This window comes from Catellatospora paridis (assembly GCF_009720365.1).
Taxonomy (GTDB): Bacteria; Actinomycetota; Actinomycetes; order Mycobacteriales; family Micromonosporaceae; genus Catellatospora; species Catellatospora paridis.
Genome location: NZ_WBZD01000045.1, coordinates 1 through 54,917 on the forward strand (window position 1 = coordinate 1; position 54,917 = coordinate 54,917).

60 protein-coding genes, 1 pseudogene and 1 riboswitch (1 of these 62 running past the window's edge) are annotated in these 54,917 nt (G+C 71.9%); of the genes and pseudogenes, 26 read left to right on the top strand and 35 right to left on the bottom strand.

Translation table 11 applies throughout. From position 1 onward, the window contains the following. From F9C41_RS40965 to F9C41_RS39320, 4 genes and pseudogenes are all read left to right on the top strand, one after another. Positions 1-358 (top strand): annotated as a pseudogene (locus tag F9C41_RS40965) (hypothetical protein); the annotation flags it as partial. A 218-nt stretch (positions 359-576) separates the two neighbouring features. After that, positions 577-2,286, top strand: coding sequence for an FHA domain-containing protein (locus F9C41_RS39310; protein ID WP_196280158.1), 1,710 nt, complete (start codon positions 577-579; stop codon positions 2,284-2,286). Next, positions 2,283-3,902 (top strand): serine/threonine-protein kinase, encoded by a 1,620-nt coding sequence (locus F9C41_RS39315; RefSeq protein ID WP_230690360.1) that lies wholly within the window; start codon positions 2,283-2,285, stop codon positions 3,900-3,902. Before F9C41_RS39310 ends, F9C41_RS39315 begins: the two co-directional genes overlap by 4 nt. A 15-nt stretch (positions 3,903-3,917) precedes the next feature. Next, the gene (locus F9C41_RS39320; protein WP_155391942.1) at positions 3,918-5,519 is read left to right on the top strand and encodes a serine/threonine-protein kinase; all 1,602 of its coding nucleotides are present in this window, start codon (positions 3,918-3,920) and stop codon (positions 5,517-5,519) included. Positions 5,520-5,574: 55 nt separating this feature from the next. Here F9C41_RS39320 and F9C41_RS39325 read toward each other — a convergent pair whose 3' ends face one another. Then, positions 5,575-5,766 (bottom strand): hypothetical protein, encoded by a 192-nt coding sequence (locus tag F9C41_RS39325; protein WP_155391943.1) that lies wholly within the window; start codon positions 5,764-5,766, stop codon positions 5,575-5,577. After that, complete coding sequence (locus F9C41_RS39330) at positions 5,763-5,990, bottom strand: hypothetical protein (protein WP_155391944.1); 228 nt, start codon at positions 5,988-5,990, stop codon at positions 5,763-5,765. The genes F9C41_RS39325 and F9C41_RS39330 overlap by 4 nt, the downstream gene beginning before the upstream one ends. 224 nt (positions 5,991-6,214) lie before the next feature. Between F9C41_RS39330 and F9C41_RS39335 the strand changes: the two genes are divergently transcribed. The 3 genes from F9C41_RS39335 to F9C41_RS39345 are packed head-to-tail and all read left to right on the top strand — an operon-like array spanning position 6,215 to position 7,805. Then, positions 6,215-7,045 (top strand): helix-turn-helix domain-containing protein, encoded by an 831-nt coding sequence (locus F9C41_RS39335; protein WP_155391945.1) that lies wholly within the window; start codon positions 6,215-6,217, stop codon positions 7,043-7,045. A 22-nt stretch (positions 7,046-7,067) separates the two neighbouring features. After that, positions 7,068-7,274 carry a DUF397 domain-containing protein gene (locus tag F9C41_RS39340; RefSeq protein WP_155391946.1) on the top strand — a complete coding sequence of 69 codons (207 nt, stop codon included), beginning with the start codon at positions 7,068-7,070 and terminating at the stop codon, positions 7,272-7,274. Between the two features lie 15 nt (positions 7,275-7,289). Then, complete coding sequence (locus tag F9C41_RS39345; protein ID WP_155391947.1) at positions 7,290-7,805, top strand: O-acetyl-ADP-ribose deacetylase; 516 nt, start codon at positions 7,290-7,292, stop codon at positions 7,803-7,805. A gap of 118 nt (positions 7,806-7,923) precedes the next feature. Here F9C41_RS39345 and F9C41_RS39350 read toward each other — a convergent pair whose 3' ends face one another. The 7 genes from F9C41_RS39350 to mshA form a co-directional block, all read right to left on the bottom strand. Further along, complete coding sequence (locus F9C41_RS39350; protein WP_230690361.1) at positions 7,924-8,610, bottom strand: GNAT family N-acetyltransferase; 687 nt, start codon at positions 8,608-8,610, stop codon at positions 7,924-7,926. A 95-nt stretch (positions 8,611-8,705) separates the two neighbouring features. Beyond that, positions 8,706-9,062, bottom strand: coding sequence for a hypothetical protein (locus F9C41_RS39355; RefSeq protein WP_155391948.1), 357 nt, complete (start codon positions 9,060-9,062; stop codon positions 8,706-8,708). Then, positions 9,059-9,526 carry a hypothetical protein gene (locus F9C41_RS39360; RefSeq protein ID WP_155391949.1) on the bottom strand — a complete coding sequence of 156 codons (468 nt, stop codon included), beginning with the start codon at positions 9,524-9,526 and terminating at the stop codon, positions 9,059-9,061. Before F9C41_RS39360 ends, F9C41_RS39355 begins: the two co-directional genes overlap by 4 nt. A 74-nt stretch (positions 9,527-9,600) precedes the next feature. After that, positions 9,601-10,638 carry an Rv2231c family pyridoxal phosphate-dependent protein CobC gene (gene cobC / locus F9C41_RS39365; RefSeq protein WP_155391950.1) on the bottom strand — a complete coding sequence of 346 codons (1,038 nt, stop codon included), beginning with the start codon at positions 10,636-10,638 and terminating at the stop codon, positions 9,601-9,603. Then, on the bottom strand, positions 10,635-11,663 hold the full coding sequence (locus F9C41_RS39370) for a cobalamin biosynthesis protein (RefSeq protein ID WP_269059028.1): 1,029 nt from the start codon (positions 11,661-11,663) through the stop codon (positions 10,635-10,637). The genes cobC and F9C41_RS39370 overlap by 4 nt, the downstream gene beginning before the upstream one ends. Then, entirely contained in the window at positions 11,660-12,211 is a 552-nt protein-coding gene (locus F9C41_RS39375) for a type III secretion system chaperone family protein (RefSeq protein WP_155391951.1), read from the bottom strand. The genes F9C41_RS39370 and F9C41_RS39375 overlap by 4 nt, the downstream gene beginning before the upstream one ends. 15 nt (positions 12,212-12,226) lie before the next feature. Continuing rightward, positions 12,227-13,516, bottom strand: a complete 1,290-nt coding sequence (gene mshA, locus F9C41_RS39380) for a D-inositol-3-phosphate glycosyltransferase (protein ID WP_230690362.1) — start codon at positions 13,514-13,516, stop codon at positions 12,227-12,229. Between the two features lie 101 nt (positions 13,517-13,617). Here mshA and F9C41_RS39385 point away from each other — a divergent pair, with 101 nt between their 5' ends. From F9C41_RS39385 to F9C41_RS39395, 3 genes are all read left to right on the top strand, one after another. Beyond that, positions 13,618-14,364, top strand: coding sequence for an SDR family NAD(P)-dependent oxidoreductase (locus F9C41_RS39385; RefSeq protein WP_155391953.1), 747 nt, complete (start codon positions 13,618-13,620; stop codon positions 14,362-14,364). A gap of 90 nt (positions 14,365-14,454) precedes the next feature. Then, on the top strand, positions 14,455-15,228 hold the full coding sequence (locus F9C41_RS39390; RefSeq protein WP_155391954.1) for a class I SAM-dependent methyltransferase: 774 nt from the start codon (positions 14,455-14,457) through the stop codon (positions 15,226-15,228). 127 nt (positions 15,229-15,355) lie between these two features. Next, the gene (locus F9C41_RS39395; protein WP_155391955.1) at positions 15,356-15,514 is read left to right on the top strand and encodes a hypothetical protein; all 159 of its coding nucleotides are present in this window, start codon (positions 15,356-15,358) and stop codon (positions 15,512-15,514) included. A 187-nt stretch (positions 15,515-15,701) separates the two neighbouring features. On the opposite strand, the gene F9C41_RS39400 is transcribed toward F9C41_RS39395, so the two are convergent. After that, positions 15,702-16,757: a UDP-N-acetylmuramate dehydrogenase gene (locus tag F9C41_RS39400; RefSeq protein ID WP_155391956.1), complete on the bottom strand. Its 1,056-nt coding sequence runs from the start codon at positions 16,755-16,757 to the stop codon at positions 15,702-15,704. Positions 16,758-16,824: 67 nt separating this feature from the next. Here F9C41_RS39400 and F9C41_RS39405 point away from each other — a divergent pair, with 67 nt between their 5' ends. Together F9C41_RS39405 and F9C41_RS39410 are read left to right on the top strand one after the other, a co-directional pair. After that, positions 16,825-17,583: a maleylpyruvate isomerase family mycothiol-dependent enzyme gene (locus tag F9C41_RS39405; protein ID WP_155391957.1), complete on the top strand. Its 759-nt coding sequence runs from the start codon at positions 16,825-16,827 to the stop codon at positions 17,581-17,583. A 12-nt stretch (positions 17,584-17,595) separates the two neighbouring features. Then, positions 17,596-18,594 (top strand): LacI family DNA-binding transcriptional regulator, encoded by a 999-nt coding sequence (locus F9C41_RS39410; RefSeq protein ID WP_155391958.1) that lies wholly within the window; start codon positions 17,596-17,598, stop codon positions 18,592-18,594. A gap of 44 nt (positions 18,595-18,638) precedes the next feature. Here the strand turns inward: F9C41_RS39410 and F9C41_RS39415 are convergent, their stop codons facing one another. From F9C41_RS39415 to F9C41_RS39460, 10 genes are all read right to left on the bottom strand, one after another. Then, positions 18,639-20,501: an endonuclease/exonuclease/phosphatase family protein gene (locus F9C41_RS39415; protein WP_155391959.1), complete on the bottom strand. Its 1,863-nt coding sequence runs from the start codon at positions 20,499-20,501 to the stop codon at positions 18,639-18,641. Between the two features lie 11 nt (positions 20,502-20,512). Then, positions 20,513-21,277, bottom strand: a complete 765-nt coding sequence (locus F9C41_RS39420; protein ID WP_155391960.1) for an EI24 domain-containing protein — start codon at positions 21,275-21,277, stop codon at positions 20,513-20,515. Positions 21,278-21,358: 81 nt separating this feature from the next. Then, positions 21,359-22,249: an alpha/beta fold hydrolase gene (locus tag F9C41_RS39425; RefSeq protein ID WP_155392049.1), complete on the bottom strand. Its 891-nt coding sequence runs from the start codon at positions 22,247-22,249 to the stop codon at positions 21,359-21,361. 7 nt (positions 22,250-22,256) lie between these two features. After that, positions 22,257-22,541: a DUF2516 family protein gene (locus tag F9C41_RS39430; RefSeq protein WP_155391961.1), complete on the bottom strand. Its 285-nt coding sequence runs from the start codon at positions 22,539-22,541 to the stop codon at positions 22,257-22,259. Between the two features lie 111 nt (positions 22,542-22,652). Further along, positions 22,653-23,174 (bottom strand): hypothetical protein, encoded by a 522-nt coding sequence (locus tag F9C41_RS39435; RefSeq protein ID WP_230690363.1) that lies wholly within the window; start codon positions 23,172-23,174, stop codon positions 22,653-22,655. A gap of 2 nt (positions 23,175-23,176) precedes the next feature. Continuing rightward, on the bottom strand, positions 23,177-23,647 hold the full coding sequence (locus F9C41_RS39440) for a helix-turn-helix domain-containing protein (protein ID WP_155391963.1): 471 nt from the start codon (positions 23,645-23,647) through the stop codon (positions 23,177-23,179). A 199-nt stretch (positions 23,648-23,846) separates the two neighbouring features. Further along, complete coding sequence (locus tag F9C41_RS39445; protein WP_155391964.1) at positions 23,847-24,794, bottom strand: asparaginase; 948 nt, start codon at positions 24,792-24,794, stop codon at positions 23,847-23,849. A 29-nt stretch (positions 24,795-24,823) separates the two neighbouring features. After that, on the bottom strand, positions 24,824-25,660 hold the full coding sequence (locus F9C41_RS39450; RefSeq protein WP_155391965.1) for a beta-keto acid cleavage family enzyme: 837 nt from the start codon (positions 25,658-25,660) through the stop codon (positions 24,824-24,826). 20 nt (positions 25,661-25,680) lie between these two features. After that, entirely contained in the window at positions 25,681-26,748 is a 1,068-nt protein-coding gene (gene ygfZ / locus F9C41_RS39455) for a CAF17-like 4Fe-4S cluster assembly/insertion protein YgfZ (protein WP_230690365.1), read from the bottom strand. Next, positions 26,748-27,170: a Fur family transcriptional regulator gene (locus F9C41_RS39460; RefSeq protein ID WP_144127817.1), complete on the bottom strand. Its 423-nt coding sequence runs from the start codon at positions 27,168-27,170 to the stop codon at positions 26,748-26,750. The genes ygfZ and F9C41_RS39460 overlap by 1 nt, the downstream gene beginning before the upstream one ends. A gap of 196 nt (positions 27,171-27,366) precedes the next feature. Here F9C41_RS39460 and F9C41_RS39465 point away from each other — a divergent pair, with 196 nt between their 5' ends. The 3 genes from F9C41_RS39465 to F9C41_RS39475 are packed head-to-tail and all read left to right on the top strand — an operon-like array spanning position 27,367 to position 30,026. Then, a complete protein-coding gene (locus tag F9C41_RS39465) occupies positions 27,367-28,248 on the top strand; it encodes an aminotransferase class IV (RefSeq protein ID WP_230690366.1) in 882 nt (293 codons plus the stop codon). A 31-nt stretch (positions 28,249-28,279) separates the two neighbouring features. After that, positions 28,280-29,455: a thiolase family protein gene (locus F9C41_RS39470; protein WP_155391968.1), complete on the top strand. Its 1,176-nt coding sequence runs from the start codon at positions 28,280-28,282 to the stop codon at positions 29,453-29,455. Continuing rightward, positions 29,445-30,026 carry an NUDIX hydrolase gene (locus F9C41_RS39475; protein WP_155391969.1) on the top strand — a complete coding sequence of 194 codons (582 nt, stop codon included), beginning with the start codon at positions 29,445-29,447 and terminating at the stop codon, positions 30,024-30,026. The genes F9C41_RS39470 and F9C41_RS39475 overlap by 11 nt, the downstream gene beginning before the upstream one ends. Before the next feature lie 74 nt (positions 30,027-30,100). Here F9C41_RS39475 and pstB read toward each other — a convergent pair whose 3' ends face one another. From pstB to F9C41_RS39510, 7 genes are all read right to left on the bottom strand, one after another. Then, complete coding sequence (gene pstB / locus F9C41_RS39480; RefSeq protein ID WP_230690372.1) at positions 30,101-30,892, bottom strand: phosphate ABC transporter ATP-binding protein PstB; 792 nt, start codon at positions 30,890-30,892, stop codon at positions 30,101-30,103. 62 nt (positions 30,893-30,954) lie between these two features. Continuing rightward, the gene (gene pstA, locus F9C41_RS39485) at positions 30,955-31,869 is read right to left on the bottom strand and encodes a phosphate ABC transporter permease PstA (protein WP_155391971.1); all 915 of its coding nucleotides are present in this window, start codon (positions 31,867-31,869) and stop codon (positions 30,955-30,957) included. Further along, positions 31,866-32,852: a phosphate ABC transporter permease subunit PstC gene (gene pstC / locus F9C41_RS39490; RefSeq protein ID WP_155391972.1), complete on the bottom strand. Its 987-nt coding sequence runs from the start codon at positions 32,850-32,852 to the stop codon at positions 31,866-31,868. Before pstC ends, pstA begins: the two co-directional genes overlap by 4 nt. Positions 32,853-32,941: 89 nt before the next feature. Continuing rightward, positions 32,942-34,006: a phosphate ABC transporter substrate-binding protein PstS gene (gene pstS, locus F9C41_RS39495; protein WP_230690367.1), complete on the bottom strand. Its 1,065-nt coding sequence runs from the start codon at positions 34,004-34,006 to the stop codon at positions 32,942-32,944. Positions 34,007-34,185: 179 nt separating this feature from the next. After that, positions 34,186-35,748 carry a hypothetical protein gene (locus tag F9C41_RS39500; protein WP_155391974.1) on the bottom strand — a complete coding sequence of 521 codons (1,563 nt, stop codon included), beginning with the start codon at positions 35,746-35,748 and terminating at the stop codon, positions 34,186-34,188. Between the two features lie 78 nt (positions 35,749-35,826). Beyond that, on the bottom strand, positions 35,827-36,768 hold the full coding sequence (gene mshD, locus F9C41_RS39505; RefSeq protein ID WP_155391975.1) for a mycothiol synthase: 942 nt from the start codon (positions 36,766-36,768) through the stop codon (positions 35,827-35,829). 104 nt (positions 36,769-36,872) lie between these two features. Then, entirely contained in the window at positions 36,873-37,664 is a 792-nt protein-coding gene (locus F9C41_RS39510) for a winged helix-turn-helix transcriptional regulator (protein WP_407924783.1), read from the bottom strand. A gap of 352 nt (positions 37,665-38,016) precedes the next feature. On the opposite strand from F9C41_RS39510, the gene F9C41_RS39515 reads away from it, so the two are divergent. The 6 genes from F9C41_RS39515 to F9C41_RS39535 all read left to right on the top strand — a co-directional run bounded on the left by F9C41_RS39515 (position 38,017) and on the right by F9C41_RS39535 (position 41,991). Next, positions 38,017-39,000 carry a hypothetical protein gene (locus F9C41_RS39515; RefSeq protein WP_407924784.1) on the top strand — a complete coding sequence of 328 codons (984 nt, stop codon included), beginning with the start codon at positions 38,017-38,019 and terminating at the stop codon, positions 38,998-39,000. Continuing rightward, entirely contained in the window at positions 38,997-39,704 is a 708-nt protein-coding gene (locus tag F9C41_RS39520; RefSeq protein WP_155391977.1) for an LmeA family phospholipid-binding protein, read from the top strand. The genes F9C41_RS39515 and F9C41_RS39520 overlap by 4 nt, the downstream gene beginning before the upstream one ends. A 105-nt stretch (positions 39,705-39,809) precedes the next feature. After that, positions 39,810-39,887, top strand: coding sequence for an Ms5788A family Cys-rich leader peptide (locus F9C41_RS42100; protein ID WP_330164811.1), 78 nt, complete (start codon positions 39,810-39,812; stop codon positions 39,885-39,887). A 249-nt stretch (positions 39,888-40,136) separates the two neighbouring features. Then, positions 40,137-40,985: a sulfurtransferase gene (locus F9C41_RS39525; RefSeq protein ID WP_155391978.1), complete on the top strand. Its 849-nt coding sequence runs from the start codon at positions 40,137-40,139 to the stop codon at positions 40,983-40,985. 5 nt (positions 40,986-40,990) lie between these two features. Then, positions 40,991-41,323, top strand: coding sequence for a DUF1416 domain-containing protein (locus F9C41_RS39530; protein WP_155391979.1), 333 nt, complete (start codon positions 40,991-40,993; stop codon positions 41,321-41,323). Between the two features lie 149 nt (positions 41,324-41,472). Then, positions 41,473-41,991, top strand: coding sequence for a hypothetical protein (locus F9C41_RS39535; protein ID WP_155391980.1), 519 nt, complete (start codon positions 41,473-41,475; stop codon positions 41,989-41,991). A 33-nt stretch (positions 41,992-42,024) separates the two neighbouring features. Here F9C41_RS39535 and F9C41_RS39540 read toward each other — a convergent pair whose 3' ends face one another. Then, a complete protein-coding gene (locus F9C41_RS39540) occupies positions 42,025-42,396 on the bottom strand; it encodes a DsrE family protein (protein WP_407924785.1) in 372 nt (123 codons plus the stop codon). A 40-nt stretch (positions 42,397-42,436) separates the two neighbouring features. On the opposite strand from F9C41_RS39540, the gene mtfM reads away from it, so the two are divergent. From mtfM to F9C41_RS39550, 3 genes are all read left to right on the top strand, one after another. Next, entirely contained in the window at positions 42,437-42,541 is a 105-nt protein-coding gene (gene mtfM, locus F9C41_RS41955) for a small membrane protein MtfM (protein ID WP_269059029.1), read from the top strand. A gap of 105 nt (positions 42,542-42,646) precedes the next feature. Next, positions 42,647-43,240, top strand: a complete 594-nt coding sequence (locus F9C41_RS39545) for a heme-binding beta-barrel domain-containing protein (RefSeq protein WP_196280159.1) — start codon at positions 42,647-42,649, stop codon at positions 43,238-43,240. A 139-nt stretch (positions 43,241-43,379) separates the two neighbouring features. Beyond that, positions 43,380-44,345, top strand: coding sequence for a Gfo/Idh/MocA family protein (locus F9C41_RS39550; RefSeq protein WP_155391982.1), 966 nt, complete (start codon positions 43,380-43,382; stop codon positions 44,343-44,345). Between the two features lie 105 nt (positions 44,346-44,450). On the opposite strand, the gene F9C41_RS39555 is transcribed toward F9C41_RS39550, so the two are convergent. The 4 genes from F9C41_RS39555 to F9C41_RS39570 form a co-directional block, all read right to left on the bottom strand. Next, the gene (locus tag F9C41_RS39555; protein ID WP_407924786.1) at positions 44,451-45,458 is read right to left on the bottom strand and encodes an inorganic phosphate transporter; all 1,008 of its coding nucleotides are present in this window, start codon (positions 45,456-45,458) and stop codon (positions 44,451-44,453) included. A gap of 85 nt (positions 45,459-45,543) precedes the next feature. Next, positions 45,544-46,170, bottom strand: a complete 627-nt coding sequence (locus F9C41_RS39560) for a DUF47 domain-containing protein (protein WP_155391984.1) — start codon at positions 46,168-46,170, stop codon at positions 45,544-45,546. A gap of 117 nt (positions 46,171-46,287) precedes the next feature. Next, complete coding sequence (locus F9C41_RS39565; protein WP_155391985.1) at positions 46,288-47,181, bottom strand: PPK2 family polyphosphate kinase; 894 nt, start codon at positions 47,179-47,181, stop codon at positions 46,288-46,290. 226 nt (positions 47,182-47,407) lie between these two features. Then, positions 47,408-47,899, bottom strand: a complete 492-nt coding sequence (locus tag F9C41_RS39570; protein WP_155391986.1) for a DUF402 domain-containing protein — start codon at positions 47,897-47,899, stop codon at positions 47,408-47,410. Positions 47,900-48,153: 254 nt separating this feature from the next. On the opposite strand from F9C41_RS39570, the gene F9C41_RS39575 reads away from it, so the two are divergent. Continuing rightward, entirely contained in the window at positions 48,154-50,064 is a 1,911-nt protein-coding gene (locus F9C41_RS39575; protein WP_230690373.1) for an ATP-dependent DNA helicase, read from the top strand. A gap of 51 nt (positions 50,065-50,115) precedes the next feature. Here F9C41_RS39575 and F9C41_RS39580 read toward each other — a convergent pair whose 3' ends face one another. Both F9C41_RS39580 and F9C41_RS39585 read right to left on the bottom strand, forming a co-directional pair. After that, complete coding sequence (locus F9C41_RS39580; protein ID WP_155391988.1) at positions 50,116-51,294, bottom strand: DUF5685 family protein; 1,179 nt, start codon at positions 51,292-51,294, stop codon at positions 50,116-50,118. A gap of 116 nt (positions 51,295-51,410) precedes the next feature. After that, complete coding sequence (locus F9C41_RS39585; RefSeq protein ID WP_155391989.1) at positions 51,411-51,752, bottom strand: GroES family chaperonin; 342 nt, start codon at positions 51,750-51,752, stop codon at positions 51,411-51,413. Between the two features lie 80 nt (positions 51,753-51,832). Between F9C41_RS39585 and F9C41_RS39590 the strand changes: the two genes are divergently transcribed. After that, the gene (locus F9C41_RS39590) at positions 51,833-53,092 is read left to right on the top strand and encodes an AI-2E family transporter (protein ID WP_155391990.1); all 1,260 of its coding nucleotides are present in this window, start codon (positions 51,833-51,835) and stop codon (positions 53,090-53,092) included. A 65-nt stretch (positions 53,093-53,157) separates the two neighbouring features. Here the strand turns inward: F9C41_RS39590 and F9C41_RS39595 are convergent, their stop codons facing one another. Then, complete coding sequence (locus tag F9C41_RS39595; RefSeq protein WP_230690369.1) at positions 53,158-54,807, bottom strand: PrsW family intramembrane metalloprotease; 1,650 nt, start codon at positions 54,805-54,807, stop codon at positions 53,158-53,160. 83 nt (positions 54,808-54,890) lie between these two features. Continuing rightward, positions 54,891-54,917: riboswitch (SAM riboswitch) on the top strand; it runs 90 nt beyond the window's last position.

Below are 54,917 nucleotides of genomic sequence, written 5' to 3' on the forward strand. Positions count from 1 at the left end.
GCCCGCGCCGGCTCCCGCGCCACCCGCGCCGCCCGCGCCGGCTCCCGCGCCGGTCGCGGACCCGGTGGTCGCGCCGGCCGCGGACTCCGGTCCGGTCGTCGTGGTCGTGCAGTCCGGCGATCCGACCGCGCCTGCCCCCGGCGCCGACCCGGCCCAGGGCGGCGCCCCACAGGCGGGTGCCATCCAGGCCGACCCGGCCGCCGCGAGCGAGAGCTCGGACGGCATCGGCGCCGAGGAGCTGATCATCGGCGGAGCGGGCCTGGCCGCGGGTGCGGTCGCGGGCGGCGTCGCCGGTGCGGTGGCAGGCAAGGCCTTCAAGTCCGACGAGGACGGGACCGAAGCCACCGCGACGGCCTGACCGTCCGCACCAGACACCGGGCAGCAGGGGTGTGCACCCCCGTCGCACCTCTGCTGCCCGGCACAGAAGCCGCTCACCCATCGACGAACCGCCTGAACGGATCACCGTCGTAAAGCAGTCAGCCGAGAGCGTGCAGCCGTTCGGCCGCCTATGATTCGGCTCGCCGCACGGCTCCATACCCCTTGAAAGGCCGAACGATGTTGTGCCACGCCTGCCATGTGCACCTGCGGCGGGACTACCCGTACTGCCTGCACTGCGGCACGCTGCGCAAGGGCGCCGTCGTGGACTCGTACGCGGCGCCGGAGCTGCGGTGGGCCGACGCCGCGGGCGAGCGGGTCCACCCGCTCATCAAGCCCACCACCACGATCGGCCGCAGCCCCGACAACGACATCGTGCTCGACGACGCCAGCGTCTCGCGCCACCACGCCCGGGTCGTGCGCAACGCCGAGGGTTTCCACCTGGAGGACCTCAACTCCTTCAACGGCACCACGATCGGCAAGCGCACCTTCCACGGCGACTGGGCCCCGCTGCCTGACGAGTCCAAACTGCACATCGGTGACATCCCGTTGCGATTCGCCCAACCGCGCTCGGCGGCGATCGGCTCCAAGACAATGGTGCGCGGCGTCGAGCACAGCATCCTGCTGCCAGCCCCGGAAACCGAGGAAGCGCCGACGGCCACCGGCCCGCTCACGGCACGGCCGCGGCGGCGCAGCGGCTGGGCCCTCAAGCAGGTGCCGGACATGCGCGGCGACCAGCAGTGGGTGCTGCGCAACACCCGCTCCGGGCAGTATCTGCAGCTGGACGAGCGCGACGTGTTCCTGTGGCACCAGCTCGACGGCGAGAACACCGTGCGCGACCTGCTCTTCGCGTACGCCCAGCGCTACGGCGAGCTGGCACTGCCCCGCATCGAGCGCACCCTGCGCACGTTCGCGGCGCTGGAGCTGGTGCGCGGCCTGCACGGCCAGCGCGAGGCGGAGAAGCCGCCACTGCTCAAGCGGTTCGGGCAGGCCGTGCTGAAGACGCTGCTGCGCATGGAGGTGTCGGTCAAGGGCCTGGACCGGGTGTTCACCCGGATGTACCGGTCGTTCGGCTGGCGATTCTTCACCCGTACCGGCGTGGTCGGGCTCTGGTTCTGCATCGCCGGCGGCATCTACGCGATGACCGTGGCCAGCGCGCACCAGAACCTGTTCGACATCAACGGCGCGGGCGTCTGGGGTGCGATCGTCATCGCCGCCGGCTACCTGTTCGCGCTGATCGTGCACGAGTCGGCGCACGCGCTGGCCGTCAAGTCGTACGGCCGCACCGTCACCCGCGGCGGGTTCATGCTGATGATGGGCATGCCGTTCGCCTTCGTGGACACCTCGGACATGTGGTTCGGCAGCCGCTGGTCGCGCATCGTGGTGACGCTGTCCGGGCCGCTGTCGACCGCGGCCATCGCCGGCATGCTCGCCGCGGTCGCCGCCTGGGCGCCCGCGCCGCAGGTGTCCGGCATCGCCTACCAGCTGGCCTTCGGCCTCTACCTGAACACGCTGTACAACCTGAACCCGCTGATGCCGCTGGACGGATACCAGGCGCTCGCGGACGCGCTGCGGCTGCCGCGCCTGCGCGAGGAGGCGTCGGCCTACTTCACCAAGGGCATCTGGTCCGACATCAAGGCCGGTCGCAAGCCCGGCATCAAGCAGATAGGCATGGCGGCGTACGGCTTCACCGCCGTCGTCGGCACCGGCCTGTTCGTGCTGCTGGGCTTCCTGGCCTGGCGCGACCGGCTCGGCGGGCTCGTCGAGGAGTACCTGCCGCCCGGCATCGACGTGCTGGTCATCGTGCTCGGCATCGGCCTGATCATGTTCCCGATCTGGTACCGGCTGTTCCGCAAGCTGACCGGCTTCATCAAGTCCCGTAAGGCCGCAACGGCGGAGGTGGCGGCATGAGCCAGCCGAACATGTGGACCGTTCCCGGGTACATCGAGATCCGCGAGCTGGGGCGCGGCGCGTCCGGGCTGGTGGTGCTCGCCGAGCACGAGGCGACCCAGGTCAAGGTCGCCATCAAGTACCTGGCCGAGCAGCTGCGCGACGACGAGACCTTCATCCGCGCGTTCCGGGCCGAGGCCCGGGTCATGTCCGAGGTGGAGTCGCCACAGGTCGCGCGGCTGTACGAGTACATCGAAGCGCCCGGCGGCGCGGCCATCGTGATGGAGCTGGTCGACGGCGTCGCGCTGCGCGCGATCCTGCGCGAGCAGGGCCCCACCGAGCCCGAGGCGGCCCTGGTGGTGCTGAAGGGCTCGCTGCTCGGTCTGGCCGCCGCCCACGACCGCGGCGTCGTACACCGCGACTACAAGCCCGAGAACGTGCTGGTCAACGGCGAAGGCCAGAGCAAGCTGGCCGACTTCGGCATCTCGGCGCGCAGCGGCCGTCAGGGCCCGCTCGCCGGCACGCCGTCATACATGGCCCCCGAGCAGTGGGCCGGCGCGCCGGCCAGCCCGTCGACCGACATCTACGCGGCGACCGCCACGTTCTTCGAGTGCCTGGCCGGGCAGCCGCCGTTCCGCGCCCCCGGCGACATCCAGGGCCTGCGCCGCCAGCACGAGCAGGCGCCGGTCCCGGTGGAGCTGGTGCCCGAGGCCGTACGCGGACTGGTCCGCCGGGGCCTGGCCAAGGATGCCAAGCAGCGCCCCAAGGACGCCGCGACGTTCCTGCGCGAACTGGAGGCCGTCGCCGGGGCCGGTTACGGGGCCGAGTGGGAGGAGGAGGGCCGCAGCAAGCTGGCCCGCCGCGCACTGCTGCTGGCGCTGCTGTTCCCGCTGGCCGCGGTGCAGGCCAACGCCACCGCCATCGGCACCACGATCCTCGGCATGTCCCGCAAGGCGTTCACTCTGGCGGCCAGCATCACCGCACTGGTACTGATCCTGGGCGGCGCCGGGGCCGCGGCACTGTGGCCGACGAGCACCAGTCCGACACCGCTGCCCAGCGTGACCGCAACCGCGGACGCATCGTCGTCGCCGAGCGAGTCACCGTCGCCCTCCCCGTCGCCGAGCCCGTCCCCGTCGGAGAGCCCGTCCCCGTCACCCTCCCCGTCGGACGATCCGCAGCCGAGCCCGAGCAAGAAGCCCTCGCCCAAACCTTCGCCGTCGCCCTCCTCGTCGCCGGTGACCCCGGCCGCCCCGGTCGTCGCGTTCCTGCGCCCCAGCACGTGCTGGCTGGTCAAGGGGATCTGCAACGGCACCGCGGCGGCCAACGCGGGCAAGGATTCCCGCACCACGGTCATCGTGAACACCGAGAACGCCGGCCGATACCGCTACACGCTGCGGTTCACCGCGATCGACTACAACCTCCAGCCGATCGGCACCATCCCGCAGAAGACCTCCCTGGTCGAGGGCATCACCGATGGGACGAGCACGACGGTCTCCACCACCGTCGACATGACCGGCCTGCTCTACTGCAACACCCAGATCCGGGTGACCATCGAGACGACGCGGGGCGGCCCTGCTATTCCCACGAAGGTCTACTCTGCACCCATCATTCAGAACGCCAACTGCATCATCGGCTGAGAAGGACGCGCTGCGGTGACCGACACCATCGGTGGCAAGTACACCCTGCTGGATGCGGGGCGGGCCGGACGGCTCGGCACATGGCACACGGTGTCGACGGCGGAGGGCAAGCAGCGCGGCGCGCTGCGCCTGGAGGATCGGGGTCTGACCGACCCGGCTGCGGCGCGTCGGCTCGCCGACGCGGTCAGCGCCCAGGCCCGCCTGCGCGTGCCCGGCCTGCTCAACGTCATCGACCAGGTGACGGAGGGCAGGCACAGCTGGCTGATCACCAATGCGGCACCGTCGCCGACGGTGGCGCAGGCGCTGGCGGCCGGGGTCACCCTGCCGGCCGCCGTGGCCGCACTGATCGCCACCGACACCGCCCAGACACTGCTCCGGCTGCACCAGGCCCAGCTCGCGCACGGCGAGCTGAACACCCACGGTGTGGTGGTCAGCGCCGGCGGCGCGGCCCTGCTGTCCGAGGCCGGTTACGGGCACGCGGTGCTCGGCACGACCCCCGGCCCCGGCCATGACGCGGCCGGCTGGTCCCGACTGCTGGCCGAGCTCGCCGACGCCTGCCATGACGCCGAGACCCGGCAACTGCTGCGCCAGGCCGGACAGCAGGCCGAGGCCGTCGGCGGCAGCGCCGGCCTGACCGCCGCGTTGACCACGCTGAGCGCTGCGGCACAGCGGATCACCGGCTTCGGCGACCGCGCCGCGTTGAAGGCGCTCGCCGCGCAGATGCACCCGATGTCCGCCGCGCCGGTCTCCGCACCGCCTGTTTCAGCTCCTCCTGCCTCTGCGCCACCCGTTTCAGCTCCTCCCGTCTCCGCGCCGCCGGTTTCTTCTCGGCCGGTGTCCGCGCCGCCCGCCGCTCCGGTGGCCGGGATGCCCGGTGGCGTCCCGGCGGCCGAGGAGACGGTGCAGCTGGCCGGCGGCTCCCACTCCGCGCCGCCGGTGCCACAGCAGACGCCGCGGGCCACGCCGCCGACCGCGGTGATGCCGGTGGTGCCGCCGGACGGGGCGACCCGGCTCGGCAACCGCGCCGCCGAGGAGCAGCGCAAATCCGGGGCGTACCAGGTCGGCCGGGCCGCCCCGCCCCCGGCGCAACAGCCGCAGCAGGACGTGAACCTGCGGTTCGGGCAGGGTGTGCCGCCCGCGCCGCCCGCCTGGCAGATGGCCGCCGCGCAGGCCGCCCCGCCGCCCCGGCGCAAGAAGTCGGTCGGCAAGCGCATCGCCGCGTTCTTCAGCGCGCTGACCACGGTCGCGCTGCTGGTCATCGCGGGCTATGTCGCCTGGACCTGGTGGCAGGAGAACAACAACGCGGTCCAGGTCACCAAGGTTGCCGTGACGCCCGTCGTCCCGCCGGTCACCGCCGCGTGCGACGTGAACGTCGACGTGGTGGGCCTCATCGAGACCGACGGCCAGGCCGGGAAGATCACGTACGAGTGGCTGCGCAACGACGGCGAGACCTCCGGCGCGCTGGAGCAGGCGGTCAAGAAGGGCCAGCGCAGCGTTCAGGTGCACCTGTTCTGGCGCTTCCAGGGCAAGGGCACCAGGGAGGCCGAGGCCACCCTGCGCATCCTGAAACCCACCGTGATCCAGGGCTCGTCGAAGTTCACGTACTCCTGCAAGTGACGCACGAACGCTGAGCCCACCCGCCGTCCAGCGGGTGGGCTCAGTCGTGCGGCGATCAGGTGTCGCTGTCCAACAGGTCGGCCAGGATCAACTGCTCCACGGCGTACGCCCATTCGGGACAGCGGTGCCGTCGACAGTGCACGCACATGTCGGTGGCCGGGTCGTCGCCGTGGACGGCGACGGCCTGCCAGTACCGTCGCGCCAGCTCATCCGGGATCGGGGCGTGACCGTGCGGAGGAGCGCTCACGCGGACACCGCCTCGGTGTCCGCCCGGTGCCGGACGAGCCGGGGCGATTGGGTACGCATGACCTGCTCACGCGCCACGCGATGGGTGCACGCGCCGCAGACCGCGCCGACCGCGCCACCACAGGACGCACACCAGCTTGCCGCGTGCCCGCGCAGGAACCATCCGGCGAGCATGGCCAGCAGCACGACCATGCCGAGTCCGGCGATGGCCAGATAGACTGCCATGAACCACCTCCAGTGGAGTTGTGGTGGAGGCGGGGCGCCGGGGCCAACCAGTCAGCCCCGCCTCCGGCTTATGACAAGCACTTATCAGCGACCGGCCCGATGGCCTGAGGCAGTGACAAGCTGTGTCCGTTGTGGATTACACTACTGATCGATTCCTATTTTAGGAACCTAAGTTTGGCCGCCACGCTCTCTTCGGCGGCGACGGATCAGCAAGGAGTCCGCAGGTGGACAACCCCACGATTCAACGTCGACGACTTGGCCAAGCCCTTCGCCGTGGACGCGAAGCCGCCGGACGCACTCAGGAAGAGGCTGGTCGCGTCATCGATGCGGCGGCTACGAAGATCAGCCGAATGGAACTCGGCCAGTCCGGCATCAAGATCCACGACCTCAATGCGTTACTGGAGTTCTACGGTCTCGTCGGCGAGCCAGCCGATGCGCTGCGCGATTTGGCACGCGCGGGACGCCAACGCGGCCGCTGGAGCGGGCGAAACGTCCCGGACTGGTTTCGGCAGTACGTCGATCTGGAGGCCGCCGCGTCGGAAGTCCGCTGGTACCAGTCCGAGATCATGCCCGGCATCCTGCAGACCGAGGAGTACATCCGTGCCATGGGACCGGGTGATTCCGGCAGAGCCGATGACCATGTGGCACTCCGCAAAGAGCGCCAATCCCTGCTGACTCGCGACGATGCGCCAGACTTCGCGGTCATCATCAGCGAATCGGCACTGCGCAGACAGATCGGTGGCGCGGAGGTCATGCGCAGTCAACTGCGACACGTGGCTCGGACCGCGGCGCAGGCGGTCATCTCGTTGCAGGTATTGCCGTTCGACGCTGCGACATACACGACGTCGAGCTTCGCCTTCACACTGCTGCGGTTCAACCAGGATGCCGGTGCGGACGTCGTCTACCTGGAGGACTACACGAATGCGTATTACCTCGATGATCAGGAGACGGCGCGCGACTACTCTAGGCTGTGGAATCGGCTGAGTGCCGCTGCGCTCGGCCCGCAGGAGTCCGTGCGGCTGATCGAGCGGATCGCCGAGGAGCTTCGCCTGTAGCACCGATGGAGATGATCACAGCATGGCGAGTTCGGATTTCGACCAGGCGGAGTGGCGCAAGAGCTCCCGTAGCGACAACAACGGTGGGCAGTGCGTCGAGGTTGCCCTGACCACAACGACCATCGGTGTCCGAGACAGCAAGGACCGTGACGGTTCGGTGCTCGCCTTCGCCGCCGGGGACTGGGCCGCGTTCCTCTTCGGGGTCAAAGCCGGCGAGTTCGACCGCTGACTGTCGGAGTCGACCATGCAGGTGAACCTCGTCCAGGGCGACATCACCCGCCAGGAAGTGGACGTGATCGTCAACGCGGCCAACTCGTCGCTGCTCGGCGGCGGTGGCGTGGACGGCGCGATCCACCGCAAGGGCGGCCCGGAGATCCTCGCCGAATGCCGGGCGCTGCGCGCCTCCCACTACGGCCGGGGCCTGTCCACCGGCCAGGCCGTCGCCACGACCGCAGGCAAGCTGCCCGCGCGCTGGGTGGTACACACCGTCGGACCCGTGTACAGCGCCACCGAGGACCGCGCCGAGCTGCTCCGCGACTGCTACCGCAACGCGCTGCGGGTGGCGGGCGAGCTGGGCGCGCGTACCGTCGCCTTCCCGCTGATCTCCTCGGGCATCTACGGCTGGCCGGTCGACGACGCCGTACGCCAGGCCCTGGACGTGCTGGAGAACGCCGATACCACGGTCGAGGAAGCCATTCTGGTGCTCTTCGACGAGCCCACCTACCGGACCGCATCGGGCGTCCAAGCCGGTCGGAGCTAGGTTCCGCCTCGCGAGTCGTGGTGCAACCTGGCAGGTTGCTCGATCGGCTCATCCGAGAGGATCGCTTGCCGGTCGGGGTCGGAGTGGCCCGTACTTCTGCAGATGTGCGGACGTCCGATCAGGTGAGGGTCGGTTCCGGTTCCGGTTCGGGTACGTGGGCGGCGGCGATGGGAGTCCGCACCGTCCAGCCGAGGGTGCCGTACAGCTTGCGCCCGTCGTCGGTGGCGACCAAGGCGCCGGTATGCACGCCGAGTTGAACGGCATGGTGTCCAAGCAGGCGCATCACTGTCTTGCCGAGCCCACGCCGCCGGTGCGCGGGGGCAGTCTCGACTTGGTCGATTACTCCGATCACCCCGGCCGGTGCGAGCCTGCCGGAGGCCACGGGTGTGCCCGTGGCGTCGAGGACTGTGACGACGACGACGTCGGTGATCGTGGTTCGGATCGTGTACGGCGCGGGTGGCTTGTCGGCGTCGCCGGTGAGCGTGGTGGTCATGAGAAAGCCGGTGTCTGCCATCGCCCATGGAGGTGGGAGGGCCGCGCGCAGATACGCCGGGTCCGCGGCGACCTTGATCCACGTTCCGGGTGCGTTCTGCCGCTCGCCCAGCCGCGACAGCGACTGATCGTCGGGGGTATGAAGGACGTAGCGCAGACGATGGCCAGGAACTCCGACGTCGATGCGCCATCCCTGTGGCACCGCCACCGGCACGGGTGCCGCACGCGAGACAGCCCAGCCGTGGACCCATCCGGCGATGAGGCCCGGCAGGTCGCCACGCTCAGCGCCAACTGTCCCGCCTTCCTGCTGCACCCTGCCACCCTCCAGATCTCCTCCTCCATGATCCACCTTATTGCAACTTACTGGCAATAACAATCGCCACGGTCGGCATGACCGGGGTTATCCAGCTAGCGGTCGGTGGCTTTGGGGTGGCCGGTGCCGGCGTGTTTGATCCAGCAGACGCGGGCCTCGTGATCGACCACGTACCAGATGCGGCCGCCGGCAGTCACCTCGTATTGCCACTGTTCAAGGCGTACGCCGTCGTGGTTCGCCCAGGCGAGGTCGTACTTGAGCCGGTGCTGCCGGTCGGTCTCGGGTCGGGGACAGGGATTGTCGCGTAGCGCCTCATACGCCGCTCGGGTGTGGCCGGCCGCTTGACGGCACAGATCCTCCCACCCTTTCGCCGCGTCGTTGGCCGCGAACCTGATCGCGTACTCCCCTGGCAACGTGGGTGGCGCGGCACGGTCGCCGCGCTTGGGCGTCATGCGGCCTCCGGCACCGGCACCGGGCCGTAGTCCCCGCTGGTCTCACCGGCGAGGATCGTGTGCAGGTCGGGGTCGGAGTAGGCCTCGGCCGTGTGTCGCCACGCGGTGAGCAGCACCGACACCGCGGCCATGTTCCCGAGTGCGCTGGCGGCGCCTGCCGTCGCGACGAACTCCTGAGCGAATTCGTCCACGGCGGGCAAGGGGAGGAAACGCACCCACGGCAGCACGCGGGGCAGCACCTCGGCGATCACCTGCGGGTCGCGGTGGGCGATCTCCGCCAGCAGGCGGGCGGTCATGTCGATGACCTGACCCTCCTGCTCAGCGCGCGCGGCCGTCATGAGCACGAGGTCATCCGCGTCGCGTCGGCGCAGCCGCACCGCTCGCACCCGCGAGAGCCGGTCCGCGGTCGCCGACGGCTCCCGCAGCAACTCGGAGAACGGCACGCTCTCCAGTGGGACAGTCATACTTCAACGCTACTTCAGTAGTCGGTCCGACGACAGCATCCGGCGGTCTTCGGACCTGGGGATCAGTCGACGGCTCAGGACATCGCCGCAGTGAGCGCGGCGACGAAGTCGTCGGTGGTGTGCTCATCCCGGACGGCCACGCGGAGCCAGTCCGGGCCGAGGCCGGGGAAGGTGTCGGCGCGGCGCACGGCGTAGCCCGCGTCGCGCAGGCGGCTGCGTACACCCAGGCCGTCGGCGACCTTGAGCAGCACGAACGAGCTGGCCGGCGTGCCCGCGACGACCACCTCGGGCAGTTGCCGCAGCGCCGTGAGCAGGTGCTCGCGGCGCGCGGTCAGCTCGTGGGCGATCAGCTCCTCGGCCGCGACGGCCGCGGGTGTGGCGCAGGCGGCCGCGGCCGCGAGCGCGGGCGTCGACACGGGCCACAGCGGTTGTACGGCGGCCAGCCGGCGCACCAGGTCCGGCGCGGCCAGCAGGTAGCCGACGCGCAGTCCGGCCAGTGCCCAGGTCTTGGTGAGGCTGCGCACCACCACCAGGCCGGGCAGGTCGCGCCGCGCGGCGAGCGAGTGCGGCTCGCCGGGGATCGTGTCGGCGAACGCCTCGTCCACCACCAGCACCCGGCCCGGCCGGGCCAGGCTCGCGACCGCGTCGGCGGGGTGCGCGACCGAGGTCGGGTTGGTCGGGTTGCCGAGCAGCACCAGGTCGGCGTCGTCCGGCACGGCGGCCGGGTCCAGCGTGTACGGCTCCGGCAGCAGCACCCGGCCCACCCGGTGCCCGGCGGCCAGCAAAGCCGCCTCCGGCTCGGTGAACTGGGGGTGCACCACCACCGGCCGCCGCGCGTCGCGCAGGCCCTGGGCCAGCAGCGTGAATGCCTGCGCCGCACCGGCGGTGAGCAGCACCTCGTCCGGGTCCCGGCCGTGCCGGGCGGCGATCGCGGCGCGGGACGCGGTGCCGTCGGGGTAGGCGTCCAGGCGGCCGAGCGACGCCAGGATCGGCTCGGCCAGCCAGTCCGGCAGTGGGGCCTGCCGCACGTTCACCGCGAGGTCGATCAGACCGGCGCCGACCTCGACGTCACCGTGATGCCCGAGGTCATACCCGCCCCCCACGCCGCTCACCCGCGCTGCCCGTCAAGAAGGGCACCTTCCTCTACGGAAACCGTCAAGAAGGTGCCCTTCCTTCGCCCTAGACGAGCGGAGGCGGTGAGGCGGGTGAGGACGGCGAGGACGGCGGCGGAGAGGCCGACGGCGGCGGAGAGGGTGGCGGCGCGGCGGATGTCGCGGGTGCGGGGGCCGGGGCCGTCACCGAGGGTCGGGCGGGTCTCGGCGCGGCCGAAGTAGATGTTCGTGCCGCCGAGGCGTACGCCGAGGGCGCCGGCGAAGGCCGACTCGCACTGACCGGAGTTCGGGCTGGGGTGGGCGTCGCCGTCGCGGCGCCAGACGGCGGCGGCTCGGGCGGGCGAGCCGGACACCAGCGGCGCGGAGACCGTCGCCAGCGCGGCGGTGAGGCGGGACGGGACCAGGTTGGCGGCGTCGTCGAGGCGCGCCGAGGCCGTGCCGAACCGGGCGTAGCGCGGCGAGCGGTGCCCGACCATGGCGTCGAGGGTGTTCACGGCGCGGTAGCCGACGAGGCCGGGCAGCCCGGCCAGCGCGCCCCAGACCAGCGGCGCGACTTCGGCGTCGGCGGAGTTCTCGGCGATCGACTCGACCGTCGCGCGGGCCAGGCCGGGTTCGTCCAGTGCGGACGGGTCGCGGCCGCACAGGTGCGACAGCCGGGCGCGGGCCGCGGCCAGGTCGCCGCGTTCCAGCGCCCCGGCCATCAGGCCGCCCTCGCGGCGCAGGCTGCGCCCGCCGAGCGCGGCCCAGGTCCCGGCCGCCACCAGCGCGGTACGCAGCACCGGCCGCCCCCGCGTGGCCCGCTGCGCCAGCACGGCGGCCGCCACCGGCACCCCGACGGCCAGCGCGGTGAACGCGGCCCCGGCCCGGCGCGAGTCGGCGTACGTGTACCGCTCGACGACCTTGGCGAAGTTGCCGAACCCGGCGACCGGGTGCAGCCGCCGCGGATCGCCGAACGCCGCGTCGAGCGCCACTCCCGCCAGCATGCCGAGCGCATCGGCCCGCCGGGCCGCCCGCCGGGAGGTCACCGGCCGGGCTCCGGCAGCACGTCGGTGCCGGTGTCGAGGATGGCCTCGTCGTCGGGTGTCAGCGGCTCGTCCATGAGGTGGCGGAAGGCGCGCAGGTTGTCGGTGGGCTCGCCGCGGCTGATCCGCCAGCGCCACTCCCGCTTGATCGCGGTGCTGAAGCCCAGCTCCAGCAAGGTGTCGAAGGACTCGTCGGCGGCCGCCAGCACCGCGCCGAGCAGCCGGTCCAGCTCCTGCGGCGAGACCGCGGCCAGCGGCAGGCGGCCGGTCAGGTAGACGTCGCCGACGGCGTCGACGGTGAACGCGACCCCGTACAGCTTCGCGTTGCGGCGCAGCAGCCAGGCCCAGACGGCTTCGCGGTTCTCGTCGGGCTGGCGCACGACGAACGCCTCGATGCGCAGCGCGTGCTCGCCGACGATCAGGTTCACGTTCGTCTTGAGCTTGTGCGTGCCCGGCAGGGTCACCACGTAGGAGTGGGGCCCGGTGCGGTCCAGGGGCAGCTCCGCACAGGCCTGCTCGATGAAGGCGCAGGCCTGCTCGACCGTGGTCATGAGGCTCCTAGCGGGTCACCACCGGGCGCAGCCGGCGAGTTCGAGCTGCCGGCGGGACCGGTGCTCGGTCATCGCCTCACGATAGACGTCGAGCAGCCGGGTGGTCGTGTGGTCCCAGGAGAAGTCGTACGCATGCTTGACCGCGCCCGCGGCCAGCTCCTCGCGGCGGCCCGGCTCGGCGAGCAGCCGGTCCAGCACCCGCGCCCAGTCGGCCGCGCCGTGTCCGTCGACCAGCACTCCGCTGACCTCGTCGCGCACCGCGGTGACCAGTCCGCCGACGGCGGCCGCCACCACGGGCGTGCCGCAGGCCTGCGCCTCGAGCGCGACCAGGCCGAACGACTCGTTGTGCGACGGCACGGCGACGAGGTCGGCCGCGCGGTACACGTCGGCGAGCCGGTCCCCGGCCTGCGGCGGCAGGAAGCGCACCCGGTCGCGTACGCCCAGCGACTCGGCCAGGTCGATCAGCGAGGTCGGCCGGTCGAGGCCGGAACCGCTGGGGCCGCCGACGATCAGCGCGATCGCGTCGGGGTCGCGCAGCTCGGCCAGGGCTCGGATGAGCACGTCGGGAGCCTTCAGCGGCTGGATGCGGCCGACGAAGGCCATGATCTTCGCGTGTGCGGGCAGGCCGAGGCGGGCGCGGGCCGCGGCCCGGTCGCCGGGGCGGAAGCGCTCCAGGTCGACGCCGGGGGCGACGACGGCGACCCGCTCCAGCGGCGCGCGGTAGAGGTCGATCAGCTCCCGGGCCTCGGTCGGGGTGTTGGCGACGAGCCGGTCGGACTGCTCGACGACCTGCTCCTCGCCGACCACGCGGCCCATCGGCTCGGCCCGGTCGCCCTCGGCCAGCTGCAGGTTCTTGACCTTGGCGAGGGTGTGCGCGGTGTGCACCAGCGGCACGCCCCAGCGGTCCTTGGCCAGCCAGCCGACCTGGCCGGACAGCCAGTAGTGGGAGGCCAGCAGGTCGTAGTGGCCGGGCGGGCGGGCCGCCTCGATGCCGAGCACGCCGTGCGTGAACGCGCACAGCTGCGCGGGCAGGTCCTCCTTGGCCAGGCCCTCGTACGGGCCGGCGCTGATGTGCCGGACGGTCACCCCTGGCGCGAGCTCCGCCCGCGGGGGCAGGTCACCGCCCGTGGTCCGGGTGAAGATCTCGATCTCGATCCCGGCCTTGGCCAGGCGTTTGGACACCTCGACGATGTACACGTTCATGCCACCCGCGTCCCCGGTGCCCGGTTGGTGCAGCGGGGAGGTGTGCACGGAGAGCGTGGCGATCCGCCTGGGCAGCCCCTGGGGGAGGGAACGAGAGTTCACGTGTCGATCAACATCCGACAGGCCCGGTGTCTTCCCGATCGGGGGCGTGATGAGCGTCGCAGCCCGGATGATGGGACGTCACGACGCCTAAGATGCTGCTCATGTCGTACCAGAAGATCGCCGTCGTCTCCGGGGCGTCCAGCGGCATCGGCGCCGCAACCGCCCGACACCTCGCGGCCGCCGGCTACCACGTGCACGCGCTCGCCCGCCGCACCGAGCGGGTCGAAGCGCTCGCCAAGGAGATCAACGGCACCGCCGTGACCTGCGACGTCACCGACGACTACGCGGTCTCCTCATACGCTGCGACGCTGGACCGGGTGGATCTGCTGGTCAACAACGCGGGCGGCGCGGTCGGCGCGGACCCGGTCGCGACCGCCAGCGTCGCCGACTGGCAGGCGATGTTCGACGTGAACGTGCTGGGCACGCTGCGCCTGACCAAGGCGCTGCTCCCCGCCCTGATCGCCTCCGGCGCGGGCACCGTGGTCACCATCAGCTCCACCGCCGGGCTGATCGTGTACGAGGGCGGCGGCGGCTACGCGGCGGCCAAGCACGCCCAGACCGCCCTGGTCGAGACCCTGCGCCTGGAGCTGTGCGGCGAGCCGGTCCGCGTCGTCGAGATCGACCCCGGCATGGTCAAGACCGACGAGTTCGCCCTGAACCGCTTCGGAGGCGACGCCGCCCGCGCCGCCTCCGTCTACGCGGGTGTCGCCGAGCCCCTCACCGCCGACGACATCGCCACCTGCGTCACCTGGTGCGCCGACCTCCCCCACCACGTCAACATCGACCGCCTGGTCGTCCGCCCCCTGGCCCAAGCCGCCCAACACAAGGTCCACCGCGTCGGCGTGTAGGCGCCCTTCCGGGTTGATCATGAACTTATGGCACGGGTCGACGGCGTGTCGCCGCCATAACTTCATGATCAACGCGAGGGGAGGGGGACGGTGAAGGCGCAGGGGGAGGTCACGCGGGGGACCACCAATCCGAACCGGTTGCGGCGGGTGGATCGGTGGATCGCTTGGTGGTGCGGGCGGGCGCTGGGGGATGCGGCGGATCCGCTGGTGGTGGACCTGGGTTACGGGGCCACGCCGATCACGGCGGTGGAGTTGCGGGCGCGGCTGGCGCGGGTGCGGCCGGACGTCAGGGTGGCCGGGCTGGAGATCGATCCGGTGCGGGTCGCGGCGGCGCAGGTTGCCGCGGACCCGCCGGGGCTGACCTTCGCGCGGGGCGGGTTCGAGCTGGCCGGCCTGCGGCCCGTCGTGGTCCGGGCCTTCAACGTGCTGCGGCAGTACGACGAGAGCGCCGTCCCCGACGCCTGGACCACGATGACCGCCGGCCTGGCCCCGGGCGGCTGGCTGGTCGAGGGCACCTGTGACGAGCTGGGCCGCCTGGCCGCCTGGGCGGCACTGCCCGCGGGCACGTCCACTCCGGCCACGCTGACACTGGCGGCGAAGCTGTCCACCCTGGAGTCCCCGGCCACCTTCGCCGAGCGGCTGCCCAAGGCGCTGATCCACCGCAACGTGCCCGGCGAGCCGGTGTACGACCTGCTGCGCACGCTCGACGAGGCCTGGCGGCACGCCGCCCCGCTGGGCGTCTTCGGCCCCCGCCAGCGCTGGCTCGACGCGGTCTCCCGGCTCAAGGCAGCGGGCTGGCCGGTCCTGGACCGCCCGTCCCGCTGGCGCCTCGGCGAGGTCACCCTCCCCTGGCCGACGCGCTGACCAGCACGGATCTTGACGATTTCTGGTTGCCCGCGCGACAACAGCTCGTCAAGATTTGAACGAGAAGTCGGCGGTCATGATCCGAGAAGGATGATCCCTTCCGGTCGGGCCGGTCGTTACGTCCGTTATGAACCTCATTGGGGAGTTTATCGCGCTCTCGGCGCACAGCCGCCAGCAGCTCACCGTGCAGACCAGCCCGCCGTTCCTGCTCGGGGTCGGCCTCCTGCTGCTCGGCGTCGTACTGCTGGTCGTCGCGTTCGTGCTGGCCCGACGGTCCGCGGAGTGAACCGCGGCGACCTGATCCGCCTCGCCGTGCTGTTCGTCGTCTGCGGCGGCCTCGGCTGGCTGGCAGGCGGCCTGCGCCGCCCGCACCGCTGACCGCGGCACCCGCCACCGGCCCAGCGCCGGGTGCGCCGCCGGCAGCGGCTACTGGCCGCGGCGGCGGCCGCGGCGGTGCTCCGACCGGCGCCGCCTCAGAGCTCGCAGCCGACCAGGACCGGCTCCGGGCGCAGGGTCACCCCGAGCCGCTCGTGCACCGTGTCGCGGATCTCCGTGGCGAGTTCCAGCAGCTCCCCGGTGGTGCCGCCGCCACGGTTCGTCAGCGCGAGGATGTGCTTGGACGAGATGCCGACCGCGCCGCGCGTGTAGCCGCGTTTGAAGCCGGCCCGCTCGATCAGCCACGCCGCGCTCACCTTCATCACGCCGTCCGCGCCCGGCCAGGCCGGCGGATCCGTGCCGTCGAGCCGCCGGCACAGCTCGCCGTACGCCGCCGCGCTGAGCACCGGGTTGGTGAAGAACGAGCCGACCGAGTCGGTGTCCGGGTCGCCCGGGTCGAGCACCATGCCCTTGCTCCGGCGCAGCTCCAGCACGGACGCGCGGGCGTCGGCCGACGGCACCCGGTCGCCCTCGGACACGCCGAGCAGGCGGGCCAGCTCGGCGTGTCCCACCGGGCCGGACAGCGGGTCCCGGCGCAGCCGGAACGTCACGTCGAGCACGACCCAGCGGTCGGTGTACTTGAACAGGCTGTTGCGGTACTCGAAGCGGCAGTCGGCGGGGCCGAGCACGTCGATCTCGCCCTCGGTGCGGTCGTACACCGTCACCGACTCGATCGTCTGCGACACGTCCTGGCCGTACGCGCCCACGTTCTGGATGGGTGTGGAGCCGGCCGCCCCCGGGATGCCGGACAGGCACTCGATGCCGGAAAGTCCGTCGGCGACGGTCTGGGCGACGCAGTCATCCCACGGGTGACCTGCGGCGACGCGGACAGACACCTCCTCGCCGTGCTCGCCGACCACGTCGATCCCGCTGGACCGGATCAGCAGCACGGTGCCGGGGAAGCCGACGTCGCCGATGACCACGTTGCTGCCCCCGCCGAGGACCAGCAGCGGCTCGTCGGCGCGGGCGGCCTCCTGTACGGCCGACACGATGTCGTCCGCGGACTCGGCCGTGACCAGCCGTCCGGCCGGGCCTCCCAGCCCTAGGGTGGTCAGGTCGGCGAGCGCGTGGCGGGCGGGACTATTGTCAGACACGTCACCACACTAGTGCCGCCACTGATCCCGAATGACCAGGTGGGGAAGACGCGATGAGGACGAGGCCATGAGAGCTCACGGCAGCAAGGAACTCTGGCTGGACTCGCTGCGCACTGACGCGGCCGCGTTCCGCGCCGTCGCCGGCGAGGCCGAACTGACCGCGATCGTGCCCACGTGTCCGGACTGGACCGTGTTGAACCTCGTGCACCACCTGGGCGGGACCTACCGCTGGGTGCGCAGTTTCGCCAGCCGCGGGGTGACCAGCGCGCCCGATCCGGCGGCACGCCGGCACGACTACCCGGGCGCCGACGAGACCCTCGCCTGGTTCGACGACGAGTGCAAGGGCCTGGTCGACCTGCTCGACGCGCTCGACCCGCACATGCCCACCTGGAACTGGGCCCCGCAGGCCAAGACGGCCGACTTCTGGCACCGCCGCATGGCGCACGAGACCGCCCTGCACCGCTGGGACATGCAGATGGCGCAGGGCATGGCCGAGCCGCTCGACGACCGCCTCGCCGTCGACGGCGTGACCGAGGTGCTGGACAGCTGGCTGCCCGCGGGCAAGCGCAAGGGCCCCACCGACCGGTACGGCGTCGTGCAGCTCACCGCGCCCGAAGAGGGCCAGGAGTGGTTCGTCCGGCTGCGCGGCGAGGGCATCGCGCTGCTCGACACCGACACCCTGCTCGACGCGGACGGCCCGGACACCCGCGTGCACGCGGCCGGCCCGGCCAGCGACCTGATGCTCGCCCTGTGGGGCCGGATCGGCTTCGACACGCTCGAGGTGAGCGGCGACGAGTCGCTGCTGGCCTGCCTGCGTACCGGCTGAGCGGCGGCACAGATGCCCCGGCCGACCCTCGAACAGGTCGCGCAGCGGGCCGGGGTGTCCCGGGCCACCGTGTCGCGCGTCGTCAACGACTCCCCCACCGTCGCCGAGTCCATCCGCACCGCGGTGCGCCGGGCCATCGACGAGCTGGGGTACGTGCCGAACCAGGCCGCGCGCAGCCTGGTCACCCAGCGCACCGACTCGTACGCGCTGATCCTGCCGGAGAGCCCGTCCCGGGTCTTCTCCGACGACCAGTTCTTCCCCGGCATCATCCGCGGCGTCAGCCAGGAGCTCGACTCCGCGGACAAGCAGCTGGTGCTGATGGTCGCGGGCTCGCAGGCCAGCCACGACCGCATCGAGCGGTACGCGCTGGCCCGGCACATCGACGGCGTGCTGATCGCCTCGATGCACGGCGCGGACCCGCTGCCCGGCACGCTGGCCCGGATGGGCATCCCGGTGCTGTGCGGCGGCCGCCCGCTCGGCCAGGTCCGGGTGCCCTACGTCGAGGTCGACAACGTCAACGGCGGCCGGATGGCCGTACGCCACCTGCTGGAGACCGGGCGCACCCGGATCGCCACCATCGCCGGCCCGCAGGACATGGTCGCCGGCATCGACCGGCTCACCGGCTACCGCGAGGAGCTGCGCGGCAGCGACCGCCGCTCGATCGTGGCCGTCGGCGACTTCACCCGCGACTCCGGCGCGGTCGCCATGCGCCAGCTCTTGGAGGACGACCCCGACCTCGACGCCGTCTTCGTCGCCTCCGACCTGATGGCCCACGGCGCACTGCAGGCCCTGCAGGCCGCGGGCCGCCGCGTCCCCGACGACGTCGCCGTGATCGGCTTCGACGACATCGCGCTGGCCCGCTACACCGAGCCCCCGCTGAGCACGGTCCGCCAGCCCATCGTCGGCCAGGGCCGCGAAATGGCCCGCCAGCTCCTCCGCCTCGCCGCGGGCGAAGCCATCGCCGACAGCGTCATCCTCCCCACCGAACTCGTCATCCGCGGCACCACCTGAGTGCGACCGCGTCGCCCAGCCCGCGGGTTGGCGGGCGTGGCGGGTCAGCGGAGGGTGATGGTGGCCAGGACCGGGAAGTGGTCGCTGGCGGTCACCTGGTCGAGGACGGCGAAGTCGGTGAAGGCGATCTGCGGGGAGCCGAAGACCCAGTCGACCCGGTTGGTGGGGCGGTCGGTCGGGGAGGTCCAGGCCGTGCCGTGGCCGGTGGCGTCCTGCGCCGACACCCAGCCCGCGCTGGTGAACGAGCGCTGCTCGGGCCAGCTCGGCCAGAAGTTGAAGTCGCCCGCGACCAGCGTCGGCACGGCCGGGTCGACCTTTGCCAGCAGCTCGTCGATCTGCGCGAGCCGGGTCGGCGTGTTCGGCTTGCGGTGCGTCAGGTGCGCGGTGACCACGTCGAGGCTGCGGCCGCCGTGCAGGCCCAGCGTCGCCTTCAGGTACGACCGGCCCATCGGCCCCTGCCCGTACGGCAGCGAGCCCGTGCGCACCCCGCTGACCGGCAGCCGGGTCAGCAGCAGGTTGCCGAACTGCCCGTCCGCGGCCGGCGACCACACGAACGGCATGCCCAGCTCGCGGGACAGGTACTCGGCCACGTCCACCCCGCCGCCGATGGCCCAGCCCCGGCTGACCTCCTGCAGCACCACCACGTCCGGGTTCACGGCCTGGATCGCTTCGGCCAGCTGGCGCGGGTCCGCCTGCCCGGTGGCGTCGTCCCGGCCGTACTTGACGTTCCAGCTCAGCACCTGCACGTCCACGGCGCTGGCGACGACGGGATCGGTGACGGGACGGGTCGCGTACATCAGCGCGGGCACCAGCAGTGCCAGTGCGAGCACGCCGGTGACCGGCGCGGGGCGGGCCACCACCGCGCGCAGGTCGACGCGCCAGCCGCCCGGGTGGAAGGGCCGGCGGCCCATCCCGGCGAGACCGACGGCGACCGCGAGCGCGATCAGCAGCCACCGGTTGTCGAACGGCAACGGCATGTCGTAGTGCACCTGGAACAGCAGCACAGGCAGGACCCAGACCAGGCCGTACGCCCATGCGCCGGAGTTGCCGGGGGCCGCGACCGCACGCGCGACGGCGACCGCCGCGGACAGTTGCGTCAGCGCGATGCCGAGCAGCACCCACGGCCCGGTCCCCCACCAGGCCAGGGCGAGGCCGCCGGCCATCCCGGCGAGCGCCGCCGAGCCCGCGACCCAGTGGTCGGGCTCGGGGATCGCGTTCGTGCCGCCATGCAGCGTCAGCCGGCGTACCAGCTCGATCGCGACCAGCAGCACCCCGATCAGGACGGCCAGGCACAGCTGCAGCGCGACCCCCGACTGCGACGCGGCGAACGCCGGGTTGCCCAGCGTCGTCGTCCACAGCGCCAGGTAGCCGCCCAGCGCCCAGACACGCCCGGCGGGTGCCGGCGCGGGCTCGTCCGCGCCGCGCAGCGCCAGGATGAAGATCGCGACGACCAGCGCGGTCATGCCGGTGCGGTGCGGCAGCTGACCCCAGGTCGGGTCCCAGGTGACCGTCAGCGAGCGGACGGCCAGGTCGACGACGCCACCGGCGAGCAGCCCGACGGTCACGGTGACCGCGTCGGCGGCCTGCCGCACGACCAGTGCCAGCGCGGTCATGCCGAACACCGCGCCGGCCGCCGCCAGCGCCAGGGACGGCCCGAAGGCCGCTGCGGCGCACCAGGCCAGGACCAGCCCGATCGTCACGGCGAACAGCACCGGGAATCGGCCGAGCACCCGTGGCAGGACCAGCACGAGCGCACCGGGTACGGCGAAGATCGCGAGTGCGATCAGGGCCGCGTTGACGATGCCGACCGGCCCGGCCACCTGATCCAGCAGCGGCCCGCAGGCGCGCAGCAGCTGGGCGGTGACGGCGAACAGCAGCGCGACGAGGGCGAGGGTCTTCCGCGACACGGGGTGGGGTCCTACTTCTCGATGGGCAGGCCGAGGGAGCGGCGGGCGAGCAGCGTACCGCCCGCCACCGCGGCCGGCATGATCAGCACGGCGCCGAACGGAATCAGGAAACAGCAGAACACCGCGACACCGAAACCCAGCGCGCTGGCGCGGTGTCGACGCAGCGCCACCCGGCGGTCGGGCAGCCGCAGGCCGCGGCGGTTGAACGCGACCGCGACGAGTTCCAGCGCCAGGAACCAGCCGCCGACGAACGCGCCGAGCACGGGGATCGCCGTCTGCCCGACGACCGGGATGAAGCCGCCCGCGAACAGCGGGATCGCGATCATCAACGACACCGCCAGCAGCCGCAGCGCGTCGAGGATGCTGCGCCGCAGCTCCTGGTGCCAGGGCAGGTCGACCGCGTCGGGCACGCCGCCGAAGTCGTCCTCCACGGCCTTGCTGATGGCCTCGTAGAACGGGTCGCCGATGAGCAGCGTCACCGCGGTGAACGACAGCACCGCGAACAGCCCGCTCACCCCGACCAGGGCGATGCCGGCGAACAGCCGCACCGAGGAGCGCACGCCCTCCGCCCAGTCGTCAGCGAACCAGGTGACGGTGGCCGACAACTCGTCGACGTAGACGAACAGCAGCGTGAACAGCCCGCCGAACAGCAGCAGGCTGAGCACCGCGGGGACCAGCCCCAGCAGGATCAGCTTCGGGCTGCGCGCATAGCGCCCGATGCCGCGCAGGAGCAGGCGTACGCCGGTGAAGAACTCGGAGACCACATGACCAGCCACGACCCGGGAGCCTAGTGGACACCGGCGGGCGGTCGTAAGGGTCGCCGTTGCGGCGAGCCCGGGACGGGCCACTGGCGCAGGTCAGCCGTTCAGGAAGCCGGAAATCCGTTCCCGCAGGTCGGCGCGCTCGTGCCAGAGCACCGAGGGCCGGTTGTAGATGTGCAGGGTCGCCTCGGGCAGCACGCTTGCCAGTTCCTCGGCGACCGACGCCGGGTGCAGGTCGTCACCGATGCAGCCGATGACCAGCACCTGCGCGCTGACGTCACGGAGCAGGTTCACGTCCGGCACCGGCACCTGGTCGGGCAGGGTGAGCAGGCCGCTGCTCAGGCCGGTGTTCATCAGGGTGTTCAGCCGCTGGCGCACGTACGCCCAGCCGGAGGCGCCGTTGCGGGCCGACGGCGGGATCTCCTCGACCACGGCGTTGGCGACGGTCGGCAGGTCACCGCTGTTGATCGCCTCGAGCAGGTTGACCAGCCGGCGGCGGGCCGCCTCCGGCCGCGGGCGGTCGAGCACCGCGGGCAGGAAAAGCACGACCTTCTCGAACCGGTCGGGCGTCTCGGCCAGCAGCCGGCACAGCGCGCCCGCGCCGAGGCTCACCCCGAGGGCCCGGGTGGCGACCGTCATGTCGGCGATGGCGCGCAGGTCGCGGGCCAGATCGCCGTAGTCCCACGAGCCGCGCGGCGAGCTGGACTCGCCGTGGCCGCGGAACTGGAAGAACACCCGCTTGCCGGCGACGGCGCTGCCCAGCGGCCGGGTCTCGGCGATGCCGTGGCCGAGCCCGTGCGCGAAGACGGTCACCGGCTCGCCGACACCGGTGCTGAGGCGTTCCAACTGCACGCCGTGCGGGGTGTCGACGATCTCGGTGGGCAGCGCGGGCGGGGCGGGGCGGCCGGTGTTCGGAGCGGAGTTGCGCGGCTTGCCGAGGCGTCGGGGGAATCCGTCCGGCGGGGGCGGCCAGCGCAGATCGTTGATCACTGATTCACCAGGGTCCCTCGGCGGCCTCACGCAGGCCGCGGCGCACGTCCAGCAGGTAGTACGCGGCGAGGCCGGCGCCGATGTAGGCGAAGAGCCCGAAGCCGGTGAAGACGGTCAGCAGGGCCATCAGCCCGATCACCAGCATCCAGCCGACCTTGGGCATGGTGCCGATCGCCGGGAACGCGTCCTTGCGGCGGATCACGCAGTCCGCGAAGGCCCAGAGCAGGACCCCGAGGATGACGATCCACAGGATGAGATTGATCCAGCCCTGAATAGCGAACGCAACCATGGGTCACAGCTTAGAACCATCGAGCCCGGCATCCCAGCGGTGACGACGCCGGATACGTCTCGTCGCGGCGTGCCGACCGGTCGATCGGCGCGCCGCGACGAGAACGCCGGGTCACTTCGAGGCGCGCGGCGGCTTCTTCGCGGCGGGCTTGGCGGCCGGCGGCACGTCCTCGGACGGCTTGGCCTCCGCCTTCGCCTCGGTCTTGGCCTCCGCCGGGTGGGCGGACGCGGTCTCGGTCTTCGGCTCGAAGCCCGGCGTCGCGGGCTGCTCCGTGAACGCCTGCTCGCCGCGGGCGACCAGCGCGTCGTAGAGCTTGGTGGCCTTCTCCGCCGCGGTCTGCGTGCCGGCGACGATGCTGTCGCGGATCTGCGCCGCGTCGACCTTCGAGGTGAGCTCGGCGGCCTTGCTGGTGGCGAAGGCGCCGTACTCGTTGGCCTTGGCCTTCCACTGCGGCACGTCGGACTTGGCCGCCTGGTCGGCGAACTCCGCCGCCTTGTCGCGCAGCTTGTCGGCCAGCTCGGGCAGCTTGCGCAGCTGCTCGTAGGCCATGTCGCCGACACCCGCCGCGGCGTAGAACGCGCTCGGGTAGGTGCGGTCGTCGGTCTTGTTCGACTTGCTCGACGTCTGGGTCATGGTCACTGTTCCTCCTGTGCCTGCTGGCGCACGGCCTTCTTGACCGCCTTCTTGACCGTCGGCTTCTTCGCCGTGGCGACGGTCGGCTCCGCCGGGGCCGCCGCGGGGGCGGGCTCCGAGGTGGCGGCCTCTTCGGCGCGCGCGTTCTCGCGTACGAACGTCTCGTAGATCTGCGTGAGTGACTGTTTCTGCGCGACCGTCAGCAGCGGGTCGGCCGCGATCGCGGTCGGCACGCCCTGGTGGTCGTCAGAGCCGAGCAGCCCGGCCTTGAGGTACATGGCCGGGGTGGAGACCCGCAGCGCCGCAGCCAGCTGGGCCAGGACCTCGGCGGACGGCTTGCGCAGCCCGCGTTCGATCTGGCTGAGGTACGGATTGCTGATGTTGGCCTGCTCGGCCAGCTGCCGCAGGGAAATGCGGGCGTTCTCCCGCAGATCCTTGATGAAGGCGCCGATGTCGGGACTCTGCACGCCCATAAAACTACCCACGACTGCTAGCAACAGCAAGCATATTGCTAGCTCTACGCTAACGACCTACGCCACGCCCCAAAACCACCCATTCCCGACCCACCCCAGCCCAGCACCGCCACCCATCGACGCGTTGATCATGAACTTATGGCACGGGTCACTGGCGTGTCCCCGCCACAACTTCATGATCAACGCAAAAAAGGGGTGGTCACCAGAGGGGGTGGAGGGCGCCTACGCGGCGGCCGCCGCCGAGGAGGGCGGGTTCGGTGAGGGCGGGGACGTCGGCCGGAATGCCGAGGCGGCGCAGGGCGGTGATCATGATGGGGCCGCGGGCGCGGGCGGCGCCGTCGTCGATCTTGATGGCGACCGCGCCCTTGCCGGGGACGGCCGCGGCCCATACGCCTTCCGCGCCGACCTTGCAGACCAGGCCGGGCACGGCGCGCATGAGCTGGGCATCCTCGCGGTTGGTGCCGCTGACCAGCTCCGGGTATGCCCGCATGGCGTCGGCGACCGAGCGCTCCAGTGAGCCGGGCACGCCCTCGGCGAGCCGGCGGAACGCGGTGGCCAGGCCGGTCAGCGACAGCGCCAGCACGGGCGCGCCGCAGCCGTCGACGCCCATCGCGGCCGCGGACTCGCCCGCGAACTCCTCGATGGTCTCGTTGAGGCGCTGCTGCAGCGGGTGGTCGGGCTGGAAGTAGTCCTCCACGGCCCAGCCGGCGGCGCGGCAGGTCAGCAGCATGCCGGAGTGCTTGCCGGAGCAGTTCATGTAGACGCGCTGCGGGGTGCCCCCGCTGGCGATCTTCGCGGCGTCGTCGAGCGGCAGGTCGGGCGGGCAGCGCAGGGCGGCCTCGGTGAGCCCGCCGCTGCGCAGCAGCGCACGTACCCGGGCGATGTGGAAGTCCTCGCCGTAGTGGCTGGCCGCGACCAGCGCCAGGTCCGCCGGGTCGGCCAGGCGCAGCCCGGCGCGCAGCATGCCGATGGCCTGCATGGGCTTGTTGGAGGAGCGCGCGAAGATCGGCCCGGTGACGTCACCGGCCGAGGCGACCGGATTTCCGGCAGCGTCCAGGACGATCACCGACCCCCGGTGGCCACCCTCGACGAAACCGCTGCGTTCCACCTCGACGAGCGGTACGCCGCCCTCGTAAACCTTGCCCATGGTAAGGAACGCTACCGGGGTTTCACATTTCAGCGCGGCGGGATCCCCAGGAGGTTGCGTGCCTCACCCGGGGTCAGCGCGGGGCGCTGCGCCAACCGGGCGAATGCGGACGCCCGGGCGACCAGCTGGGTGTTGGACTCGACCGGCTGGCCCTTGGCGTAGGTGACCGTGTCCTCCATGCCGACCCGCAGGTGGCCGCCCGCGCCGAGCGCGGTGAGCAGCACCGGCAGGGTGAACCGGCCGATGCCGGTGGCCGAGAACGTGGTGCCTTCGGGCAGCTCGCGCAGGGCCTGCTGGCAGGCGACGAGCGCCGCCGGGGTGCCGGGCATGCCGCCGGGCACGCCCATCACGAAGTCGACGTGCACGTGGCCGCCCGCGGGTAGGCCGTACTTGTCGAGCAGGCGCTGCAGTGCCCACAGGTGGCCCAGGTCGAAGATCTCGTACTCCGGCACGACACCGCGCTCCTGCATGCGGGTGTGCAGGTCGACGATGAACTCCCAGCGGTTCATGAACACGTCGTCGCCGAAGTTGACGGTGCCCATGGTGCAGCTGGCCATGTCCGGGCCGGCGTCGAGCACGGCCAGCCGGGCGGACTCCGGGTCGTGCACCGAGCCGCCGCTGGACAGCTGCACGATCAGGTCGGTGCTCGTACGCAGCGCGGCGACGGTCTCGCGCAGACGAACGGGGTCCAGGCTCGGCTTGGCCTCGTCGTCGCGGATGTGCACGTGGATCACGCTCGCGCCGACGGCCTCGCACTCCTTGGCGGTGGCGACCAGCTCGTCCAGCGTCACCGGCAGGGCGGGGACGTCAGCCTTGGCGGACTCCGCGCCGGTGGGCGCGACGGTGATCAGAGTGCCGTTCGTCATGCGCGCATCCTGTCATATTTCTAGTCAGGGTCGATAGAGGCCGTAGATTCTCCCGCGGTGAGGGGGGTGTCGCCGGAAATATTGCGCTTGAGGACCGCGAGCGCAATCGGTCCGAGTTCCGCATGCCGGGCCGCGGTGCCGATGAATCCGACGGTACGGCCATTCGCCGTGATCTCGGTGCCACGCGCCGGAAGCTCGTCGGTGAGGATGCCGTCCAGGTGCAGCAGGCGCAGCGCGCGCGGCGGCTTGCCCAGGTGGTGCACCCGGGCCACCGTCTCCTGGCCCCGGTAGCAGCCCTTCTCCAGGTGCACCGCGGCGGCGGTCAGGTCCACCTCCGACGGCAGCGTCCGGTGATCGGTGTCCACCCCCACCCGGGCCTGCTTCGCGGCGGCCCGCACCGCCTCGTACGCCCACAGCCCGGCGGGCGGCACGTCCAGCGCGGCCAGCGTCGCCGCGGCGGTCTCGGCGGGCAGCAGCAGGTCCAGCACCGGCACATCGCCGAGGGAGTGCCTGCGTACGAAGCCGCCGCCGGGCAGCGGGGTCAGCGCGTACACCGTGGTCGGGCGCGGCAGCAGCGCGCCGGTGGCGAACTTGGGGCCCGGCACGTCGAGCACGTCCGGCTCGGCGGGCACGGCGACGCCCAGTTTCGCGGCGGCGGCGAGCGCGCCGGGTCCGACCAGGCTGTGTACGACCAGGTCAGCGGGTTTGATCTCGACCTGGGTGAAGAAACGCATCTTGGTCAGGAAGGTGACCAGGGCGTCGACGGTGCCCGGCTCGACGTCCACCCAGAGCGTGCCGTCGAGCTCGGACACCCACAGCTCGTGCTCGATGTGCCCGTTCGGGGAGAGCACCAGCGTGCGGGTCCCCTGGCCGTCGGCAAGGGCGGTCAGGTGCTGGGAGGTGAGGTTGTGCAGGAAACTCAGCCGCTCCGGGCCGGTCAGCGCCAGCACCCCGCGGTGCGAGCGGTCCACTATTCCGGCCGCGGTCAGCAGGGTGCGCTGCTCGCGATTCGGGTCGCCGTGGTGCGCCGCGACGGCGGCATCGGCGGAGTCGGGGTCGAAATGGCCCATCAGCACGGTCGTACCCATCACGCACAGCTCCCGCATAGTCCGAACAAAGCCACATGCCCGATGTCCATCCGGAAGCCGCGCTGCGACAGCAGCCGCTCCGCGAGCGGGGCCAGCTCGCTCTGCTCCAGCTCGGTGACCGTGTCGCAGTTGCGGCAGACCAGGTGCACGTGCTGCACGACCGCCGCGTCGTGGTACGTCGGCGCGCCGTGCGACAGGTGCACGTGGGTGACCAGCCCGAGCTCTTCGAGCAGCTCCAGGGTCCGGTACACGGTGGTGATGTTCACCCCGGAGGCGACCTCGCACACGGCGGCGTGCACCTGTTCCGGGGTCGCGTGGACGAGCTGGCGCACGGCGTCGAGCACCAGTTGCCGCTGGGGGGTGAGCCGCAGGCCGCGATCCCGGAGGAGTTCGGCGAGCTCGGCGGAGCCTTGTTCGGGCATCGTCCGATCATAGTTCGGCACGCCGGCGCGCCTCCGCCCGCGCGGCGTGACGCCGAGCGCACCGCCCCGCGGCCTTGATCGCCGGACTTGCCAGGCAGTCGTGCGTATCTTGGGCCGCCATTCGCCCATGTGCCAGGCAAGTCGGCCGATCAAGGCCGCTGCGAGGGCAACTGCTGGGACGCGTAGCATTCCGGCCGTGGTGCAGCCTGTTCTCGTGGTCCAGGGCCGTGGCGTGGTGCCGGCCGACACTCCTGTGCTCCGTGCCGACGATCTCGGCGTGCTGCGCGGCGACGGGGTCTTCGAGACCATGCACGTGCGGCCCGACGGCCGCGGCGGGGTCGAGCCGTGGCTGCTCGACGAGCACCTGGCCCGGATGGCCCGCTCGGCCGCCCGGATGGAGCTGGCGCTGCCCGCCGAGCCGTCGCTGCGCGAGCTGGCCGCGCTGGCCTGCGCGCAGTGGCCCGCCGAGGTCGAGGGCGCGCTGCGCCTGGTCTGCACCCGCGGCACCGAGGCGAGCGCCGCCACCGGCGGACCGGTCACCTGCTTCGCCACCGTGAACCCGATCGGCGCGGCCACCCTGGCCGCACGTCGCGACGGCATCACCGTCACCACGATCTCGCTGGGCTACCCGGCCGACGCGCGCACCTCGGCCCCGTGGCTGCTGGGCGGCGTGAAGTCGCTGTCGTACGCGATCAACATGGCCTCGCAGCGCTGGGCGCTGGCGCAGGGCGTGGACGACGCACTGTGGGTCTCCGCGGACGGCTACGCCCTGGAGGGCCCGACCTCGACGCTGGTCTGGCTGAGCGGGGACACGCTGTGCACGGTGCCCGTGGAGACCACCGGCATCCTGCCGGGCACGACCGCCCGGCACCTGCTCGACAACGCCGGCGACCTCGGCTGGACCGCCGCCGAGCGGATGGTCACCCCGGCCGAGCTGGCCGCGACCGACGGCGTGTGGCTGCTGTCCAGCGTGCGCGGCATCGCCGAGCTGCGGGCGATCGACGGCGCGGCGACCGCCCCGTCCGTGCACACCGAGAAGCTGCGCGCCTACCTGGGCTTCACGAACCTGGGTTGCTGAACGATCACTCAGGTGACGTAGCCTGCGGAGCATGACCTCGCAGGCGTTTCTCATCGACGCGGTCCGCACCCCGTTCGGCCGCCACAAGGGCGGGCTCTCCGGCGTACGCACCGACGACCTCGCGGCCGCGCCCCTGGTCGCGCTGCTCAAACGGCACCCCGAGCTGGACCCGGCGCTGATCGAGGACATCATCCTCGGCGACGCGAACGGCGCCGGCGAGGACAACCGCAACGTGGCCCGGATGGCGGCGCTGCTGGCCGGCCTGCCCGCCACGGTGCCCGGCGTGACCGTCAACCGGCTGTGCGCCGCGGGCGCCGAGGCGATCGTGCAGGCCTCCCGGGCGGTGCGCGCGGGCGACAACGACCTGGTCATCGCGGGCGGTGTGGAGAGCATGAGCCGCGCCCCGTTCGTGATGAGCAAGCCCGACACGGCCTTCCCCGGCGAGGCGAAGCTGTGGAACACCCAGCTCGGCTGGCGCATGGTCAACCCGCTGATGCCCGACGTGTGGACGGTGCCGCTGGGCGTGGCCGCCCAGCAGGTGGCCCACGAGTTCGGCATCGGCCGCGAGGCGCAGGACGCCTGGGCGCTGCGCTCGCAGCAGCGCGCGGCCGCCGCCTGGGCGCAGGGCCGCTTCGACGACCGGGTCGTCGAGGTCGCCGGGGTGACCCGCGACGAGTCGGTGCGCCCCGACACGAGCGCCGCGGCGCTGGCCAAGCTGCGCCCCGCGTTCACCGCGGACGGCACGGTCACCGCGGGCAACTCCTCCCCCGTCAACGACGGCGCCGCCGCGACCCTGGTCGGCTCGGCGGCCGCGGTCGAGCGCCTGGGCGTACGGCCGCTGGGCCGGATCGTGGCGAGCACCGTCGCGGGCGTCTCCCCGGAGCGCTTCTCCACCGGCCCGGTCCCCGCGATCCGGGCCCTGCTGGCCAAGGCGAAGCTCGGCTTCGGCGACATCGCCGCCTGGGAGCTGAACGAGGCGTTCGCCGCGATGGTGCTCAGCTGCCTGCACGAGCTGCCGGAGATCGACCCGGAGCTGGTCAACGTCGACGGCGGCGCGATCGCGTACGGCCACCCGCTCGGCGCGTCCGCGCCCCGGGTCGTCATGGACCTGTGCCACACGCTGCGCCGCCGGGGCGGCGGCTACGGCATCGCGGCGGCCTGCATCGGCGTCGGCCAGGGACAGGCGGTGCTGGTCCATGTCGAGTAACCCGTTCGACCTGCTGCCGCCCGAGCAGCGGGCCCGCTTCGAGACCCTGGCCCGCGAGTTCGCCGCGTCCGGCGCCGAGCCCGCGACGCCCCGCGAGGCGTCCACCGTGGTGCTGATCCGCCCGGACCGCACGATCTTCCTGATCCGCCGCATGCGGGCGATGGCGTTCGGCGGCATGTGGGCGTTCCCGGGCGGCTCGCTGGAGGCCGGCGAGACCCCGGCCGACGCCGCGGTCCGCGAGATCGCCGAGGAGACCGGGGTGACCCTGCTCCCGGCCGCGCTGACCCCATGGCACCGCTGGCTGACCCCGGTCTTCGAGCCGCGCCGCTTCGACACCTGGTTCTTCCTGGCCGCCATGCCCGACGGCCAGGACGCCGCGCTGCCCGAGTTCGAGGCCGACCGGGCCCGCTGGCTGACGCCCGAGGACGCGATCGCCGAGCACGAGGCGGGTGAGCTGCCGATGCTGCCGCCGACCCTGGTCACGCTGCGCGAGCTGGCGGCATACCCCTCGGTCGCGGACATGCTCACCACCCACCGCGATGTGAGCACGCCCTACATGCCCTCCCTCTGACCCACGACCAGACGCCCGGTCGCCGCGGTAGCGGCAGCCGGGCGTCTCGCCTTATGGAGAGAGGAGAGTCGCGATCAGCCGAAGCGGCCGGTGATGTAGTCCTCGGTGCGCTTGTCGGCGGGGTTGGTGAAGATGCGGCCCGTGTCGTTGAACTCGACCAGGCGGCCGTGCCGCACGCCGGCCTCGTCCAGCTCCGCGGTGAAGAACGCGGTGTGGTGGCTGACGCGGGCGGCCTGCTGCATGTTGTGGGTGACGATCACGATGGTGTACGTGCCCGCCAGGTCGTGCATCAGGTCCTCGATCTTGCCGGTGGCGATCGGGTCGAGCGCGGAGCACGGCTCGTCCATGAGGATCACCTCGGGCTTGACGGCGATCGCCCGCGCGATGCAGAGCCGCTGCTGCTGGCCGCCGGACAGGGCCAGGCCACTGGTCTTCAGCTTGCCCTTGACCTCGTCCCACAGGGCCGCGCCGCGCAGCGCCTGCTCGACGCGGTCGTCCATGTTGTCCTTGATCCCGTTGATCTTCAGGCCGTAGGCCACGTTCTCGTAGATGGACTTCGGGAACGGGTTCGGCTTCTGGAAGACCATGCCGATGCGGCGGCGCACCTGGATCGGGTCGACGTCCGGGGCGTACAGGTCCTGGCCGTGGAACGTGATCTTCCCGGCCACCCGGGCGCCCGCCACCAGGTCGTTCATCCGGTTCAGCGAGCGCAGCACGGTGCTCTTGCCGCAGCCCGACGGGCCGATGAGCGCGGTGATCTGGTGCTCGCGGACCGCCATGTTCGTGCCGCGAACGGCCTCGTAGTTGCCGTAGAAGACGCTGACGTTCTCCAGCTGCATCACCGGCGTTGCGGACGCGACGGGCATGGCGGGCACGGCTCCCGGAAGAAGGGTGGACAGGGTGAAGTCGCTGCTCATGGTGGTCATCCTCAACGTTCCTTAATGGCGAAGCGGCTGGAGATCAGGCGGGCCGCGACGGTGAACACGAGCACGATCACCATCAGCGTGAGCGCCGCGCCCCAGGCACGATCCTGTGCCGCCGGGAACGGCTCTCCGGCATTCTTGAAGATCTGCGCGGCCAGGGTGGTGTTGTCCCCCGCCAGGGTCCAGTTGGCCACGAACGTCGTGCCGGCGACCAGCACGACCGGCGCGGTCTCACCCGCGGCACGCGCGATGGCGAGCATCACGCCGCTCACGATGCCGGAGATGGCCGCGGGCAGCACCACGGAGACGGTGGTCTTCCAGCGCCGGGCGCCCAGCGCGGCGCTGGCCTGGCGCAGCTCGTCCGGCACCAGCTTGAGCATCTCCTCGGAGCTGCGGATGATCACCGGGAGCATGAGGCAGCCCAGGGCGAGCGCGGCCGCGAAGCCGGACTGCTCCTTGACCACCAGCACGTACGAGACGTAGATGAACAGACCCATGACGACCGAAGGCACGCCCGTCATGACGTCGGACATGGTCCGGATGAGCCGGGCCAGCGCGTTCTGCTTGCCGTACTCGTTGAGGTAGATCGAGCCGAGCACGCCGAGCGGGATCGCCATGGCGGCCGCGGCACCGGTGATCAGCAGGGTTCCCGCGATGGCGGGGCCCATGCCGCCGCCGGCCCGGCGGGCCGAGTTGGGGATGTCCTCGATGAGGAAGTCCCAGTCGAGGACGGCCATGCCCCGGCTGGTCACGTGGTAGATGACCAGGCCCAGCGGGATGAGCGCGATCAGCAGCGCAAGCCCCATGAGCGACTTGCTGAAGCCGTCGGTCAGCCGTCGGCGCAGCGGCAGCGCGGAGCGGCGCAGATCCGCCGGCACCGGAGCGGCCGCCGCGGGACGGGTAGCAGTGGTGCTGGTCATGCCGAGGCTCCCCTCATCCGGATCTCCGCCCGGCGTACGACGAATCGGGCGACCAGGTTGACCAGCACCGTGATGACGAACAGCACCACGCCCATGCCGATCAGGGCGGCGGTGAACTCACCGGTGGACTCGCCCCACTGGTCGACGATGATGGCCGGCAGCGCGTAGCCGCTCTCGAAGAGGTTCGCGGTGATCTGCACCGAGCTGCCGATGACCAGGGCGACCGCGATGGTCTCGCCCATCGCGCGGCCGAGGCCGAGGATCACCGCGCCGACCACGCCGCCGAAGCTGTGCGGCAGCACCGCACCCTTGATCATTTCCCAGCGGGTGGCGCCGAGCGCCCAGGCCGCCTGCTTGTCGGAGTCGGGCACCGTGGCGAAGACCTCGCGGGCGATCGACGTGATGATCGGGACGATCATGATGGCGAGGATCAGGCCCGCGGTCATGAAGGTGCGACCGCTGCTGCGCGGCTCGCCGAACAGCGACCCGAGCACCGGCACACCGCCCAGCACATCGTGCAGCCACTGGTAGACCGGCACCACGGCGGGCGCGACGACGAGGATTCCCCAGAGGCCGAAGACGACCGAAGGCACCGCGGCCAGCAGGTCGATGAGGGTGACGATCGCCGAGCGGATGCGGCGCGGCGCCAGCTCGGTCAGGAAGAGCGCGATGCCGATCGAGACCGGGACCGCGACGACCACGGCGATCGTGGAGACGACCAGCGTGCCGTAGAGGAAGGCCAGGGTGCCGTAGACCGGCTTGCCCGGGCCGTCGCCGTCGGGGTCGTTGGGGATCCAGGTCGAGCTGGTGAAGAACTCGGCGGAGAAGGCCGGGTAGGCCTGCTTCACCATGGTGATCAGGATCAACGCCAGGATCACCAGCACCGCGAAGCCCGCGGAAACGCACAAGGCCCAGAAGAGCCGGTCGGCGTGTCTGCCGCGGTCCTTCCGGGTCAGCTGAGCGGATTTGTCTACGACTGTCATCTCTACTCCGAGGGGTGGCCTGGCGAGGCCGGTGCGGTGAGTCCGGGAGGACCCACCGCACCGGGGGTGGTGCTCAGGTCAGATCAGCTTCAGCTGACCTTGTCCAGCTGGGCGAGCGCCTTGGCCTGCAGCTCCGTCGGCAGGACCGCGTAGTTCACCTCGGCGGCGATGGCCTTGCCGTCGTTCAGCAGGTACTTGACGAAGGCCTTGACCAGCTCGGCCTTCTTCGGGTCGTCGTACTTCGGCTTGACCAGCAGGTAGGTCGGCGCGGTGATCGGGTACGAGGTCGCACCGGCCGCGTTCAGCGGGTTGAAGGTCAGGTCTTCCTTGACCTCGGCACCGGCGAGCGCCGCAGTGGCACCCTCCAGCGTCGGGAGCACGAACTGACCGTCCTTGTTCTTGATCGCGGCGAACGGCAGACCGGAGTCCTTCGCGTCGCTCAGGTCGACGTAGCCGATACCGCCGTCAGCGGCCTTGATCAGCTGCGCCACACCGGTGTTCTTGGCACCGGCCTGGGTGTCGGCCGGCCACGCGACGGTGTCGCCGCTGCCCAGCTTCCAGTCGCTGGGCGCAGCGGCGGCCAGGTACTTGGTGAAGTTGTTGGTGGTGCCCGAGCCGTCCGAGCGGTGCGCCACGGAGATGGCGGTGGCCGGCAGGGTCACGCCCGGGTTGTCGGCGGCGATCTCCGGCGCGTTCCAGGTCTTGATGGTGCGCTGGAAGATCTTGGCCAGGGTGACCGGGCTCAGCTGCAGCTTGTCGACACCCTTGAGGTTGTACGACACGGTGATCGGCGCGGCGACGGTCGGGATGTAGAGGTAGGAACCGGCGGGAACGCCGTCGGTGTCCTTGACCGTGCTGTCCGTGCCGGCGAAGTCGACCAGGCCGGAGCCGTACTCCTTCTTGCCGGCGCCCGAACCGATCGAGTTGTAGGTCACCTTGAAGTTCGGGGCGGCATCCTTCAGGGAGAGGATGACCTCCTGGTAGTAGGTGTTCGGGAAGCTCGCACCCGACGCCTTCAGTTCACCAGTGATGGAGGCCAGACCGCCGGCGTCGGCGCTGGCGGAGGGGTCGGTGCCCGGGTCGCCCTTCGAGGAGCAACCAGCAAGAGCAAGCGCCGCGACCGCGACGCCTGCAAAGACGCGCCGAGAGAGCACGTTACGGTTCACTTCAGGGGTGCCTTCCTAGTCAGGGATAACAGACCGTCACCGGCCTGACCCCGACATTGCACGGCTGAGGTAGCCGGTTCTCCCGTCTCAGGTGAACGCAGGGTGAACAGGCAAAACAGGACCGGTGACTGCTCCCTCAGCAAGATGTGGCCGGGAAGTGAACGCGATCACACCGCGCCGTCGAGGTCGGCCAGCGACAGCTCGCCGACCGAGGCCACCGTCGCCACCAGCGCGAGGCTGCCGTCACGTACGTCCCACACCAGCACCCGCTGGTTCACCCCGGGCGTGGCGCCCGACCCGCCCGCGCAGCGCAGCAGCACCCGCCGCCGGTCCAGCCAGCCGAGCAGCGTCACGGCGCCGGTCACGTCGGCGTCGGCCGCCAGCATCCGCCGCACCCCGGCCGCGGCGGGATCCAGCACGACCACCGCCGCCCCGGGCCGCCAGTCCGGCCGCACGGGCAGCCCCGTCGGCTCGCACATCCGCGCGACCAGGTCTCCGCCCACGACCGCGAACCCGGGGCCGACGAACTGACCCAGCCGCCCCGCGCTAGGCCCGGTCACCGCGACCGTGCCCTCGCTGTGGTTGCGCCCGTCGAACTCCCAGCTGCGCACCCGCGGCGGCGCCGTGATCGGGTCCCCGGCCGAGAGCAGCTCCAGCACCGTCGACGGCACGTCGGCACCGGCCGCGCGGCGGGGCGCGACCGCGTCGCGTCCCCCCACGGGCACCGCCAGCAGCCGGCCGGTGGTGACCTCGAGCAGCTGGTCGACCGCGACCAGCAGGTGCCGCGGCCCGAGCCAGACGACGACGGGCGACTGCGGCACGACGTCGTACCGCCGCGCCCGGCCGGTGGCCGACTCGACCACCCACAGCTCGTCCGCCGTGACCACCGCCGTACGTGTGCCGTCCGGGGCCAGCGCTCCCGGCGACAGCAGCGCGGCGGCCTCCGCCGGGAGCTTGTCGACCCTGCGCCAGCCGCCGTCCTCGCCCAGCACCAGTAGCGGGCCGGTGGCGGCCGCACCCGTGGCGGCGTCGAGCACGGCGAGCGCCCGCGGCGTCGGCCGTGCGCTCAGGGTGGGCAGCCGCGCCGGATCACCGGGCGCGAGCTCTCGCGGCAGCTTCGCCACCAGCGCCACGGGCAGCGCGAGCTGCCGCGCCACCGGTGGCACCTCGTCCACCCCGTCCAGCCCGGCCGGGCCGGTGGGCAGGGCGGGCAGCGGCCGCAGGCCCTCCTCGCCCCCGGCGGTGAACGCCCTGATCCCGGTCGCGCCCAGCGCCGCCGCACCGATGGCGCCGGCGATCAGCAACCGGCGGCGGGTGGTGGCCCGGCCGCGCCGCCACAGCGCGGCCGCCTCCTCCTCGGCGGTCGGCGGCAGCGCGCGGCCGGGGCGGCGGGCAGGTGGAATGCGGTCCAGGTCCAGCCGGACGCGATGCTGCGGCATGGCGTCGGCGACCTCCCGCCCGAAAAGCCGCAGCAGGAGCCGGTCGGCGGCCGCACCGGGCGGGGCGTGGTGCTCCGCGTCGTTGCCGCGCATCCGCGACCAGCGCATCGCGACCAGGCCGAGCAGTTCCCGGGCCAGCGCGGCGGCCTGCGCGTCGTCGCCGGTGAGCTGCCGGGCGGCGTGCTCCAGCGGCGGCAGGCGGCGGGCCACCCAGTCGGTGAAGTCGGCGGGAGCAGCGGCCGGGCTCGCCGGCTCCCGCTGCGACAGCACGTCGGGCGGCTCCTGCTCCATCACGCTCCGCCTTCCGCCGCCGTCACCCGCGCATCCCTTAGATGGTGATGGATCTCACAGGATTGCGGAAGAGGTCGTTCAGGTGCGCTGGAAGAGCACGTCCGTGGACCACCGGGCGAAGCCCAGTCGCTGGTAGAGGGCGGTCGCGGCGGTGTTGGACTCGTCGACGTACAGCATCACCTGGTCGAGCCCCTGTGCCCGCAGGTGGCGCAGCCCCGCCGCGGTCAGCGCGCGGCCCAGGCCGGAACCGTGCGCGGCCGGGTCGACACCGAGCACGTACACCTCGCCGATCGGGTCGTGGTGGTGCGCGTCTTCGGCGTCGCGGCGCAGCTCACCGTGCACCTTGGTCCAGTGGAACCCGGCCAGCACGCCGTCGCGCTCGGCCAGCAGGAAACCCGCCGGGTCGAACCACGGCTCGGCCATCCGCACGTGCAGGTCGCGCAGGGTCCACCGGCCCTGCTCCGGGTGGTCGGCGAAGGCGCGGGCGTTGAGCGCCAGCCAGGGTTCGTCGTCCTCGCCCGGCCGGAACGGGCGCAGCACCACGCCCGTGGGCAGGTCGGGCTGCGGCACCTCGGCGAACAGCGAGCGCCGCATCTGCCACAGCACCCGGGCCCGGCGGAAGCCCAGCGACAGCGCCAGCGCGCTCGCCGACGGGTGGTCGCCGTGCGCCCAGAGCCGCAGCCGGCCGGCCGGATCGGCCTCGGCGGCCGCCTCGATGGCCGCCTTCACCAGGGCCCGGCCCAGGCCGTGGCGGCGGCGCAGCGGATGCACGACCAGCTCCGCGGCGGGCCCGTCCACGGCGTCGGTGGTGTCGACATGGGCGTAGCCGGCGAGTTCGCCGTCGGGGGTGCGGGCGATGAGGTGCACCGCGGGAACGTCGCCGCCGTGCCGCAGGTGCAGCACCGTGTGCTCGGACAGCGGGTACGCGCCGTCGGTGTCCCCCGCCGCGCGTGCCAGTTCGACCACTGCGGATACGTCGTCCGGCGTGAGCCGGTCGCGCCGCTCGGCATACCCGATCATGGCGTCAGCGTAGCCGGAGTCGATGAAATCGCTTCGCGTCGCACTGTGAAACGAGTCGCGCCCGTGGCGGCTGCCACGGGCGCGAATGTCGAAAACCGGTCGGGTCAGGCAGCGGGCAGGTCGGCGAGCAGCTGCTCGGCGGCGTCGCTGAGCGAGTCGCGTTCGGCCAGCTGCGGGCGCGACGACGGGAGCACGAACTTGTAGCCGACCTGGCGCACGGTGCCGATCATGGCTTCGTACTCGGAGCCGAGCTTGGCGCGCAGGCGCCGCACGTGCACGTCCACGGTGCGGGTGCCGCCGAAGTAGTCGTAGCCCCACACCTCGCGCAGCAGCTGGTCGCGGGTGAACACCCGGCCCGGGTGCTGGGCCAGGAACTTCAGCAGCTCGAACTCCTTGTAGGTGAGGTCGAGCGGGCGTCCCTTGAGCTTCGCCGCGTACGTGTCGGGGTCGATGGTCAGCTCGCCGCCGCGGATGAGGCCGCCGGCGGCGGCGGTCGCGGAGTTGAGGCGGCCGACGGCCAGGCGCAGCCGCGCCTCGACCTCGGCGGGACCGGCCGCGGCGAGGATGACGTCGTCGACGCCCCAGTCCGCGTTGATCGCGACCAGGCCGGCCTCGGTGACCACCGCGATCAGCGGCACGCCGATGCCGGTCGCGTGCAGCATCCGGCAGGTGGCCCGGGCCTCGGAGAGTTCGGTACGCGCGTCGACCAGGACCGCGTCGGGGCTGGGGGCCGACACCAGGGTGCGCACGTCGCGGGGAGCGGTGCGCACGGTGTGCGGGAGCAGGTCGAGCGCGGGGAGCACGGCGGAAGGTTCACCGGCACGTGCGGTCACCAGGAGCAGGATTTCCACGGATCGCCTCCGTCCTCGCGGCAAAGGGCCGCGCGAGCAGCACATGGGGGGCGTGGCTGGCCTCACGTCGGTCCCGGCGTCGCTGACGGGCGGGTAAAGCATGAGCATAGTCGAGTACATAAGAAATACCAGGACCTCATGCGTTTGTCACTCACCGCCCGTGATCGCGAGGCAATGTTTCGGTCATCTTTCGCGCGTGTTTCGTGCGCCGCGCCCACGTCCGGAAGGTTCCCACCCCGGTGAGGTGCGCTCTTGGGGGGTGAGGTGGCACGATCGTTGCGTGCTCGGTTCCCCTCCCGACGACAGCGTCCGTAATCGCAGGTCATCCGGCCCCCAGTTCGACGGGCCGCACCGGCCCGGCCCTGGCCCGGCCGGCCGTGGCCCTGCGCCCGTTCCCGTGCCCGCGAGCCGCGGCGCGGCCGAACGCGGCGCCGAGCCCGGCCCGCGTTCCCGGCGCGACGAGGCGGTGAAGAGCAAGGACCGGCGGCGCGCCCGCGGCGGCGACGAACCCGAGCCCGAGGGCGAGGACGGCCCCCCGGTCGAGATCGTCCCGGTGCGGCGGCTGCTGTCGGCGGCCGTGGCCGGCTTCGCGCTGCTGCTCGGTGTCGGCCTGGTGATGGGCGCGCAGACCGCCGGCGTGGGCACGGGCCGCATCCCGTACGCCGTGGTGATCCTCGGCGCCCAGCTGCTCTACGTCTTCGCCACCACCATGGCCATCCGCCCGCCCGGGGTGAAGGTCGTCGCCGTCGTCGGCGTGGTGGCGGCGATCAGCGCCGACGTCGTCGCGATCACGAGCGACGTGGCCTCGGTGGGCCCGCTCGGCCTCATCGCGGCGGGTGGCCTGGTCGCGGGCGCGGTCGGCCAGATGGTGCGCTACGAGGGCCGGGTGCGCGTCTCCGAGTCGCTCGGCTCGACGGTGGTCATCGTGCTCGGCGTGGTCTCGTTCGCCACGCTCATTGTTTTGACCCGCCTCCCGGCGGGCACACAGGCCATTGTGGTCTGTCTCATCGCCAGCGGCATCGCCTTGAGCGTCGCCCGGCTCACCGACGTCTTCGCGCCGTATCCGCGCCTGGCCGACCAGGTCCCGCGCGGCTCGGCGGGCATCGTGATCGGCGCGATGCTCGGCACCGGCGTGGCCGCCGTCATCGGCCGCTACCTCGTGCCGTTCACGCCCAGCCAGGCAGCGATCATCGGCATGGCCGCGGCCGGTGCCGCCGTGCTCGCCGACCTCACCATCGGCTTCGCCGAAGCGGGGCGGGAACTGGCCGGCGAGGCGCCGACGATGTGGCTGGCCCGGCACATGCAGGGCCCGCTGGCCGGCTTCGCGCTGGCCGCGCCGGTCGCCTACGTGATCAGCGTGTTCTTCCTGGTGCCCGCATGAGGAAGTTCCTCACGGTCACCGCGGTGGTGCTCGTCGCCCTGGGGTTGCTGGTCGCGGTCGCCGACCGGGTCGGCGCGCACTACGCGGAACGTGAGATCGCCGCGCGGGTCTCCGCGCGGATGCAGGAGCAGGGCATCACCTCGACCCCACCCGAGGTGGAGATCCAGGGCTTCCCCTTCCTGACCCAGGTCGCGGCCGGTCGGTACACCCAGATCGACATCACCATGCGCGACCTCAAGGGCGGCACACTGCCCCTGCCGCTGCTCAGCGTGGCGGCGCAGGACGTCGAGGCGCCGCTGTCACAGCTCATGGACGGCACCGCGCGGCCGGTCGCGGCCCGGGTCGACGGCACCGCCACCGTGTCGTACGCCAGCCTGGTCGAGGCCAGCGGCCTGACCGGGATCACCCTGAGCTCGGCCGGGCCGGACACGGTCCGGGTCAGCGGCAAGGTGCCGATCATCGGAGAGGTCACCGGCACCGCCGAGGTCACCGTCGTGGACGGCGGCCGGGTGCGGCTGCGCGCCACCTCGCTCAAGGGCGCCGCCGGCTCGGTCAGCCAGGCGATCATCGACGCCTACAAGGACCGCCTCGCGGTCACGTTGTCCCTGCCCAAGCTGCCGTTCAACCTCGAACTGAAGGACGTTCAGACGGAGTCCTCCGGCCTGGTCGTGGCGTTCACCGCCAAGGACGTCGAGCTGGCCTGACGGTCGAGTGGATCATCGTCCGCACTCCCGGATGGTGATCCACCGTTCCCGGATGGTGGACGACACATTCCCGAAATCAGAGCGCTGCTGGTAGGGTCACGAACTATGAGTCCGCTGCTTACCAAGCGGCGCGCGGTCGACCTGTGCCGCGTGGCCACGTGCCTGTGTTGCCCCGTCCTCTGACGGCGGCACAGTTTGCGCACCTCGATCGCGCTTCCGCGATCGTTTAGCAGCTCTGTCAACTGACTCGCATCGCCCGCTCATCGCTGAGCCGGCCGCCCCCGCAAGTCAGCCAGCCGCCGTCGCCCTGTACCCGGTGAACCCCCTGTGGACCCGTACGCGGCGACGTTTTTCTTTCTCCCGCTCGCGCTCCCGGTGGCGTCACCAGCACCAGACGTTCATCCATCCAGCCACATCTCAAGGGAGAACTCCATGAGTCGCGAATCCGCCCTCGTCTCGGCCGACTGGGCCGAGAAGAACATCGCCGCACCCGGCGTCGTGTTCGTCGAGGTCGACGAGGACACCACCGCCTACGACGGTGGCCACATCGCCGGCGCGATCAAGCTGGACTGGCGCACCGACCTGCAGGACCCGGTGCGCCGTGACTTCGTGAACAAGGAGCAGTTCGAGGCGCTGCTGTCGTCGCGGGGCATCGGCAACGACGACACCGTCGTGCTGTACGGCGGCAACAACAACTGGTTCGCCGCGTACGCCTACTGGTACTTCAAGCTCTACGGCCACGGCGACGTGAAGCTGCTCGACGGTGGCCGCAAGAAGTGGGAGCTCGACGCCCGCCCGCTGTCCAAGGACGCGGTCGAGCGCCCCGCCACCCAGTACGTCGCCCAGGAGCAGGACCTGTCCATCCGCGCCTTCCGCGACGACGTGGTCAAGGCGATCGGCGTGCAGAACCTGGTCGACGTGCGCTCGCCCGACGAGTACGCGGGCCGCCTGCTCGCCCCCGCCCACCTGCCGCAGGAGCAGGCGCAGCGGGCCGGCCACATCCCGACCGCCATCAGCGTGCCGTGGTCCAAGGCCGCGAACGAGGACGGCACCTTCAAGTCCGACAGCGAGCTGGCCGAGCTGTACGCGGCCGCGGGCATCGACGACAGCAAGGACACCATCGCGTACTGCCGCATCGGCGAGCGCTCCTCGCACACCTGGTTCGTGCTGCAGGAGATCCTCGGTAAGGCGAACGTGAAGAACTACGACGGATCCTGGACCGAGTACGGCTCGCTGGTCGGCGTGCCGGTGGCACTGGGCGACGAGCCCGGGAAGGCGTGATCACCATGACCGCACAGACTGCTTCCACTGTCGCGGCCGGTTGCGCCGCGCCCGACCAGGCCGCCCCGCTGCCGCTCAGCGTCGACCTGGAGAAGGAGACCGTCATCACCGGCACCGTGCAGGCCGCCGGCGGTGACCCGGTCGCGGGGGCGTACGTGCGCCTGCTCGACCGCAGCGGCGAGTTCACCGCCGAGGTCGTGACCTCGCCGGCGGGCCAGTTCCGCTTCTTCGCCGCGCCCGGCACCTGGCAGCTGCGCGCCCTGTCCCGCTTCGGCAACGGCGACGCCACCGTCACCGCCGACCGCGGCGTCAACGAGGTCTCCCTCGCCGTCGCCTAGCTTCGTAAAGAAGGGCACCTTCTTGACGCATTGCGTTAAGAAGGTGCCCTTCTTTACGCCCGGTGCCGGGTGGGCAGGGTTTCGGACCGCGGCACCGCACCCTGCCCACCGCGACACGCCCGGCGGCACGCGCGTGGCAGCATGAACGCGTGACCATCGACGCGCCCGCACCCGAGGCCGCCCCGCAGCCTCAGCCGACGCCGCCTGCCCGCCGGTACCTGTGGCCCGCCCTCGTCGCCGCCTGGGCCGTGCTGCTGGTCGGCTTGGCCGTCTGGTCCGCCCGCAACGACCCGCCGTCGCTGCGCGACCAGACCACCGCCGCCTCGGCCAAGGCCACCATCGAAGAGATCGTCGGGCAGGTCACGGCCCGCGTCCCGGCCGGCGCGACGATCCAGGACAAGGGGTACGCCGAGAAGGCCTGCAGCCTGTCCGCCGCCCGCGACGGCGTCTCACTCGTCCGCACGCTGACCGTCTCCGGCCCCGTGGGCGACGAGTCCGGCACGATCGTCTCGCTCGCCGCGGCGCTCCCCGATGCCGTCACCCGCCCCGCCGACGGCCCCAAGGAGGGCTTCTACTTCGACGCGGGCAACTACGTGGCAGTACGCGGCAAGGTCACCGGCGAGGGCACCGTGACCGTCGACCTCAGCTCCGGCTGCCGCGTCCCCTGAGCCCGGCCACGCCACGCCTCCGTCGGGGCGGGGTCAGTAGACGAGGGCCTGGGTGGAATCGGAGAGGGCTTCTTCGACGAAGACGGCGGCGCCGGCTATGCGGATGCCGGGGATGACGTCGTCGGGGGTGATCTCGCGACGGGCGGCGCACTGGGTGCACAGGGTGACGGTGCCGGCGGCGAGGATCGCGTCGAGCAGGTCGGGCAGTGGCGCGGAGTGCGGGAGGTCGAACTCGGCGGCGCGGCCGGGCAGGGCGAACCAGCTGGCCTCGCCGGTCAGCCACAGGGACACCTGGGCGCCGGCCGCCACGGCGGTCGCCGCCACGGTGAACGCCTGCGCGCACCGCTCCGGCGCGTCGGCTCCGGCGGTCGTCTTCACGATGAGTTTGCGTGCCACGTCCGACAGCTTATGCACGCGTGCCGGGCGCGCCTCATAGGATCTACCCGTGGTCACCGAGATCGGGTTCGTCAGCCTGCTGGTCGCCGGATTCGGCGCGCTCGCCGGCGGCCTGGCCTACGTGGCCGTCAAAATCTCGCGCGGCCGCTGGTGAGAGTGCCTGCCCGCATGCGGGCGGGCGGAGCCGCGCCGGTGCGACACCGGTGCGGCGGGCCAGCGTCGGCGAGTTCCCCAGGCACGAACGAAGAGGGTTGAAACGGTGAGTACTGAAGAGAATCCGCTGCAGCCGCCGCCGTGGCTGAACGCGCCGCCGGTCGACCCGTACCCGTACGAGGAGACCCACGACCTGCGCAGCGGACCGGACCTGCACGGCGACCTGCTGGACCTGCTGCCCTTCGTCGGGGTGTGGCGGGGCCGCGGCCGGGGCGGCTACCCGTCCATCGAGGACTTCGACTACGCGCAGGAGATCCGGATCAGCCACGACGGCCGGCCGTTCCTGTTCTACGAGTCGAAGGCGTGGATCCTCGACGCAGAGTCCAAGCCGGTGCGCCCCGGCGGCCGCGAGGTCGGCTGGTGGCGTCCGGCGGGCAAGGACGGCGACGAGCTCGAGGCCATCATGACCAACCCGACCGGGATCATGGAGCTCTACCTCGGCAAGGTCGAGGTGAACCCGCCCCGGATCGAGATGGTCACCGACTTCGTGGCGCGCACGTCCACCGCCAAGGAGGTCACCGCCGGGCACCGGCTCTACGGCATCGTCGAGGGCGCGCTGCTGTACGCCCAGGACATGGCCGCGGTCGGCGAGGGCCTGACGCCGCACCTGAGCGCGCGCCTGATCCGCGTCGGCGGCTGAACCGCAATTTGCGGAGCCCGCTGCTGTGACGAACGGAGCCCGCTCCGCGGCCTTAACCGGTCGTCCATCCTGCGCTGCGCTCCGGATGGACACCGGGCGGCCGCTCCGACGGGCTCCTTAACCGGTGTAGCTTCGGGTCGTGACTGATCAGATTCGTTGGGGCGTTCTCGCCACGGGCGGGATCGCCGCACGCTTCGCACGCGAGCTGGGCCAGGTGCCCGGCACCGAACTGGCGGCCGTGGGCTCGCGGACAGCGTCGTCCGCGCAGGCCTTCGCCGCCGAGCACGGCGCGGCGCGCAGCCACGGCTCCTGGGAGGCGCTTGCCGCCGACCCGGACGTGGACATCATCTACATCGCGACCCCGCACTCCCACCACCACGCGGCGGCCTCGCTGTGCCTGCGGGCCGGCAAGCCGCTGCTGGTGGAGAAGGCCTTCACGCTGGACCTCGCGTCGGCCCAGGACCTCGTCACCCTCGCCCGGGAACGCGAGCTGTTCCTGATGGAGGCGTTCTGGACGCGCACCCTGCCGTCGACGCTGAAGATCCAGGAGCTGATCGCGGACGGCGCGCTCGGCGAGGTGGTCGCGGTGCAGGCCGCCTTCGGCATCGGGCTGGACCCGGAGCCGTCGCACCGGCTGCGCAACCCGGAGCTGGGCGGCGGCGCGCTGCTGGACCTGGGTGTCTACCCGATCGGCTTCGCGCAGCTGCTGCTCGGCGAGCCGGACCAGGTCCGGGCGTGGGCGCAGCTGTTCCCCGAGGGCACCGACGCCCGCACCAGCATCTCCCTGGGCTTCCCGTCGGGCGCCGTGGCGTCGCTCTACTGCGGCATCAACGGCGACGTGCGCAACGCGACCATCGTCGGCACGCAGGGCCGGATCGAACTGCCGTGGGGCTTCCACGCGGCGGAGCGCTTCGTCCTGCACCGCCACGGCGCCGACCCGGAGGAGTTCGAGACGGCCCCCTCCGGCCTGCACTTCGAGGCGGCTGAGGCGACCCGCTGCCTACGCGAGGGCAAACTCGAATCCGACCTGGTCCCCCTCTCCTCGACCCTGTCCGTAATGCGCACCATGGACGCCGTCCGCGCCCAGATCGGCGTCACCTACTGACAGACCAAAGCGACGATCTTGCGCGTACGGCGGGTACGACACGCCCTTTCCGGGCGGATCGGCAACCGTTCGCGCAAGATCGTCGCGATCTTGTCCGAGGGACCGTCAGAAGATGGGGCGGACCAGGACGTAGGTGATGAGGGCGGCGATGGCGGCGCCGGGGAAGGTGAGGACCCAGGCGGTCATGATGTTGCCGGCGACGCCCCAGCGGACCGCGGAGAACTTCTTCGTGGCGCCGACGCCCATGATCGCTGACGTGATGGTGTGCGTCGTCGAGATCGGCAGGCCGTAGGCGGCCGCGGTGAACAGCACGCTGCTGGCCACGGTCTCGGCGGCGAAGCCGGCCATCGGGTCCAGGTGGATCACCCGGCGGCCGAGCGTACGGATGATGCGCCAGCCGCCCGCGTACGTGCCCAGCGCCAGCACCGTCGCCGAGGTCCAGAACACCCACTCCGGGATGGTCTCGTTCGAGCTCTGGAACCCGCCGGTGTAGAGCGCCAGCACGATGATGCCCATGGTCTTCGCGGCGTCCTGCATGCCGTGGCCGACCGACATCGCGATCGCCGACAGCGACTGCATGAACCGGAAGAACCGGTTGAGCGGCGTCGGCTGCAGCAGCCGCCCCGACTTGCGCTTGGACAGCCACTTGGCCAGCAGGTACACCGCCCACAGCAGGAACAGCATGAACGCCGCGCCCAGGATGAAGCCGGTGGCCGGCGACACGATCATCGGGAGGACGACCTTCTCCAGGATGCCGCCCCAGAGCACCTCGCCCTGCACGCCGAACGCGAGCGCGGCCAGCATCGCGCCGACCAGCCCGCCGATCAGCGCGTGCGAGGACGACGAGGGAATGCCGTAATACCAGGTCAGCAGGTTCCAGGCGATGGCGCCGACGACGCCCGCGAACACGATGCCCAGCCCGACCTCGCCCTCCGGGGGCGTGATGATGCCGCTGCCGACGGTCTTGGCCACCTGGGCGCCGAAGTGCGCGCCGACGAAGTTGCCGAGCGCGGCGATGATCAGCGCGATCCGCGGGGTGAGGGCCCGGGTCGAGACGCTGGTGGCGATGGCGTTCGCGGCGTCGTGGAAGCCGTTGGTGTAGTCGAACACCATGGCCGCGATGATGACCGCGAGCACCGGGATGAGGAGTTCGTTCACGTCGCGCTCCCGCCGCGGGTGCCGGCGATGAGGCCGCGCATCAGGACTCCTTGACGGCGATGGTCTCGACGGTGTTCGCCACGTGCTCGAAGGCGTCGCAGGCGGCCTCCAGCTCGTCGGCGACCTCCTTCATCTTCAGCACGGTCAGCGCGTCGTACTCGCCGCTGAACAGCCGGACCAGCAGCATGCGGTAGGTGCGGTCGCCGTCGTTCTCCAGGCGGTTGCACTCGACCCAGTAGTCCTTGAGGCCCTTCATCTGCTTGAGCCGCGGCATGGCCAGGGCGGTGACCTTGGCCTGCTGGTCCAGGATGTCGATCAACTCGATCATCTCGCGCGGCAGCGCCGGGAGCTTGGTCAGGCCGTACAGGTAGACCAGGTTGCCCACGGCCTCCAGGTGGTCCATGACGTCGTCGAGGCCGGAGCCGAGGCGGTAGATGTCCTCGCGGTCGAACGGCGTGATGAACGTGGAGTTGATCTTGTTGTACAGCTCGTGCGTGATCTGGTCGCTGTCGTGCTCGACGTCGGCCAGCCGCTCGCTGACCGACTGCACGTCAGCGCCGGGCAGCGCCAGCTCGGAGAGCAGCTCCGTGCCTCGCACCAGGTTCTGGGCGGCACGGGAGAACATCTCGTAGAAGGCGCCCTCTTGGGGGCGGAGTGAAAACTTCACCGCAAGCACCTTTGGTTTGGTGGTGTCATCCGGACGGTCTAGTCGGGGGAATGCTAAGCACTGTTACCCGGCCTTTAAGACCCGGTCACCTAGCGGCTTCTGCCCTTCATGGCCCGTTCACCTGCTGTTCACCTTGGCCGTGCTGCCCGTTTCCTCACGTTCCAACCTCTTCGTCTCGGCTTTGGGGTCGAAGCCGGCCGGCGGATAGCTCAGATCCAGGCGTTTCATGGCATCGAGGATGAGGTGCGCCACTGCCCAGTCGCGGTACCACTTCCGGTCCGCCGGGACCACATGCCAGGGGGCGTGATCAGTCCCACACCGCCGGAGGACGTCCTGATAAGCCTGCTGGTACGCGGGCCAGTAGGCGCGGTTGTCGACGTCGTCCGGGTTGTACTTCCAGTACTTCGTCGGGTCGCGCAGGCGCTCCAGCAGGCGGCGGCGCTGCTCGTCGTACGAGATGTGCAGCATCACCTTGACCAGCGAGAACCCGCTGTCGACAAGCTCACGTTCGAAGGTGTTGATCATCTCGTAGCGGGGTTTCCACACCCGCGGCGACGCCAGCTCGCGCACCCGCACCACGAGCACATCCTCGTAGTGCGAGCGGTTGAAGATGCCGAGGTATCCCGGCAGCGGCAGCGCCCGGCGGATCCGCCACAGGAAGTCGTGGCGGCGCTCCTCCGCCGTCGGCGGCCCGAACGCGGTGATCCGCAGACCCTCCGGGTTCATCGTGCCGGCCACCTTCTTGACCGTGCCGTCCTTGCCCCCGCAGTCCATCGCCTGCAGCACCAGCAGCACCCGGCGCTGGTCGGCCGGGTTGCACTTGGCGTTGGCGAACAGCATCTCCTGCTGCCGCGCCAGCTCCTGCCCCAGCATCACCAGCTCGGCCCGCGCCCACCCCTTCGGATCCCGCCGGACCGCCTTGCGATCGGGCAGTCCCGGCGTCCCCGCCGGATCGATCGCGCCGAGATCCACCCCCGACCCGATCCGCAGCAATTCGGACACGTCCGCCACATTCCGATCATTGCGCACAACCCGCCCCCTCGCCGGTCATCCCCAACTTCCGGCCCACCGCCTACCCCGTTGATCATGAACTTATGGCACGGGTCGACGGCGTTTCGTGACCACAACTTCATGGTCAAACCAGGACGACGGATCAGTTGTCGATCATGAAGTTGTGCCCGCGACACACCGGTGAGCCGTGCCATAAGTTCATGATCAACGCTGCGCGGGGGGGGTGTCAGGGGGAGACGTGGGCGAGCCAGCGGTGGAAGTGGGTGGTGAAGGGTTCCTGGTTGGTGCGGACGGCTTCGAGGAGCCACTGGGCAGCGGCGCGGGCCTGCTTGACGACCTCGTCGGGGTAGTTGAACTTGGCCTGGTGGGCGGCGAACTCGTCCTCGTCGACCAGCTGCACCTCGCCGGTCAGGCGGATCTTGCGTACGTCCAGGTCGAGGTCGGTGACGGTGACGGTGTCGTCGTTCCAGGTGGCGGGGGTGGTGATGTCGCAGTAGAGGGAGGTGTTGCGGGGGGCGGCGTTGAACATGGCGGTCCACCAGCCGGTGTGCGGGACGAGGACCACGCCGGGGATCTCGTACACCTTGCCGGTGTCGCTCACCGTGCCGCTCGGGATGCCCAGCCACGTGCCGTGCTCGTCGCGGCCGAGCAGGGTGGCCGGGAAGGCCCGGTGCGCACTCCCGTCGAACTTGCGGATCTCCACCCGTACGACGCCCATCCGACTACCTCGTTTCACGGCGGTGGCGTACACCCTCGCACCACCGCGCAACGATGCGGGGGTGACGCGGGTCGCGCCCACAATGCGCCATAGTCCCAAATCCGGCGGCGCGGTGGAAGACCGTCGGTGCCAGCCGGTACGGTCAGTCGGTGCCGCCGAAGAAGAAGCGAACACGTGACCACAGCGCCCTCGACCTGCTCGAGGCCGCTGTCGGCGCGGTGCCCGGCGGCTCGGCCCGGCCCGGCCAGCAGGCCATGACCGCGGCCATCAGCACCGCCATCGAGTCCGGCGACCACCTGCTGGTGCAGGCCGGCACCGGCACCGGCAAGTCGCTGGCCTACCTCGCCCCGGCGCTGACCGTCGACGGGCCTGTCGTCATCTCGACGGCCACGCTGGCGCTGCAGTCGCAGCTGGTCGAGAAGGACCTGCCCCGCATCGGCAGGGCGATCTCCCCGCTGCTCGGTCGCGAGCCGACGTTCGCCCTGCTCAAGGGCCGTCACCACTACGTGTGCCTGGCGAAGCTGGAGCACTCCGACGAGCAGGATCCCCAGGACTCGCTGTTCGACGCGGGCACCAGCGGCAGCGGGGTGAAGTGGCTCGGCGAGTCGGGCAAACTCGGCAAGCAGATCGAGCGCATCCGCGACTGGGCGATGGACAGCGACACCGGCGACCGCGACGAGCTGGACCCGGGTGTCGACGACACGGCCTGGCGCATGGTGTCGACCCCCGCGCGCGAGTGCGTCGGCGCGGCCCGGTGCCCATACGGGCCGGAGTGCTTCGCGGAGCTGTCGCGGGCCCGTGCCCGCGAGGCCGACGTGGTGGTCACCAACCACTCGCTGTTGTCGGTCGACATGATGGCCGGGCGGCACATCGTGCCCGAGCACAAACTCCTGATCATCGACGAGGCCCACGAGCTGGCCGACCGGGTCTCCAGCGCCGCCCAGGCCGAGCTGACCCCCGACGCCGTCGATCGCACCGCCCGCGCCGCCCGCCCATACGTGGAGGGCGAGGAGTACCAGTCCCTGGTCGAGGCCGCCGACGCGCTGACCGTGGGGCTGGCCGAGACCCCGGCCGGGCGGATCACCGGCAAGCTGCCGACCGGCATCGTCGAGGCCTGCACGCTGCTCGACGGGGCGACCCGGCGCGGGCTCTCCCGGATCGGCGAGATCAAGGCCGACGACCCCGACCCGGTGCGCAAGCAGCAGGCCAAGTCGCTGCTCGACGAGGTCTCCAAGACCGCGCAGCGGCTGCTGGAGGACAACGAGCACGACGTCGCCTGGGTGGAGCACGAGCCGCGCCGGGCCCTGGTCGTCGCGCCGCTGTCGGTCGCCGGCCTGCTCGGCGAGAAGCTGTACGAGGACCGCACCGTCATCGCCACCTCGGCCACGCTGACCCTCGGCGGCAACTTCGACACCCTCGCCCGCTCGCTGGGCCTGCCGGTGAGCCCCAAGACCGCCGCCAAGCCCGGCGCGCCGGCGGAGTCGGCCTCCGGGCCGGGCTGGAAGTCGCTCGACGTCGGGTCCCCGTTCGACTATCCGAAGCAGGGCATCCTCTACGTCGCCGCGCACCTGCCCCGGCCCGCCGCGTCGGGCCTGCCGGACGCGACCGGGGCGGAGCTGCTGGCGCTGGTCGAGGCGCTCGGCGGGCGTACCCTCGGGCTCTTCTCCTCCCGCAAGGCCGCGCAGCAGGCCGCGGAGCTGCTGCGGGCCAAGACGAACCTGACCGTGCTGCTGCAGGGCGACGAGGCGCTGCCGATCCTGGTCCGCAAGTTCCGCGAGGACCGCAACAGCTGCCTGCTCGGCGTCATGTCGCTGTGGCAGGGCGTGGACGTGCCGGGTGACGCCTGCCAGCTGGTCGTCATCGACCGGCTGCCGTTCCCGCGCCCGGACGAGCCACTGGCCTCGGCCCGCTCGGCGGCGGTCGACGAGGGCGGCGGCTCGGGCTTCGCCGCGGTGAGCGTGCCCATCGCGGCGATCCGGCTGGCCCAGGGCGTGGGCCGCCTGATCCGCTCCACCTCGGACAAGGGCGTGGTCGCGGTCCTCGACTCCCGCCTGGAGACGGCCCGCGGCTACGGCGCCTTCCTCCGCGCCAGCCTCCCGCCCTTCTGGTACACCACCAAGCAGGAGATCGTCCTCAAATCCCTGAAACGCCTCAGCGAGAGCTGACCCGCGCCGCCGGCAGGTGTGTCCGGCAGGAGCCGAGCCGGAGACGGCCCGTCAGCAGTCGCAGCCGCAGCAGTCGCAGTCGCAGTGTTTGGCGCACTTGCAGCAGTCGCAGACGTCGCAGCAGTTGCCGCAGTCCCCGCAGCCGGCGCACCAGCCCTCGTGGGGCAGGCCGCTCCACGGGCCCGGGTAGGGGTCGCGGCAGCAGACCTGGCAGGTGCAGCACATCCAGCTCGCGACGGCGCAGCCGAACAGCGGGCCACGGGTGGCCGGCGGCATCTCCACCTGCGGCCACCAGCACGAGCCGCTGCCCGGCGGCTTCGGGGTCTTCGGCCGGCGGCCCTTCTTACCGGGCTGGACGACCGGCGGGTAGTAGTCCGGGTCCGCGCCCGCGAAGGTGCGCTCGATGGCGTGCTCGACCTCGTGCACCAGCAGCCGGTGCACCAGCTTCCGATCGGTGAAGGCGACCTCGTCCAGGGCCAGCCGGATGCCCGCCGCGGCATCCCGGGCCAGCACCCCGGCCTGCCCGAACGAAGCCCCGGTGGCCAGCAGCGGGTTCCACGCCCCGGCGGCCCGGTCGGCGGCGAGGTCCTCGACCGCGTCGAGCAGGTGCGCGATCCGGCCGAAGAAGCGGCCCGCCTCGGCCAGCGGCTCGACGTTGCCGGGCCGGCCCGCCAGCACCGCGGTGTGCGCGAACGCGGCCGCGGTGGCGAGCTCGGTGGGCTCGGTGACGGTGAGCAGCGACCCGCCCGCCGTGACGGCCCGCTCGACCTCCCGCTGGCCGTGCACGGCGGCCAGCAGCACCCCGGTGTCCAGGCCGAGGTCCAGCCCGGACCGGTGGGCGCGGGCCGCCCAGCGCCGCGCGACCAGGCGGGCGCCTGCGGCGACCGGGCGGCGGGCGTACGCGCCGTCGCCGTCGGCGGCGTGGTCGGACAGCTTCGCCGAGGCCAGCACGAGGGAGACCGTCGCGGCCAGCCGCGCCCCGACGCCCTCGGCCACGGAGGCGGTTCGCATGCCGCGCAGCGGGCAAGGGCCCGCGGTGCGCCGCCGGACGGTCGCCGACTGCGCCTGGGTCAGCGCGGAGATGATCAAGCCGTCGTAGTTGGTGACGATGCGGGCCGCCTGGCCGTGCTCGTCACGCAGCGCCAGGCACAGCCCGCACAGGTGGCCGAGCCATTCGCCGTGCAGCCGCTCGGACAGGCTGTGCGCGCAGGGTCTGATGATGCCGAACACGCGCGGCAGCCTAGGCCACGCTGTCACGCCCCGCCCGGCTTGTGTCGCCGTGCCGACCGTCTCCGCGGGCTGCCGGCCGCCTGCGGCGGCTGAGATCGCCCGGAGTCAGCCGAGCGTCAGAGGTACAGGCCGGTGGCGTCGGGCTCCACCCGCGAGGCCGCGACGGCGTGCACGTCCCGTTCGCGCAGCAGCACGTACGCCTCGCCGTGCAGTTCCACCTCGGAGCGCTCGTCCGGATCGAACAGCACCCGGTCACCGACCTGGATCGCGCGCACGTGCGGGCCGACGCCGACGGCGGTCGCCCAGGACAGCCGCGTCCCGACCGAGGCGGTGGCCGGGATCACCAGGCCCGCGGACGAGCGCCGCTCCCCCTCGGCCGCGTCCTGCTTGACCAGCACCCGGTCGTGCAGCAGGCGGATCGGCAGGCCGGTCTCGGCGGTGGCTGGATTGAGTGTCACGCCGGTCAGGGTACTTCCCCGATGGCGCGGTGGTCGCAGGCGACTAACGTGGTGACGTTGCCTGTCCCGGGAGGACACCAGTGGGTCGTTTGGACAACTTCAAGGCGAATGTGCGGCGTGCCTACGAGGCGAGCCGTGCCAGCGCCCGCGCCAAGCGCGAGCAGGAGGACCGCGAGCGCCGGGAGGCCGACCAGCCGCTGCCCGAGCCGGCCGCGCCCGAACTGCAGCACCACTCCACGGCCAGCCGCGACGACGTCGACGTGCCGTACGGGCTGCGCATCGGCGCGGCCTGGGCGTGGCGCATCATCGTGCTCGGCTTCATGCTCGTCTACCTGCTGCAGTTCCTCGGGAAGATCAGCATCGTCATCGTGCCGGTGCTGATCGCCATGCTGCTGGCCGCGCTGCTGGCGCCCGCCGTGCGCTGGCTGAACCACATCCGGGTGCACCGGTCGCTGGCCACCGCGATCGTGGTGCTGGTCGGGCTGGCCGCGGTCGCCGGCACGCTGACCATGGTGATCAACCAGTTCGTCAACGGGCTGCCCGACCTGACCAAGAACGCGGCGGAGGGCGTGCAGCAGATCCAGACCTGGCTCAAGAACGGCCCGCTGCACCTGACCGACGCGCAGATGGGCAGCGCGATCGACTCGGTCACCAAGTCCATCACGACGAACAAGGAAGCCCTGACCACCGGCGCGATCACCACCGCGACGACCGTGTTCGAGGTGCTCAGCGGCCTGTTCCTGGTGATCTTCACGCTCTTCTTCTTCCTGCGCGACGGCCGCGTCATCTGGCGCTTCCTGCTGCGCCTGGTGCCGGGTCAGGCCCGCGAGCCGCTCGACCGGGCCGGGGTCGCCGCGTGGGCCTCGCTGGGGGCGTACGTGCGGGCCACCGTGCTGGTCGCGTTCATCGACGCGCTCGGCATCGGCATCGCGCTGGCCGCGCTGCGGGTGCCGTTCGCGCTGCCGCTGGCCGCGCTGGTGTTCCTCGGCGCGTTCATCCCGATCGTCGGTGCCACCCTGTCGGGCGCGGTCGCGGTGCTGGTCGCCCTGGTCACCAACGGCCCGCTGACGGCGCTGCTGGTGCTGGCCGCGGTCATCGCCATCCAGCAGATCGAGGGCCACCTGCTCCAGCCGCTGATCATGGGCCGGGCGGTCGCCATCCATCCGCTCGCCGTGATCCTCGGCATCGCCGCGGGCGTCGTGCTGGCCGGGATCGTGGGTGCGCTGATCGCCGTGCCGCTGATCGCGGTCCTGAACACCGCGATCCGGCAGCTGGCCGGACGCCCGCAGCCGGAACCTGACTCGGTGATCGTCAAAGCGCCGCCCGCGTCCGCCGTCTGAGACATGAGACGAAAGGGCTCCGCCGGGTTTCCCCGGCGGAGCCCTTTCTCGTCGTGGCAGCGGCGTCAGACCGCCTGCGGCGGGTAGTACGGCTGCGGCGGGTACGGGTACCCCGGCATCGGCGGGTACGCCGCCGGGTACGCGGGCGCGGGCGGGGGCAGCAGCACCGGCACCGGCACCACCGGCTCGGCGGGCATGGGCACCGTGCGGGTCACCCCGTCCGGGAACGTCATCCGGTATGCCGCGCCGTCGAAGAAGGCCGGCGGCACCTGCGGGTCGCGCCCCACGAACACCGCCCGCGTGGCGTTCAGCACCTGCAACAGGTCGCGCTCCTCGGCGATGCTGCGGTCCCGGTCGGCCGGGTTCTCGTCGAGACCGCGGTTCATGCCGTCGCGCACCAGCGCGAGCCGGGTGGCCGCGAACTGGAACTCCTTCATGGCCTTGCGGCCCGGGTCCCCGGCGACCCGCCGCGCCCAGACCCGGGCGGCGTGCCGGCGGGACAGCGTGCCCATGGCCGCCACCTCGGGCGGGGTGAGCCAGCCCGCCGTGGCGTACGCGGGCAGCACCTGCAACGCCAGCCGGCCCTCGCGGGCCCGCACCCACAGCGCGACACCGATCATCGACAGGAACACCGGCACCATGACCGCGATGTAGCCGTACAGGAAGAAGTAGGGGCTGATCTCGGCCGCCAGCGTGGCCATCAGGTTCCACGAGCCGTGCAGCGTCATCGCCAGCAGCAGCCCGCCCACCGGCGCGCACCAGCGCACCCAGCTGCTGGCCGAGCGCGCGGCGATGCCGATGCCGATGCCGGTCATCGAGGTGAACAGCGGGTGGGCGAACCCGGACATCAAAATGCGGACCAGGAACATGCCGAAGACCAGCTGCGCCCCGGAGTACGGCCCCCACTGCTCGTTGCCCGAGTAGAAGCCGTGCCCGCCCAGGTAGAGGATGTTCTCCACCATCGCGAAGCCGACCCCGGACAGGCCGCAGTAGACGATGCCGTCGGTGATGCCGGACAGCTCGCGGCGGCGGCGCCACAGGATCCACAGCGGGAACGCCGCCTTGCCCAGCTCCTCGATGAACGGCGCGACGACCGTGGCCACCACCGCGTCCGGCAGGGTCACCACGTTCAGCCAACCGGAGAAGAACGAGTTGACGCCGAGCGCCAGCAGCGTCGCCGGGAACGCGCCCCACAGGAAGCTGATCACCAGCAGTTTCGGCGGCTCCGGCTCGTACCGGTCGAGCCAGAGGAACGCGGCGACCAGCACCGGCACCGGCAGCAGCGCCGCGGACAGGCCGACCGCGAACGCCAGCGGCCCGATCTTCCAGCCCAGGTAGCCGAGCATGCCCAGGGCGGAGCCGCCGACGACGACGATCGCGAGCAGCAGCGGGAGCCAGCGCCGGGGGCGCTTGAGCGGCAGCGACGGCTCGGGCAGACCCGGCGGCAGACCGAGCCCGGCCGTGCCCGTCGCCAAGCCCTGCGCCGGCGCGGCCGCAGCCGGGACCGGCGTGACCGAGCTCGGCGTGATCGGTGCCGGCATGACCGGGGCCGGCACGTCCGGCGTGGACGGCGGCGCGGTCGGTCCGGATGACTCCGGCGCCTGCCACGTGTGTGCCGGTGCGGGCTGCTGCCATTCCGGCAGCGGCGGCCACGGTGCGGCCGGGCCGCCGTCGCGGTTGCCGGGTGCGGTCCCAGGAGTCGGGAGGTCGGACATGGGCGCAGCCTACCTCCGCTATGCTCGGCGAAAGGTCACGAGTGTCAGCCGCTCTCACATTCACCTGCGCAAGCGGGCGGAAGTGTCGAAAGATGGAGCAAAGCCCCGGC

What these genes read in the sequence shown, in the direction of transcription:
- F9C41_RS42100 (WP_330164811.1), top strand. Translation starts at nt 39,810, where the DNA reads ATGAGTCCGCTGCTTACCAAGCGGCGCGCGGTCGACCTGTGCCGCGTG.
- F9C41_RS39555 (WP_407924786.1), bottom strand. Translation starts at nt 45,458, where the DNA reads ATGGTGTTCGACTACACCAACGGCTTCCACGACGCCGCGAACGCCATC.
- F9C41_RS39395 (WP_155391955.1), top strand. Translation starts at nt 15,356, where the DNA reads ATGAACCTCATTGGGGAGTTTATCGCGCTCTCGGCGCACAGCCGCCAG.
- F9C41_RS39445 (WP_155391964.1), bottom strand. Translation starts at nt 24,794, where the DNA reads ATGGGCAAGGTTTACGAGGGCGGCGTACCGCTCGTCGAGGTGGAACGC.
- F9C41_RS39385 (WP_155391953.1), top strand. Translation starts at nt 13,618, where the DNA reads ATGTCGTACCAGAAGATCGCCGTCGTCTCCGGGGCGTCCAGCGGCATC.
- F9C41_RS39360 (WP_155391949.1), bottom strand. Translation starts at nt 9,526, where the DNA reads ATGACTGTCCCACTGGAGAGCGTGCCGTTCTCCGAGTTGCTGCGGGAG.
- F9C41_RS39510 (WP_407924783.1), bottom strand. Translation starts at nt 37,664, where the DNA reads ATGTGCTGCTCGCGCGGCCCTTTGCCGCGAGGACGGAGGCGATCCGTG.
- F9C41_RS39410 (WP_155391958.1), top strand. Translation starts at nt 17,596, where the DNA reads ATGCCCCGGCCGACCCTCGAACAGGTCGCGCAGCGGGCCGGGGTGTCC.
- F9C41_RS39345 (WP_155391947.1), top strand. Translation starts at nt 7,290, where the DNA reads ATGCAGGTGAACCTCGTCCAGGGCGACATCACCCGCCAGGAAGTGGAC.
- F9C41_RS39460 (WP_144127817.1), bottom strand. Translation starts at nt 27,170, where the DNA reads ATGCCCGAACAAGGCTCCGCCGAGCTCGCCGAACTCCTCCGGGATCGC.
- F9C41_RS39355 (WP_155391948.1), bottom strand. Translation starts at nt 9,062, where the DNA reads ATGACGCCCAAGCGCGGCGACCGTGCCGCGCCACCCACGTTGCCAGGG.
- F9C41_RS39450 (WP_155391965.1), bottom strand. Translation starts at nt 25,660, where the DNA reads ATGACGAACGGCACTCTGATCACCGTCGCGCCCACCGGCGCGGAGTCC.
- F9C41_RS39470 (WP_155391968.1), top strand. Translation starts at nt 28,280, where the DNA reads ATGACCTCGCAGGCGTTTCTCATCGACGCGGTCCGCACCCCGTTCGGC.
- F9C41_RS39570 (WP_155391986.1), bottom strand. Translation starts at nt 47,899, where the DNA reads ATGGGCGTCGTACGGGTGGAGATCCGCAAGTTCGACGGGAGTGCGCAC.
- pstB (WP_230690372.1), bottom strand. Translation starts at nt 30,892, where the DNA reads ATGCCCGTCGCGTCCGCAACGCCGGTGATGCAGCTGGAGAACGTCAGC.
- F9C41_RS39330 (WP_155391944.1), bottom strand. Translation starts at nt 5,990, where the DNA reads ATGGCAGTCTATCTGGCCATCGCCGGACTCGGCATGGTCGTGCTGCTG.
- F9C41_RS39595 (WP_230690369.1), bottom strand. Translation starts at nt 54,807, where the DNA reads ATGTCCGACCTCCCGACTCCTGGGACCGCACCCGGCAACCGCGACGGC.
- F9C41_RS39315 (WP_230690360.1), top strand. Translation starts at nt 2,283, where the DNA reads ATGAGCCAGCCGAACATGTGGACCGTTCCCGGGTACATCGAGATCCGC.
- F9C41_RS39525 (WP_155391978.1), top strand. Translation starts at nt 40,137, where the DNA reads ATGAGTCGCGAATCCGCCCTCGTCTCGGCCGACTGGGCCGAGAAGAAC.
- F9C41_RS39375 (WP_155391951.1), bottom strand. Translation starts at nt 12,211, where the DNA reads ATGACCACGGTCGAGCAGGCCTGCGCCTTCATCGAGCAGGCCTGTGCG.
- mshD (WP_155391975.1), bottom strand. Translation starts at nt 36,768, where the DNA reads ATGATCGGGTATGCCGAGCGGCGCGACCGGCTCACGCCGGACGACGTA.
- F9C41_RS39435 (WP_230690363.1), bottom strand. Translation starts at nt 23,174, where the DNA reads ATGACCCAGACGTCGAGCAAGTCGAACAAGACCGACGACCGCACCTAC.
- F9C41_RS39475 (WP_155391969.1), top strand. Translation starts at nt 29,445, where the DNA reads ATGTCGAGTAACCCGTTCGACCTGCTGCCGCCCGAGCAGCGGGCCCGC.
- pstC (WP_155391972.1), bottom strand. Translation starts at nt 32,852, where the DNA reads ATGACAGTCGTAGACAAATCCGCTCAGCTGACCCGGAAGGACCGCGGC.
- F9C41_RS39440 (WP_155391963.1), bottom strand. Translation starts at nt 23,647, where the DNA reads ATGGGCGTGCAGAGTCCCGACATCGGCGCCTTCATCAAGGATCTGCGG.
- F9C41_RS39430 (WP_155391961.1), bottom strand. Translation starts at nt 22,541, where the DNA reads ATGGTTGCGTTCGCTATTCAGGGCTGGATCAATCTCATCCTGTGGATC.
- F9C41_RS39500 (WP_155391974.1), bottom strand. Translation starts at nt 35,748, where the DNA reads ATGGAGCAGGAGCCGCCCGACGTGCTGTCGCAGCGGGAGCCGGCGAGC.
- F9C41_RS39405 (WP_155391957.1), top strand. Translation starts at nt 16,825, where the DNA reads ATGAGAGCTCACGGCAGCAAGGAACTCTGGCTGGACTCGCTGCGCACT.
- ygfZ (WP_230690365.1), bottom strand. Translation starts at nt 26,748, where the DNA reads ATGGGTACGACCGTGCTGATGGGCCATTTCGACCCCGACTCCGCCGAT.
- pstA (WP_155391971.1), bottom strand. Translation starts at nt 31,869, where the DNA reads ATGACCAGCACCACTGCTACCCGTCCCGCGGCGGCCGCTCCGGTGCCG.
- F9C41_RS39520 (WP_155391977.1), top strand. Translation starts at nt 38,997, where the DNA reads ATGAGGAAGTTCCTCACGGTCACCGCGGTGGTGCTCGTCGCCCTGGGG.
- F9C41_RS39530 (WP_155391979.1), top strand. Translation starts at nt 40,991, where the DNA reads ATGACCGCACAGACTGCTTCCACTGTCGCGGCCGGTTGCGCCGCGCCC.
- F9C41_RS39340 (WP_155391946.1), top strand. Translation starts at nt 7,068, where the DNA reads ATGGCGAGTTCGGATTTCGACCAGGCGGAGTGGCGCAAGAGCTCCCGT.
- F9C41_RS39575 (WP_230690373.1), top strand. Translation starts at nt 48,154, where the DNA reads ATGACCGCGGCCATCAGCACCGCCATCGAGTCCGGCGACCACCTGCTG.